This is a genomic window from Enterococcus florum, assembly GCF_004309355.1.
GTDB classification, from domain to species: Bacteria; Bacillota; Bacilli; order Lactobacillales; family Enterococcaceae; genus Enterococcus_A; species Enterococcus_A florum.
Genome location: NZ_BJCC01000016.1, coordinates 1 through 55,941, shown reverse-complemented (window position 1 = coordinate 55,941; position 55,941 = coordinate 1). Strand labels below are relative to the sequence as shown.

Annotated in this window: 72 protein-coding genes (1 of these 72 only partly in view); 5 read left to right on the top strand and 67 right to left on the bottom strand. The window is 43.7% G+C overall.

Annotation, left to right across the window (positions count from 1 at the left end; genetic code table 11):
• The 40 genes from NRIC_RS10980 to rpsL form a co-directional block, all read right to left on the bottom strand.
• Positions 1–19, bottom strand: the start of a protein-coding gene (locus NRIC_RS10980; protein WP_146622756.1) for a hypothetical protein. The gene continues 563 nt to the left of window position 1, outside the view; 19 of the gene's 582 nt are visible here — the first part of the coding sequence; the start codon lies at positions 17–19; its stop codon lies beyond the left edge, outside the window.
• Between the two features lie 38 nt (positions 20–57).
• Positions 58–1,122: an RnfABCDGE type electron transport complex subunit D gene (locus NRIC_RS10975; protein ID WP_146622755.1), complete on the bottom strand. Its 1,065-nt coding sequence runs from the start codon at positions 1,120–1,122 to the stop codon at positions 58–60.
• Between the two features lie 4 nt (positions 1,123–1,126).
• On the bottom strand, positions 1,127–2,467 hold the full coding sequence (gene rsxC, locus NRIC_RS10970; RefSeq protein WP_146622754.1) for an electron transport complex subunit RsxC: 1,341 nt from the start codon (positions 2,465–2,467) through the stop codon (positions 1,127–1,129).
• 323 nt (positions 2,468–2,790) lie between these two features.
• Positions 2,791–3,555 (bottom strand): tRNA pseudouridine(38-40) synthase TruA, encoded by a 765-nt coding sequence (truA, locus tag NRIC_RS10965; protein WP_146622753.1) that lies wholly within the window; start codon positions 3,553–3,555, stop codon positions 2,791–2,793.
• Between the two features lie 77 nt (positions 3,556–3,632).
• Entirely contained in the window at positions 3,633–4,430 is a 798-nt protein-coding gene (locus NRIC_RS10960; RefSeq protein ID WP_146622752.1) for an energy-coupling factor transporter transmembrane component T family protein, read from the bottom strand.
• Positions 4,420–5,289, bottom strand: coding sequence for an energy-coupling factor ABC transporter ATP-binding protein (locus tag NRIC_RS10955; RefSeq protein ID WP_146622751.1), 870 nt, complete (start codon positions 5,287–5,289; stop codon positions 4,420–4,422). The genes NRIC_RS10960 and NRIC_RS10955 overlap by 11 nt, the downstream gene beginning before the upstream one ends.
• Entirely contained in the window at positions 5,265–6,101 is an 837-nt protein-coding gene (locus tag NRIC_RS10950) for an energy-coupling factor ABC transporter ATP-binding protein (protein ID WP_146622750.1), read from the bottom strand. Before NRIC_RS10950 ends, NRIC_RS10955 begins: the two co-directional genes overlap by 25 nt.
• Positions 6,102–6,429: 328 nt before the next feature.
• Positions 6,430–6,810, bottom strand: a complete 381-nt coding sequence (gene rplQ, locus NRIC_RS10945; protein ID WP_146622749.1) for a 50S ribosomal protein L17 — start codon at positions 6,808–6,810, stop codon at positions 6,430–6,432.
• Positions 6,811–6,837: 27 nt separating this feature from the next.
• The gene (locus NRIC_RS10940; RefSeq protein ID WP_146622748.1) at positions 6,838–7,776 is read right to left on the bottom strand and encodes a DNA-directed RNA polymerase subunit alpha; all 939 of its coding nucleotides are present in this window, start codon (positions 7,774–7,776) and stop codon (positions 6,838–6,840) included.
• A gap of 81 nt (positions 7,777–7,857) precedes the next feature.
• A complete protein-coding gene (gene rpsK / locus NRIC_RS10935) occupies positions 7,858–8,247 on the bottom strand; it encodes a 30S ribosomal protein S11 (protein WP_146622747.1) in 390 nt (129 codons plus the stop codon).
• A gap of 24 nt (positions 8,248–8,271) precedes the next feature.
• Positions 8,272–8,637, bottom strand: a complete 366-nt coding sequence (gene rpsM / locus NRIC_RS10930) for a 30S ribosomal protein S13 (RefSeq protein WP_146622764.1) — start codon at positions 8,635–8,637, stop codon at positions 8,272–8,274.
• Between the two features lie 17 nt (positions 8,638–8,654).
• Positions 8,655–8,771 carry a 50S ribosomal protein L36 gene (rpmJ, locus tag NRIC_RS10925; protein WP_002288710.1) on the bottom strand — a complete coding sequence of 39 codons (117 nt, stop codon included), beginning with the start codon at positions 8,769–8,771 and terminating at the stop codon, positions 8,655–8,657.
• 33 nt (positions 8,772–8,804) lie between these two features.
• Entirely contained in the window at positions 8,805–9,023 is a 219-nt protein-coding gene (gene infA / locus NRIC_RS10920) for a translation initiation factor IF-1 (protein ID WP_010756460.1), read from the bottom strand.
• A gap of 173 nt (positions 9,024–9,196) precedes the next feature.
• Positions 9,197–9,844: an adenylate kinase gene (locus tag NRIC_RS10915; protein ID WP_146622746.1), complete on the bottom strand. Its 648-nt coding sequence runs from the start codon at positions 9,842–9,844 to the stop codon at positions 9,197–9,199.
• A gap of 62 nt (positions 9,845–9,906) precedes the next feature.
• Positions 9,907–11,208: a preprotein translocase subunit SecY gene (gene secY / locus NRIC_RS10910; protein WP_146622745.1), complete on the bottom strand. Its 1,302-nt coding sequence runs from the start codon at positions 11,206–11,208 to the stop codon at positions 9,907–9,909.
• Entirely contained in the window at positions 11,208–11,648 is a 441-nt protein-coding gene (gene rplO / locus NRIC_RS10905; protein ID WP_146622744.1) for a 50S ribosomal protein L15, read from the bottom strand. Before rplO ends, secY begins: the two co-directional genes overlap by 1 nt.
• Positions 11,649–11,690: 42 nt before the next feature.
• Positions 11,691–11,870: a 50S ribosomal protein L30 gene (gene rpmD / locus NRIC_RS10900; RefSeq protein ID WP_146622743.1), complete on the bottom strand. Its 180-nt coding sequence runs from the start codon at positions 11,868–11,870 to the stop codon at positions 11,691–11,693.
• A 13-nt stretch (positions 11,871–11,883) separates the two neighbouring features.
• Positions 11,884–12,381 (bottom strand): 30S ribosomal protein S5, encoded by a 498-nt coding sequence (rpsE, locus tag NRIC_RS10895; protein WP_146622742.1) that lies wholly within the window; start codon positions 12,379–12,381, stop codon positions 11,884–11,886.
• A 20-nt stretch (positions 12,382–12,401) separates the two neighbouring features.
• Positions 12,402–12,758 (bottom strand): 50S ribosomal protein L18, encoded by a 357-nt coding sequence (gene rplR, locus NRIC_RS10890; protein ID WP_146622741.1) that lies wholly within the window; start codon positions 12,756–12,758, stop codon positions 12,402–12,404.
• Positions 12,759–12,810: 52 nt separating this feature from the next.
• Positions 12,811–13,347 carry a 50S ribosomal protein L6 gene (gene rplF, locus NRIC_RS10885; RefSeq protein WP_146622740.1) on the bottom strand — a complete coding sequence of 179 codons (537 nt, stop codon included), beginning with the start codon at positions 13,345–13,347 and terminating at the stop codon, positions 12,811–12,813.
• A 31-nt stretch (positions 13,348–13,378) separates the two neighbouring features.
• The gene (rpsH, locus tag NRIC_RS10880) at positions 13,379–13,777 is read right to left on the bottom strand and encodes a 30S ribosomal protein S8 (protein WP_146622739.1); all 399 of its coding nucleotides are present in this window, start codon (positions 13,775–13,777) and stop codon (positions 13,379–13,381) included.
• A gap of 33 nt (positions 13,778–13,810) precedes the next feature.
• Complete coding sequence (locus tag NRIC_RS10875; protein ID WP_002356214.1) at positions 13,811–13,996, bottom strand: type Z 30S ribosomal protein S14; 186 nt, start codon at positions 13,994–13,996, stop codon at positions 13,811–13,813.
• Between the two features lie 17 nt (positions 13,997–14,013).
• Positions 14,014–14,553 (bottom strand): 50S ribosomal protein L5, encoded by a 540-nt coding sequence (rplE, locus tag NRIC_RS10870; RefSeq protein WP_146622738.1) that lies wholly within the window; start codon positions 14,551–14,553, stop codon positions 14,014–14,016.
• A 25-nt stretch (positions 14,554–14,578) separates the two neighbouring features.
• Complete coding sequence (rplX, locus tag NRIC_RS10865) at positions 14,579–14,890, bottom strand: 50S ribosomal protein L24 (RefSeq protein ID WP_146622737.1); 312 nt, start codon at positions 14,888–14,890, stop codon at positions 14,579–14,581.
• Between the two features lie 35 nt (positions 14,891–14,925).
• Positions 14,926–15,294: a 50S ribosomal protein L14 gene (gene rplN, locus NRIC_RS10860; protein ID WP_146622736.1), complete on the bottom strand. Its 369-nt coding sequence runs from the start codon at positions 15,292–15,294 to the stop codon at positions 14,926–14,928.
• A gap of 130 nt (positions 15,295–15,424) precedes the next feature.
• A complete protein-coding gene (gene rpsQ / locus NRIC_RS10855; RefSeq protein ID WP_146622735.1) occupies positions 15,425–15,691 on the bottom strand; it encodes a 30S ribosomal protein S17 in 267 nt (88 codons plus the stop codon).
• Between the two features lie 21 nt (positions 15,692–15,712).
• Positions 15,713–15,904 (bottom strand): 50S ribosomal protein L29, encoded by a 192-nt coding sequence (gene rpmC, locus NRIC_RS10850; RefSeq protein ID WP_010756447.1) that lies wholly within the window; start codon positions 15,902–15,904, stop codon positions 15,713–15,715.
• Positions 15,894–16,328, bottom strand: a complete 435-nt coding sequence (gene rplP / locus NRIC_RS10845) for a 50S ribosomal protein L16 (protein ID WP_146622734.1) — start codon at positions 16,326–16,328, stop codon at positions 15,894–15,896. The genes rpmC and rplP overlap by 11 nt, the downstream gene beginning before the upstream one ends.
• A gap of 2 nt (positions 16,329–16,330) precedes the next feature.
• Positions 16,331–16,987, bottom strand: a complete 657-nt coding sequence (rpsC, locus tag NRIC_RS10840; protein ID WP_146622733.1) for a 30S ribosomal protein S3 — start codon at positions 16,985–16,987, stop codon at positions 16,331–16,333.
• A gap of 13 nt (positions 16,988–17,000) precedes the next feature.
• Positions 17,001–17,351 (bottom strand): 50S ribosomal protein L22, encoded by a 351-nt coding sequence (rplV, locus tag NRIC_RS10835; RefSeq protein WP_146622732.1) that lies wholly within the window; start codon positions 17,349–17,351, stop codon positions 17,001–17,003.
• A gap of 21 nt (positions 17,352–17,372) precedes the next feature.
• Entirely contained in the window at positions 17,373–17,651 is a 279-nt protein-coding gene (rpsS, locus tag NRIC_RS10830) for a 30S ribosomal protein S19 (protein ID WP_146622731.1), read from the bottom strand.
• Positions 17,652–17,693: 42 nt separating this feature from the next.
• The gene (gene rplB / locus NRIC_RS10825; RefSeq protein ID WP_146622730.1) at positions 17,694–18,527 is read right to left on the bottom strand and encodes a 50S ribosomal protein L2; all 834 of its coding nucleotides are present in this window, start codon (positions 18,525–18,527) and stop codon (positions 17,694–17,696) included.
• 37 nt (positions 18,528–18,564) lie between these two features.
• Entirely contained in the window at positions 18,565–18,855 is a 291-nt protein-coding gene (locus tag NRIC_RS10820) for a 50S ribosomal protein L23 (protein WP_146622729.1), read from the bottom strand.
• Complete coding sequence (rplD, locus tag NRIC_RS10815) at positions 18,855–19,478, bottom strand: 50S ribosomal protein L4 (RefSeq protein WP_146622728.1); 624 nt, start codon at positions 19,476–19,478, stop codon at positions 18,855–18,857. Before rplD ends, NRIC_RS10820 begins: the two co-directional genes overlap by 1 nt.
• A 27-nt stretch (positions 19,479–19,505) precedes the next feature.
• Complete coding sequence (rplC, locus tag NRIC_RS10810; protein WP_146622727.1) at positions 19,506–20,135, bottom strand: 50S ribosomal protein L3; 630 nt, start codon at positions 20,133–20,135, stop codon at positions 19,506–19,508.
• 21 nt (positions 20,136–20,156) lie between these two features.
• Entirely contained in the window at positions 20,157–20,465 is a 309-nt protein-coding gene (rpsJ, locus tag NRIC_RS10805) for a 30S ribosomal protein S10 (RefSeq protein ID WP_010756438.1), read from the bottom strand.
• A gap of 412 nt (positions 20,466–20,877) precedes the next feature.
• Positions 20,878–22,065 carry an elongation factor Tu gene (gene tuf, locus NRIC_RS10800; RefSeq protein WP_146622726.1) on the bottom strand — a complete coding sequence of 396 codons (1,188 nt, stop codon included), beginning with the start codon at positions 22,063–22,065 and terminating at the stop codon, positions 20,878–20,880.
• 162 nt (positions 22,066–22,227) lie between these two features.
• Positions 22,228–24,315 (bottom strand): elongation factor G, encoded by a 2,088-nt coding sequence (gene fusA, locus NRIC_RS10795; RefSeq protein WP_146622725.1) that lies wholly within the window; start codon positions 24,313–24,315, stop codon positions 22,228–22,230.
• An 80-nt stretch (positions 24,316–24,395) separates the two neighbouring features.
• On the bottom strand, positions 24,396–24,866 hold the full coding sequence (rpsG, locus tag NRIC_RS10790) for a 30S ribosomal protein S7 (protein ID WP_146622724.1): 471 nt from the start codon (positions 24,864–24,866) through the stop codon (positions 24,396–24,398).
• 49 nt (positions 24,867–24,915) lie between these two features.
• Positions 24,916–25,329: a 30S ribosomal protein S12 gene (rpsL, locus tag NRIC_RS10785; RefSeq protein WP_146622723.1), complete on the bottom strand. Its 414-nt coding sequence runs from the start codon at positions 25,327–25,329 to the stop codon at positions 24,916–24,918.
• Between the two features lie 308 nt (positions 25,330–25,637).
• Here rpsL and rpiA point away from each other — a divergent pair, with 308 nt between their 5' ends.
• Together rpiA and gpmA are read left to right on the top strand one after the other, a co-directional pair.
• Complete coding sequence (gene rpiA / locus NRIC_RS10780) at positions 25,638–26,315, top strand: ribose-5-phosphate isomerase RpiA (RefSeq protein WP_146622722.1); 678 nt, start codon at positions 25,638–25,640, stop codon at positions 26,313–26,315.
• Positions 26,316–26,432: 117 nt separating this feature from the next.
• The gene (gpmA, locus tag NRIC_RS10775) at positions 26,433–27,119 is read left to right on the top strand and encodes a 2,3-diphosphoglycerate-dependent phosphoglycerate mutase (protein WP_146622721.1); all 687 of its coding nucleotides are present in this window, start codon (positions 26,433–26,435) and stop codon (positions 27,117–27,119) included.
• Between the two features lie 133 nt (positions 27,120–27,252).
• Here the strand turns inward: gpmA and NRIC_RS10770 are convergent, their stop codons facing one another.
• The 13 genes from NRIC_RS10770 to NRIC_RS10710 form a co-directional block, all read right to left on the bottom strand.
• Positions 27,253–28,440, bottom strand: a complete 1,188-nt coding sequence (locus NRIC_RS10770; protein WP_146622720.1) for an iron-containing alcohol dehydrogenase — start codon at positions 28,438–28,440, stop codon at positions 27,253–27,255.
• Positions 28,441–28,523: 83 nt separating this feature from the next.
• A complete protein-coding gene (locus tag NRIC_RS10765) occupies positions 28,524–29,270 on the bottom strand; it encodes an alpha/beta fold hydrolase (protein WP_146622719.1) in 747 nt (248 codons plus the stop codon).
• Between the two features lie 126 nt (positions 29,271–29,396).
• Positions 29,397–30,101 (bottom strand): purine-nucleoside phosphorylase, encoded by a 705-nt coding sequence (deoD, locus tag NRIC_RS10760; RefSeq protein ID WP_146622718.1) that lies wholly within the window; start codon positions 30,099–30,101, stop codon positions 29,397–29,399.
• 33 nt (positions 30,102–30,134) lie between these two features.
• Complete coding sequence (locus tag NRIC_RS10755) at positions 30,135–30,953, bottom strand: purine-nucleoside phosphorylase (protein WP_146622717.1); 819 nt, start codon at positions 30,951–30,953, stop codon at positions 30,135–30,137.
• A 22-nt stretch (positions 30,954–30,975) separates the two neighbouring features.
• A complete protein-coding gene (gene deoB / locus NRIC_RS10750; RefSeq protein ID WP_146622716.1) occupies positions 30,976–32,148 on the bottom strand; it encodes a phosphopentomutase in 1,173 nt (390 codons plus the stop codon).
• A 279-nt stretch (positions 32,149–32,427) separates the two neighbouring features.
• Positions 32,428–33,381, bottom strand: a complete 954-nt coding sequence (locus NRIC_RS10745) for an ABC transporter permease (RefSeq protein ID WP_146622715.1) — start codon at positions 33,379–33,381, stop codon at positions 32,428–32,430.
• Positions 33,381–34,508 (bottom strand): ABC transporter permease, encoded by a 1,128-nt coding sequence (locus tag NRIC_RS10740; RefSeq protein ID WP_146622714.1) that lies wholly within the window; start codon positions 34,506–34,508, stop codon positions 33,381–33,383. The genes NRIC_RS10745 and NRIC_RS10740 overlap by 1 nt, the downstream gene beginning before the upstream one ends.
• Positions 34,501–36,036, bottom strand: a complete 1,536-nt coding sequence (locus NRIC_RS10735; protein WP_373862076.1) for an ABC transporter ATP-binding protein — start codon at positions 36,034–36,036, stop codon at positions 34,501–34,503. Before NRIC_RS10735 ends, NRIC_RS10740 begins: the two co-directional genes overlap by 8 nt.
• Before the next feature lie 180 nt (positions 36,037–36,216).
• Positions 36,217–37,317, bottom strand: a complete 1,101-nt coding sequence (locus NRIC_RS10730) for a BMP family lipoprotein (RefSeq protein WP_146622712.1) — start codon at positions 37,315–37,317, stop codon at positions 36,217–36,219.
• Between the two features lie 63 nt (positions 37,318–37,380).
• Entirely contained in the window at positions 37,381–37,776 is a 396-nt protein-coding gene (locus NRIC_RS10725) for a cytidine deaminase (protein ID WP_146622711.1), read from the bottom strand.
• Positions 37,777–37,795: 19 nt separating this feature from the next.
• The gene (gene deoC, locus NRIC_RS10720; RefSeq protein ID WP_146622710.1) at positions 37,796–38,458 is read right to left on the bottom strand and encodes a deoxyribose-phosphate aldolase; all 663 of its coding nucleotides are present in this window, start codon (positions 38,456–38,458) and stop codon (positions 37,796–37,798) included.
• A 104-nt stretch (positions 38,459–38,562) separates the two neighbouring features.
• Positions 38,563–39,864 carry a pyrimidine-nucleoside phosphorylase gene (locus NRIC_RS10715; RefSeq protein WP_146622709.1) on the bottom strand — a complete coding sequence of 434 codons (1,302 nt, stop codon included), beginning with the start codon at positions 39,862–39,864 and terminating at the stop codon, positions 38,563–38,565.
• Positions 39,865–40,004: 140 nt separating this feature from the next.
• Positions 40,005–41,021: a LacI family DNA-binding transcriptional regulator gene (locus NRIC_RS10710; protein WP_146622708.1), complete on the bottom strand. Its 1,017-nt coding sequence runs from the start codon at positions 41,019–41,021 to the stop codon at positions 40,005–40,007.
• Positions 41,022–41,819: 798 nt separating this feature from the next.
• Here NRIC_RS10710 and NRIC_RS19295 point away from each other — a divergent pair.
• Entirely contained in the window at positions 41,820–41,963 is a 144-nt protein-coding gene (locus NRIC_RS19295; RefSeq protein ID WP_175580063.1) for a hypothetical protein, read from the top strand.
• A gap of 39 nt (positions 41,964–42,002) precedes the next feature.
• Here the strand turns inward: NRIC_RS19295 and NRIC_RS10705 are convergent, their stop codons facing one another.
• The 12 genes from NRIC_RS10705 to NRIC_RS10650 all read right to left on the bottom strand — a co-directional run bounded on the left by NRIC_RS10705 (position 42,003) and on the right by NRIC_RS10650 (position 51,233).
• Positions 42,003–43,229, bottom strand: coding sequence for a zinc-binding dehydrogenase (locus NRIC_RS10705; RefSeq protein ID WP_146622707.1), 1,227 nt, complete (start codon positions 43,227–43,229; stop codon positions 42,003–42,005).
• Positions 43,230–43,245: 16 nt separating this feature from the next.
• A complete protein-coding gene (locus tag NRIC_RS10700) occupies positions 43,246–44,100 on the bottom strand; it encodes a mannose/fructose/sorbose PTS transporter subunit IID (protein WP_146622706.1) in 855 nt (284 codons plus the stop codon).
• Positions 44,101–44,114: 14 nt separating this feature from the next.
• Complete coding sequence (locus NRIC_RS10695) at positions 44,115–44,927, bottom strand: PTS mannose/fructose/sorbose transporter subunit IIC (protein WP_146622705.1); 813 nt, start codon at positions 44,925–44,927, stop codon at positions 44,115–44,117.
• A gap of 19 nt (positions 44,928–44,946) precedes the next feature.
• Complete coding sequence (locus NRIC_RS10690) at positions 44,947–45,435, bottom strand: mannose/fructose/sorbose PTS transporter subunit IIB (protein ID WP_146622704.1); 489 nt, start codon at positions 45,433–45,435, stop codon at positions 44,947–44,949.
• Positions 45,436–45,852: a PTS sugar transporter subunit IIA gene (locus NRIC_RS10685; protein ID WP_146622703.1), complete on the bottom strand. Its 417-nt coding sequence runs from the start codon at positions 45,850–45,852 to the stop codon at positions 45,436–45,438. It lies immediately after the preceding gene.
• 9 nt (positions 45,853–45,861) lie between these two features.
• On the bottom strand, positions 45,862–46,662 hold the full coding sequence (locus NRIC_RS10680; protein WP_146622702.1) for an SDR family oxidoreductase: 801 nt from the start codon (positions 46,660–46,662) through the stop codon (positions 45,862–45,864).
• A 213-nt stretch (positions 46,663–46,875) separates the two neighbouring features.
• Positions 46,876–47,343 carry a GyrI-like domain-containing protein gene (locus NRIC_RS10675; protein WP_146622701.1) on the bottom strand — a complete coding sequence of 156 codons (468 nt, stop codon included), beginning with the start codon at positions 47,341–47,343 and terminating at the stop codon, positions 46,876–46,878.
• A gap of 56 nt (positions 47,344–47,399) precedes the next feature.
• Positions 47,400–48,266 carry a helix-turn-helix transcriptional regulator gene (locus NRIC_RS10670; protein ID WP_146622700.1) on the bottom strand — a complete coding sequence of 289 codons (867 nt, stop codon included), beginning with the start codon at positions 48,264–48,266 and terminating at the stop codon, positions 47,400–47,402.
• 53 nt (positions 48,267–48,319) lie between these two features.
• Positions 48,320–49,267 carry a sugar-binding transcriptional regulator gene (locus tag NRIC_RS10665; RefSeq protein ID WP_146622699.1) on the bottom strand — a complete coding sequence of 316 codons (948 nt, stop codon included), beginning with the start codon at positions 49,265–49,267 and terminating at the stop codon, positions 48,320–48,322.
• Between the two features lie 144 nt (positions 49,268–49,411).
• The gene (locus tag NRIC_RS10660; RefSeq protein ID WP_146622698.1) at positions 49,412–50,014 is read right to left on the bottom strand and encodes a class I SAM-dependent methyltransferase; all 603 of its coding nucleotides are present in this window, start codon (positions 50,012–50,014) and stop codon (positions 49,412–49,414) included.
• A gap of 4 nt (positions 50,015–50,018) precedes the next feature.
• Entirely contained in the window at positions 50,019–50,600 is a 582-nt protein-coding gene (locus NRIC_RS10655; RefSeq protein ID WP_146622697.1) for an SGNH/GDSL hydrolase family protein, read from the bottom strand.
• 54 nt (positions 50,601–50,654) lie between these two features.
• The gene (locus NRIC_RS10650; protein WP_146622696.1) at positions 50,655–51,233 is read right to left on the bottom strand and encodes a GrpB family protein; all 579 of its coding nucleotides are present in this window, start codon (positions 51,231–51,233) and stop codon (positions 50,655–50,657) included.
• Positions 51,234–51,521: 288 nt separating this feature from the next.
• On the opposite strand from NRIC_RS10650, the gene coaA reads away from it, so the two are divergent.
• Positions 51,522–52,445, top strand: coding sequence for a type I pantothenate kinase (gene coaA, locus NRIC_RS10645; protein ID WP_146622695.1), 924 nt, complete (start codon positions 51,522–51,524; stop codon positions 52,443–52,445).
• Between the two features lie 76 nt (positions 52,446–52,521).
• On the top strand, positions 52,522–54,090 hold the full coding sequence (gene guaA, locus NRIC_RS10640) for a glutamine-hydrolyzing GMP synthase (RefSeq protein WP_146622694.1): 1,569 nt from the start codon (positions 52,522–52,524) through the stop codon (positions 54,088–54,090).
• A gap of 67 nt (positions 54,091–54,157) precedes the next feature.
• Here the strand turns inward: guaA and NRIC_RS10635 are convergent, their stop codons facing one another.
• Together NRIC_RS10635 and NRIC_RS10630 are read right to left on the bottom strand one after the other, a co-directional pair.
• Positions 54,158–55,345 carry a site-specific integrase gene (locus NRIC_RS10635; protein ID WP_146622693.1) on the bottom strand — a complete coding sequence of 396 codons (1,188 nt, stop codon included), beginning with the start codon at positions 55,343–55,345 and terminating at the stop codon, positions 54,158–54,160.
• Positions 55,346–55,378: 33 nt separating this feature from the next.
• Entirely contained in the window at positions 55,379–55,579 is a 201-nt protein-coding gene (locus NRIC_RS10630; protein ID WP_146622692.1) for a DUF3173 family protein, read from the bottom strand.
• Positions 55,580–55,941 lie beyond the last annotated feature (362 nt).

Below are 55,941 nucleotides of genomic sequence, written 5' to 3'. Positions count from 1 at the left end.
ATCGATTTGCGATTGTCATTTTTTACTCCTCCTGTTCCATGATTTTGGGCTGACTATCTATTTGTTCCATTTAATATTCAACAGCTGATTGCCTTCTTCTCCGATCACTCGATTGCGCAGAACATAATCGATCAATGGCGTCAAACAGTTCATGATTAAAATACTATAGCTGACCCCTTCTTCAGTGACACCATAATAACGAAACAGCATCACCAGCAATCCGCAGCAAAAAGCGAAAATGTACTCACCTGCTCGCGTTGAGGGTGTAGAGGCATAATCCGTTGCCATAAAGAAGGCTCCAAAGACAGCACCGCCGCCAAAAACATACCCCAAAACGGTGGTCAAATCAGCTGTGAAGAAGTTCTGGCCGTCAAAGACAAACGCGATCACCGCGATCGTTCCCAGCATGGTCAAAGGAATCCGAATATGGATGATCTTCTTCCACAGTAAGATCCCACCACCGATCAAAATCAACAGCGTACTTGTTTCACCAAGCCGGCCGCCAATATTTCCAACAAAAGTATTGAATAATTCTTGTCCTGAAAGATTGCCGCCGCTATTTAAAACGGCTAACGGTGTCGCACTTGTCACTGCATCTGGGACGATTCGATCAAACGGCGGGTTCGGCCAGCTGATTTTGAACATCTCAGTAAAGAACAGACCTACCAACAGAGCACGACCACCCAACGCGGGATTGATGAAGTTGAACCCGATCCCGCCAAAAAATTCTTTTACAACAATGATGGCAAACGCAGAGCCGATGATTGGGAAATACCAAGGCGCTGACGGCGGCATATTCGCAGTAAGCAAAATAGCCGTAACAACTGCACTTAAGTCCCAAGTCAATTCTCGCTTGTTCAATTTGAACCAAAGTACCTCACACAGCTGGGCTGTGGCGATCGCGATGGCATATAAGCCCCACACGCGGAATCCAAATAAATACCCTGCACCCAACACAGAAGGCATTAAAGCGATCACCATCCACATCATGATGTTTCGCGTCGTATTGTCCCCGCGAATGTGCGGATTGGCTTCCGGCGGAGGGAAATTCTTTTGCGCCGCCGCAAACTGCTGGGCGCTTTTTCCAGAGACATGGTCCACTTGTTTTGCATCCTTTTTCATTGTCCTACGCCTCCTGTAATAATTCATTGATCTTGCCAGCAGCCGCCGTAATGTTTCTAGCCAAATCACGTCTGGCCGGACAAACATACGTACACGCCCCGCAATTGATGCAGGCATCCGCTTTTAAATCCTGACACCGCTTATACTCTCCTGCACGATAAAATAAGTCCAGATTCTGCGGCTCTAAACGCATCGGACACACCTCCGCGCAGAGATTGCAGCGAATACATGGGCTTTCTTCATAATATCGTGCATTTTCAGTATTGATGACGACTAGACCGTTACTAGATTTGGTGATCGGTACCTCCAGCGTATCGATGGATTTCCCCATCATTGGACCACCTACAAAGATTTTTCTTGGATCACCCAAGAAGCCTTCGCAAAAATCAATCAGATCACCCGTCAATGTCCCGATCGGACAAGAGACCGTCTGTTTGTTTTGAACATCGCCGGTCACTGTACAAAAGCGATTGATTAAGGGCTCCTGCTGCTCCACTGCGTCTGTTACTGCTGCAGAGGTCGCTACGTTCATTAAATAGGTCCCAGCGTCCACTGGCAGGCCGTCTAAGGCTACCTCGATGCCGAACAGACCTTCTAACAGCTGCTTTTCGCCCCCTTGCGGATAATTCGTATTCACGACTTCGATCGCAATGTCTGAAAAAGCGTGGGCTGCCTTTTTCATTGCCTGAATGGCATCCGGTTTATCATCTTCGATCGCGATAACGATTTTTTTAGCATCCAATATCTTTTGTGCAATGCGAGCGCCTGTTACGATTTTGTCGCTTTCTGTCTGCATCAACAGATTATCCGCTTCCAAGAACGGTTCACACTCTGCACCATTTAATACGACCGTCTCTACTTCGACATCTTCATCAACAGTCAGCTTCACGTGTGTTGGAAAGGTTGCGCCACCCATGCCCACTACTCCGGCTTCAGTGACCCGATCAATCAATTGCTGCTTGTCCATAGACTCGAACGTTTCATTACGCTGACGCTTCTCTCTGACCTCATCGTCCTTTTTTTTGATCACGACTGTTTCAACCTTGTTCCCTGAATTATCCGGCCACTCCAAAATATCAACGACCGTTCCTGATATCGTCGCATGGGTATTGGCACTGACAAAGTCTCCCGCCTTGGCAATCAGATCTCCTGCTCTGACCTGATCACCGACCTCAACAACTAATTCAGGCGGTGCGCCGATATGCTGCTGTGTCGGAATATAGACTCGTTCAGGAATGAATGTGACAACCTCATTTTGCTTGACCTTCCACTTTTCTTTGAATACTTCAGTTGACGGAGCAAAGATGAATCCTCCTGTAAATTTCCCTGACGCTGTACGTTTCATAATTCTCTCCTCCCCTCAGCTCCCCTTAACTTACTGTGCAAAGAGTACTGGAATGTTCGTAGGTTTCTACCCAGTTTCCCAAGATTCACCGAATTTTGACCTATTTTTAAAAGAAATGCTCTTTCTTGATTTCTGCTCAATTATTTTAAAAAAAGACCAATAAATGATTATTATATATCTAGTGTACCAATAGGTGGTTTTATTTATCAAATAATATGTCCTTTTTTCTTCTATTTGACAAAACCGATCTATTTGTATAGAAACTGCCCTCCACATAAATTTTATTTCAAGCCAAAAAAAGATGATGCCCTAAGCACCATCCTCTATTCTTTATTAACTTGTTCTTTGTACCTTACTTCTGCAAGATACAATCCCTCTGGATGCGCCGTTGGGCCAGCTGCATTGCGGTCCTTTTGAGCCAAAACAGCAGGGATGCTGTCTGCCGGCATACGACCATTTCCGATTTTCAACAACGTTCCCACCAAAATTCGGATCATTTTATACAAAAAGCCATTCCCGCGAAAAATGAAGGTCAGCTCTTTGCCATCCGGGCTAACGACCATTTCCGCCTGATAAATCGTTCGCACCTTGTCTTCGATCGATCCCCCTGTTGCACAGAAGGAAGTGAAATCATGTGTCCCTAGTAAATCCGGCAACGCCTCTCGAATCTTATCCAAATCAAGCGGATAAGGATAATACGAAGCATAATGCCGCCGAAAAGGACTGCGAGGTTTCTGAATTTGCACATGAAAATGATACGTCTTTTCCTGAACATCATAACGTGCATGAAAAGTGTCCGGCACGATTTCTACAGCTGAGACCGCTATGTCTTCCGGCGTTTGAGTATCCAAAGCAAAGCGCATTCGTTCGACTGGACGCTCTTGAGGATAATCAAAATGAATCACTTGTCCCAATGCATGGACGCCCGCATCGGTTCGTCCAGAGCCAAAAACCGTGATTGGCTCCCCATTGTTGATGTTTGCCAACGTCTTCTCCAATTCCTCTTGTACGGTACGCCCCTTCGGTTGCCGCTGAAAACCATGAAAATGGGTGCCGTCATAAGCGATGATCGCTTTGTATCTGACCATAATACTGCTCCTTTTAAAACTGAATATCTACCTAGAAAAGAGCGTGATAGAACACTTAAAAAGCGTTCTATCATGCTCTAAGTTCGTAAAACGATCAATCCAATTGTAACGATGACGAACACAACGATCACTCCCGAATCGCGGTTCGACCATTTCAAGATACGGTATTTGCTGCGGCCTTCGCCTCCTCGATACCCACGAGCTTCCATTGCAGTAGCTAAATCCTCCGCACGATTAAAGCTGCTGACAAATAAAGGAATCAACAATGGAACAACCGCCTTGACCTTCTGAATCAAGCTGCCCTCGCCAAAGTCGACTCCTCTAGCTCGCTGTGCATTCATGATCTTTTCTGTTTCGTCCATCAATGTTGGAACAAAACGCAACGCAATCGACAGCATCAAGGCAATTTCGTGCACAGGTACATGCAATACGTGTAATGGACGCAGCAACGATTCGATAGCATCCGACATAGACAGAGGCGGTGTCGTCAACGTCAGCAGAGTTGACATGAAGATGATCAAAATGAACCGGCAAAAGATAAAGAGACCGTTTTGAATGCCATATTCAGACAAACTGAAAACGCCCCATGACCAGTATAACGTTCCCCCTCGAGTAAACAAGATCTGCAGAATCACGGTAAACAAGATCAGCCAGATTAGAGGTCTTACTCCTCGAAAAAAGAAGCGCAAATTGATTTTTGAAAGGAGGATTGCCACAAAGGTGAAGATCCCCAGGCACAAATAACTTTGCCAGTTGTTGGCCAGAAAAATAATTGCAATGAAATAGAAGCTGGCAACCAGTTTCGCTCGCGGGTCTAGACGATGAATAATCGAATCCCCAGGAATATAGCGGCCGAAAATCAGTTTATTCATCATACGCCACACCTCCAGACTGCTGAAGGATCCAATCAGCCAATTCTTCCTCGGTTAAAGGCAATTGCTCAAAACGAGCCCCTTTGGCTTGCATTTTTTCTGCGAACTCACTGGCCGCTGGAACTCCCAGCTGCTTTTCCTTCAGCCAGTCCACGTCTTGAAACACATCCTGCGGCGAACCATGGCGAACCACGTTTCCCTTTTCCAAAACATAAACATAGTCAGCAAAATTCGCTACATCATCCATCAAATGTGTCACTAAGACGATCGTCATCTTTTTTTCTTTGTGCAATCGCCAGAAAATCTCCATCATTTCTTTTCGTCCAGCAGGATCCAGTCCAGCTGTCGGTTCATCTAAAACCAATACCTCCGGCTCCATCGCCAAAACACCTGCAATGGCAACTCGACGCATCTGTCCACCAGACAGCTCAAACGGCGAGCGCTCTAAAAAGCTATCATCCAAGCCGACCAATTCCAGCTTCTCCTTCGCCAAGCCTAGCGCTTCTTCTTGACTGACACCGAAATTCTGAGGCCCAAAAGCAATGTCCTTCGCTACTGTTTCTTCAAACAACTGTGCCTCAGGAAATTGAAAAACGATCCCAACCTTCTTGCGGATCGGTTTTAGATTTTTATTGTCTGTCTCTGGGGTGATCGTGCGGTCCCCGATCAAGACTTTTCCGCCAGTCGGCTTCAGAAGTGCATTGAGGTGCTGCAGCAACGTCGACTTTCCGCTGCCTGTATGACCAACCAAAGCGGTATAAGATCCTTCTTTGATCGTTAAATCAACAGCGTACAGCGCGCGCTGTTCAAAAGGTGTGTCGGGTTGATAAACAAAATTTACTTGCTCAAAACGGATGTCCATAACCAATCCATCATCCCTTCTTCATCCAAATAGCGCTCCGGCACCTTCACACCTCGCGCTTTTAATGCTGTCTTCAGCTTTTCAGGGAACGGCAGATCCAATCCTAAAGAAACCAATTCAGGCCCTGCAGAAAATATTTCCTCCGGTGTTCCTTCTTGGTACAACCGTCCTTCTTTCATGACCAATATACGGTTGGCGCTAGCAGCCTCGTCAATGTCATGAGTGATAGAGATCACTGTCAGATTGTTTTCTTCTTTGATTTTGCGAATCGTTGCAATCACGTCTTCGCGCCCCTCTGGATCGAGCATACTTGTCGCCTCATCCAAAATAATGATATCCGGACGCAACGCGACCACGCCGGCAATCGCGACTCGCTGCTTTTGTCCACCAGAAAGCCGTGCAGGTTCTCGCGTTGCAAAGTTGGTCATTTTTACCTGCTCCAGTGCATGGGTCACTCGTTTTTGCATTTCACTGCGTTCGATCCCCTGATTTTCCAGTCCAAAAGCCACATCGTCTTCGACCGTCGCTCCAACGAATTGATTGTCAGGATTTTGGAACACCATGCCAACCATTTTACGCACGTCCCAAACCGTTTCTTCTGACAACTGTTTCCCGCCAACGGTGACACTACCTTCTTGCGGCATTTGAAGGCCATTAATGGTCTTTGCTAGCGTGGATTTCCCGGAACCATTATGTCCGACGATCGCGATCCATTCACCTTTATTGATTGTAAGAGAAACATCCGTCAAAGCATTCGGAGAATCTTCTTGATAACTAAATTGAATGTGATTAATTTCAATTATTGGCTCCATAACAGCACCCTTCATTTATTTCGTCATTCCGTCCTTTTTCGGACGACCAGTAAAGCCTATTTACCTTAAGAGATATTATACTTCAAATCAAAAGACTGACAACTATCTCTTCTGCTGATTTTCAAGATCCTCTTTTTGAGTCCAACGATTTCTTAAAATGCTTTTTAATACCGTGATGTCTTGACAGGAATTCAGGGTATAAAAAAACACTTTATGATGAGTGCCTGCTTCCCAGATAATCTGGGAAGCGGCGCTGAGCTAGACTCGGAGATTGCTCTCCAACATCATAACACTCTAAAAGAATCATCTATAAAGTGAAGAGTGATTATTAAACAAGTTCTAAAACGACCATAGGGGCGTTATCGCCACGACGAGGTTCAGTTTTCAAGATACGAGTGTATCCACCTTGACGTTCAGCGTAACGAGGTGCGATGTCATTGAAAAGCTTCTGCAAAGCAGAATCGCTAACGATTTCATCATTTACTTCACGAACACCAGCCAATTCATTACGTACAAAGCTTGCAGCTTGGCGACGTGCATGAAGATCCCCGCGTTTTCCTAGAGTAATCATCTTTTCAGCTGTAGAACGAACTTCTTTCGCACGAGCTTCAGTCGTAACGATACGTTCGTTGATAATTAAGTCAGTTGTTAAGTCACGCAACATCGCTTTACGTTGGCTAGATGTGCGTCCTAATTTACGGTAACTCACGTAGGTTTCCCTCCTTTGTCAACAATATTAATCGTCTTTACGCAAGCCTAATCCTAGATCATGTAATTTAGCTTTCACTTCTTCAAGTGATTTACGTCCCAAATTACGAACCTTGATCATTTCTGGTTCAGACTTGTTGGTTAATTCTTGAACCGTATTGATTCCAGCACGTTTCAAACAGTTGTATGAACGTACAGACAAATCTAGTTCTTCGATGGTCATTTCCAACATTTTCTCTTTTTGTGTTTCTTCTTTTTCAACCATGATTTCAGCGTTTTTCGCTTCATCAGTCAGATTCACAAAAATATCCAAATGCTCGGTCAAGATTTTAGCAGCTAAACTTAATGCTTCTTGTGCAATAATAGATCCGTCTGTCCAAATCTCCATCGTTAATTTATCGAAATCATCGCGACGACCAACACGGGTATTTTCAACTTGGTAGTTGACTTTGCGTACTGGTGTGTAGATGGAATCAACTGGAAGAACACCGATTGGCATATCTTCTTTTTTATTTTCGTCTGCTTGAACATAGCCTCGACCAGGTTTTACTGTCAAGCGAGCATGAAAAGTCGCGCCTTCAGCAACTGTACAAATGTACATATCTTTATTCAAGATCTCTACATCACTGTCTACGATAATATCGCCGGCAGTCACTGTAGCTGGTCCAGTAATATCGATCTCAAGGGTTTTTTCTTCTTCGGTGAATAATTTCAACGCTAAACCTTTGATGTTCAAGATGATTTGCACCACATCTTCTCTTACACCTTTGACAGTCGAGAATTCGTGCAGTACGCCATCAATTTGAATGTTGGTAATAGCAGCACCAGGTAAAGAAGAAAGTAGAATACGACGTAGAGAATTACCTAGAGTAGTTCCGTAACCTCTTTCCAAAGGTTCAACAACGAACTTGCCATAGTCTCTGTCTTCATCAATTTTTGTGATTCTTGGTTTTTCGAATTCAATCATTCTTATCTTTTACCCCTTTCAAAACGAAAAGTGTCTTGTTCAATGACGTTCCTGTAAAACTCATAGTGAGTGGGGCACTCATTAAACACGACGGCGTTTTGGAGGGCGGCATCCATTATGAGGTACTGGAGTCACGTCACGAATCGCGGTCACTTCCAAACCAGTTGCTTGCAATGAACGAATCGCTGCTTCACGACCAGAACCAGGTCCTTTTACAGTAACTTCAACGGTTCTTAATCCGTGTTCCATTGCAGCCTTTGTTGCAGTTTCAGCTGCCATTTGTGCAGCAAAAGGAGTAGATTTTTTACTTCCTTTAAAGCCTAATGAACCAGCAGAAGACCAAGCAAGTGCGTTCCCATTAGCGTCAGTAATCATGACGATTGTATTGTTAAAAGTCGAATGAATATGAGCAATCCCAGTTTCGATATTCTTTTTCACACGACGTTTACGATTGACTTTCTTTGCTACCATGAAGATTTATACCTCCTTCACTAATTATTTTTTCTTACCTGCGATTGCGCGAGCTGGACCCTTACGAGTGCGCGCGTTGTTTTTCGTGTTTTGTCCACGAGTCGGCAAGCCGCGACGATGACGGATTCCGCGATATGAACCAATTTCCATCAAACGTTTGATGTTCAAGTTGGTTTCACGACGAAGATCACCTTCAACTTTTAATTTATCAACTTCCGCACGAATAGCGTCTGTTTGTTCATTCGTTAAATCACGCACACGAATGTCTTCAGATACACCAGCATCGGCTAGAATTTGTTTCGCAGTAGTATTTCCAATCCCAAAAATATAGGTTAAAGAAATCACTACGCGTTTATCACGAGGAATATCTACTCCTGCAATACGAGCCATATTCACTTACACCTCCATTATCCTTGACGTTGTTTATGTTTTGGATTTGCTGGGCAAATCACCATAACGCGTCCTTTACGACGAATTACTTTGCAATGTTCACACATTGGCTTTACTGATGGTCTTACTTTCATGATAATACCTCCTGAAGATTTACGGAGTACAATTTACTTAAAGCGATAGGTAATGCGACCACGACTTAAATCATAAGGTGAAAGTTCTACCGTCACTTTGTCCCCAGGCAAGATTCGAATGTAGTGCATACGAATTTTTCCAGAAACATGCGCAAGTACTTCGTGTCCATTTTCCAATTCGACTTTAAACATTGCATTCGGCAAAGTTTCGACGACTGTTCCTTCGATTTCGATCATATCATCTTTTGCCACGCAGAGTACCTCCTTGTAGTTGTTTCGCATTTTCACACGATAAAATGGCGGAAACTGCAGTTCCCACCTTCATTCTTAAGTTTGACTTCTCTGTAGAAGTCGGACTGACATATTCTATCATAAAACATCAGACTTGGCAAGACAAACTGCATTTCTCAAGTCGGCAGCAAAGATTATTTTTGAATAATCTTTTGAACATCCGCGAATACGGCATCGATGTCTCGATCTCCGTCAACTGGATATAACAGACCTGCTTCTTTGTAAAAGGCCAAAATCGGTTCGCTGGCTTTCACATTCACAGCTAAACGGTTTTTCACCGTTTCAGGCTTATCATCTTCTCGTTGGTAAAACTCATGTCCGCCGCAACGGTCACAGGTTTCTTCAACTTTTGTCGGGTTGAATATCTTATGATAGGTCGCCCCACAATTTCGACAAATAAAACGTCCTGCTAGTCGTTCAACTAACACGTCTTCCGCTACTTGAATCTCAATCACTGCATCGATCTGTTTGTTCAGGTCTTTTAGCATTTGATCCAACGCTTTTGTTTGATCCAATGTGCGAGGAAAGCCATCCAATAAGAATCCCTTATCTGTATCCTTTTGAGATAAACGTTCCTTTACGATGCCATTGGTTACTTCATCTGGGACCAAATCCCCTGCATCAATGAAGGATTTTGCTTTCAATCCGAGTTCGGTCTCGTTTTTGATTGCTTCTCGGAACATATCACCAGTACTGATATGCGGAATATTGTACGTATCAACAATTTTTTCTGCTTGTGTCCCTTTGCCTGCACCTGGCAGCCCCATTAAGATGAGGTTCATTGCTTTCCCTCCTTAGATTCGCGAAGCGAGACTGGTGTTGAGGAGAGTCCTCAACACGCTATCTACTCTTCATCCATGAAACCGACGTAACGTCGTTTCAACATGAGTCCTTCTAATTGTTTAGCTGTCTCTAATGCAACTCCGACGATGATCAGCAAGCTGGTACCGCCCAATCCAATTGATTGAGGCAGATCCCAAACCATTTGAGCAATGATCGGAATCAAAGCAATCAAACCTAAGAAGATCGCTCCGACTACACTTAAGCGCATCAGAATTTGAGAAACATATTCTTCCGTTCCTTTTCCTGGTCTTACACGAGGAATATAACTTCCTTGCTTTTGTAAGTTCTCTGCTAATTTCTCAGGATTCACCTGAACAAATGCATAGAAGAAAGTGAACGCAACAATTAAAACAGTGTAAATGGTCGCACCTGGAATCGTGTTGTAACTAAACAGCTGTGTCAACACTTCATACCAGCTTTCTGCACCATAATTATTAGCCAATGCTTGCAATACCGCATTTGGCGTTGCAATGAATGAGCTGGCAAAGATAACTGGAATAACTCCGGCAGCATTTACTTTTAATGGCAAATAACTGCTGGTCGGCGCACCAACTACTTGTTTTGTATATTGGATAGGAATCTTGCGCTCTGCTTGCTGGAAGTAGGTCACAAATGTGATGATCAGCAGGATCGCTGCAACTAGGATGATCACAAAAATAACTGATTTCCAAAGATCGCTTGATTCAATGTTGACGAAATAGTCGTCATAGATGTCTTTGATGCTAGATGGCAAACGAGAAATAATCCCGGCGAAAATCACCATTGAGACACCGTTGCCGATCCCTTTTTCGGTGATCTGTTCACCCAACCACGTCACGAACATCGTTCCAGCGGTCAAAATGATTCCGATCGTTACAAACGTTTGCGTATTTCTGTTTGGCACAAACCCAAATTGTGAGAAGTAATCAAAGCCTGCAGTGATCGAGATCGACTGCACGAAAGCCAAGACCAACGTTAAATAGCGAGTTGCTTGATTCAACTTTTTACGTCCGACTTCCCCTTGTTTTGACCATTCTACAAACTTAGGCACAATATCCATCTGCAACAACTGGATCACAATGGAAGCAGTAATGTATGGAGAGACCCCCATCGAGAAGATGGAGAAGTTTTGCATCGCTGAGCCGCTGACCATATTCAGCATTCTGAAAAATGGCATTTCACTCAGTGTCTGCACACCTCTGACATCCACACCAGGAACTGTGACTTGGGCTCCAATCCGGAAAACCAAAAGCATAAAGACAGTAAATAGAATTCTTGATCGGATGCTTTTTACTTTGAAAGAATCTTTTAAAAGTTTAAACATTAGATCACCTCGATTGAACCACCAGCAGCTTCAATAGCTTCTTGTGCAGTTTTCGAGAATTTAGCAGCTTTCACTGTTAACTTTTTATCTAACGAACCATTTCCTAATACTTTGATTCCAGCTTTTTCGTTTTTAACGATTCCAGCCTCCACTAAAGCAACAGGAGTTACTTCAGTTCCATCTTCAAAGCGGTTCAAGACATCCAAATTAACGACCGCGTATTCTTTGCGATTCACGTTTGTAAATCCACGTTTTGGCAAACGACGGAATAAAGGAGTTTGTCCCCCTTCAAATCCAAGACGTACACCCCCGCCTGAACGAGCCTTTTGTCCTTTTTGTCCGCGTCCAGCAGTTTTACCGTTACCAGATGAAGTACCACGACCAACGCGATTACGCACTTTACGTGAACCTTCAGCAGGTTGTAATTCATGAAGTTTCATTATAGATTGGCACCTCCTTAGATCGAATCATCGTCATTTGTATTAAACTTCTTCTACGTCCACTAAATGAGAGATAGTGTTGACCATACCCTTGATTGCATCATTGGCAGGTTTTATCACTGTACTATTCATTTTTTTAAGACCCAACGCTTTTACAGTATCACGCTGGTTTTGAGGACGTCCGATAACACTGCGTTTTAAAGTAATTTTTAATTCAGCCATTATGTCGTCCTCCTTATGCTAGATCTTCAACAGAGATGCCGCGCAATTGTGCAACCTCTTCTGCTTGTTTTAATTGTTTTAATCCTTCAACAGTTGCACGAACAACGTTGATCGGTGTGTTAGAACCTAATGATTTAGAAGTAACATCTGCTACTCCAGCCAATTCCAAGACGGCACGGACAGGTCCGCCAGCGGCAACCCCAGAACCTTCTACGGCAGGCTTCATCAAGATACGTCCGCCACCAAATACGCCGATGACTTCATGAGGAAGAGTTGTTCCTACCATTGGTACTTCGACTAGGTTTTTCTTCGCATCTTCAATTGCTTTACGAATTGCTTCAGGTACTTCTTGTGCTTTACCAGTACCAAAGCCTACGTGACCGTTTTTGTCACCTACAACAACTAGTGCTGCGAAACGTAGACGACGTCCACCTTTAACAACTTTAGTTACACGGTTAATCGCAACAACGCGGTCTTCTAATTCCAAATGTTTTGGATCGATATAAACCATGAATGGTATTCCTCCTTTTCCTAAAATTCTAGTCCATTTTCGCGAGCTGCTTCAGCTAAAGCTGCAACACGGCCATGGTAAAGGTATCCACCACGGTCAAAGACTACTTTTTTAATACCTTTTTCAGCAGCACGTTCAGCAACTAATTTGCCAACAGCAGCCGCTTGTTCAGTTTTGTTTCCACCTGAAATATCTTTATCTAAGGCAGAGGCACTTGCTAGCGTCACACCCGCTACGTCATCAATTACTTGCGCGTAGATGTTTTTGTTAGAACGGAAAACGTTCAAGCGTGGGCACTCAGCAGTACCAGAGATTTTACTACGAACACGCATGTGGCGCTTTTGACGTGTTTTATTTTTATCTGGTTTTGTAATCACAATTGTCACCTCTATTAATAAGCTGGCCTAAGCCGCATGTAGGAAAAACCTACTATTTACCAGTTTTACCTTCTTTACGACGTACGTATTCGCCAACATAACGGATACCTTTGCCTTTATAAGGTTCTGGAGGACGAGTTCCGCGAATATTCGCAGCAACTTCACCTACAACTTCTTTGTTAGATCCCTTGACAATCACTTGTGTGTTTGCAGGAACTTCAATCGTAATTCCTTCTGGAGCAACGATTTCAACCGGATGTGAATACCCAACGTTCAAAACAAGTTTTGATCCTTGTAATTGTGCACGGTACCCGACCCCGATTAATTCTAATGCTTTTTGGAATCCTTCGGAAACACCAACAACCATGTTATTGAAGTTTGCACGAGTTGTTCCGTGGATTGTTTTCATTTCTTTGCTGTCGTTTGGACGAGTGAATGTTACTTCGTTTCCTTCGATCTTCATTTCGATATCAGAAGAAAAAGTACGAGTCAATTCACCTTTAGGTCCTTTAACAGTAATGTCGTTTCCGTTTTGAGTCACTTCAACTCCAGCAGGTAAAACGACGATCTTATTACCAATACGGCTCACTTAAAGACACCTCCTCATGGATTGTTTGAAATTACCAAACGTAAGCTAATACTTCTCCGCCGACGTTTTTCGCTCTAGCTTCTTTGTCTGTTACGACACCATCAGAAGTAGAGATGATTGCGATACCTAAACCGTTTAATACTTTTGGTACTTCGTCAGCTTTGACATAAGCACGCAAGCCTGGTTTAGAGATACGTTTTAAGTTTGTGATAACACGTTCGTCATTCTTACCGTATTTAAGGAAAACACGGATCATGCCTTGTTTGTCATCTTCGATATACTCAACATCGCGAACGAAACCTTCACGTTTCAGGATTTCTGCGATGTCACGTTTGATTTTTGATGCAGGTACTTCAACTGCTTCGTGTTTTACCATGTTGGCATTACGAATACGCGTTAGAAAATCTGCAATTGGATCTGTCATGACCATTGAACTGTTTACCTCCTTTATGCGAGTTGTATTTTACCAGCTAGCTTTCTTCACGCCGGGAATTTGACCTTTGTAGGCAAGTTCGCGGAAGCAAATACGGCAAAGATGAAATTTACGATAAACTGAATGTGGACGTCCGCAACGTTCGCAGCGAGTATATGCTTGCGTTGAATGTTTTGCTGGGCGTTTGTTTTTAGCAATCATTGATTTTTTAGCCAATTTTTTCGCCTCCTTGATTATTTTTGGAATGGCATGCCAAGTTGAGTTAATAATTCGCGAGATTCTTCGTCTGACTTAGCAGTCGTAACGACAACGATATCCATTCCGCGAACTTTATCAACCAAATCGTAATCTACTTCAGGGAAGATCAATTGTTCTTTGATACCTAAAGTATAGTTGCCGCGGCCATCGAAGGCTTTTTTACTGATTCCGTGGAAGTCACGTACACGTGGAAGAGATACAGACACCAATTTGTCTAAGAACTCATACATTCTTTCTCCACGCAGTGTTACTTTCGCACCAATCGGCATGCCTTCACGCAAACGGAACCCAGCGATTGATTTTTTTGCTTTCGTGATGATTGGTTTTTGACCAGTGATCAGCGCTAATTCTTCAACTGCTTTGTCTAGGTTTTTTGCGTTTGATACCGCATCACCAACACCCATGTTGATGACGATTTTTTCAACTTTAGGTACTTCCATAATTGAATCATAGTTAAATTTTTCCATCAAAGATGGGGTTACTTCATTTAAAAATTTTTCTTTTAGGCGGTTCATCTAGTAAGATCCTCCTTTCCTATTTTTATTTATCTAATACTTCGCCGGTCTTCTTAGAAACGCGGACTTTTTTACCGTCAACTACCTTGTAGCCAACACGTGTTGCTTCACCATTTGAAGGATCGACTACCATCACATTTGAAACATGAATCGGTGCTTCGACTTCCAAAATCCCGCCTTGAGCGGCAGCTTGAGAAGGTTTCTGATGTTTCTTCACGACGTTGACGCCTTCAACAACAACTTTATCTTTTTTAGGAAGGACTTCTAAAATCACGCCTTCTTTATTTCTGTCTTTGCCAGAGATAACTTTTACTTTATCGCCTTTTTTAACGAACATTACTGTTGCGCACCTCCTTTGGTTGAAACTTCCGATTATAGTACTTCCGGTGCCAATGAAACGATCTTCATGAAGTTGCCTTCGCGCAATTCACGAGCGACAGGTCCGAAGATACGTGTTCCTCTTGGGCTCTTGTCATCACGAATGATAACTGCTGCATTTTCATCAAATTTGATATATGAACCGTCAGCACGGCGAGCACCTGTTTTCGTACGAACGATAACAGCTTTAACGACTTCACCTTTTTTGACAACCCCACCTGGCGTTGCTTGTTTGACCGTAGCAACGATCACATCACCGATGTTGGCAGTTTTGCGTCCAGATCCGCCAAGTACTTTAATAGTTAGAATTTCGCGAGCGCCTGAATTGTCTGCGATTTTTAAACGACTTTCTGCTTGGATCACTTGTGTATCCTCCTTTCTCAATTTAAAGGAAATAAGTCTTTGAGACTTCGTTGGTTTATAAGTCGTATACGATCTTGCTTATCTATGGGATAGGGCAAAATAGCATTGCTTATGTTAGGGATCGCGTGATTTAGATAACCACTGCTTTTTCTACGATTTCTAATAAACGGAAACGTTTTGTAGCAGATAATGGACGAGTTTCCATGATTCTCACGATATCGCCTGTTTTTGCTTCATTGTTTTCATCATGAGCTTTGTATTTTTTAGAATATTTCATACGTTTACCGTAGATTGGGTGATTCTTTTTGGTTTCAACGACAACAGTGATCGTTTTGTCCATTTTGTCAGATACCACACGTCCTTGATAAACTTTACGTTGATTTCTTTCTTCAGTCATACTGGAAATGGCCTCCTTCCACTATTTTACAGTTTGTTCGCGCAACACAGTTTTAATGCGTGCAATCGATTTACGTACTTCTTTAATACGTGCAGTGTTTTCTAATTGACCTGTTGCTAATTGGAATCTAAGATTAAACAATTCTTCTTTCAATTGTTTTTCTTGATCAAGCATTTCGGCAGTGGTTAATTCTCTGATTTCTTTAACCTTCATTCGATTCACCACCCATTTCCTCACGTTTTACGATCTTAGTTTTGACTGGTAATTTGTGAGAAGCAAGACGTAATGCTTCGCGTGCAACTTCTTCAGGAACACCGGCAACTTCAAACATGATCTTGCCGCGTTTAACTGGTGAAACCCATCCTTCAGGAGCACCTTTACCAGATCCCATACGTACGCCGATCGCTTTGGCAGTATAAGATTTGTGAGGGAAAATTTTGATCCATACTTTCCCACCACGTTTCATGTAACGAGTCATCGCGATACGCGCTGCTTCGATTTGGCGGTTTGTGATCCAGTGAGATTCTACGGCTTGCAAACCGAATTCACCGAAAGCCACTTCTTTGCCGCCTTTCGCTTCGCCACGCATTTTTCCGCGGAACTCACGACGGTGTTTTACACGTTTTGGTACTAACATGTCTATTTCCCTCCTTTCTCAGTGTTTTTCTTAGCAGGAAGAATTTCTCCGCGATAAATCCACACTTTAACTCCTAGTTTTCCGTATGTTGTATCTGCTTCTTCCCAAGCGTAGTCGATATCGGCACGCAATGTATGAAGAGGAACTGTACCTTCTGAGTATCCTTCTGAACGAGCGATGTCCGCACCGTTTAGACGACCAGATACTTGAGTTTTGATTCCTTTAGCGCCAGAACGCATTGTACGTTGGATGGCTTGTTTTTGTGCACGACGGAAAGCAACACGGTTTTCTAATTGACGTGCAATACCTTCTCCGACTAATTTTGCATCTAAATCTGGTTTTTTGATTTCAACGATGTTGATGTGAACTCGTTTACCAGTTAATTTGTTTAGTTCTTTTCTTAGGCTTTCGACTTCAGAACCGCCTTTACCGATAACCATACCAGGTTTAGCTGTGTGGATTGAAATGTTCACACGGTTTGCAGCGCGTTCGATTTCAACTGTTGACACAGCGGCATCAGCAAGTTTAGTTGCGATGAACTTACGGATTCTCAAATCTTCGTGTAGAAACTCAGCATACTCTTTTTCGGCATACCATTTAGCATCCCAATCACGGATGATGCCTACACGCATTCCAATAGGATTTACTTTTTGTCCCACTGATTATCCCTCCTTATTTTTCTGATACCACTACGGTGATGTGACTTGTACGTTTGTTGATAGGTGACGCTGATCCTTTTGCACGTGGACGGAAACGTTTCATTGTAGGTCCTTCGTTAACAAAAGCTTCAGAGACAACTAAATTTTCAACATCTAAGTCAAAGTTGTTTTCTGCGTTAGCAACTGCTGACATCAATACTTTTTCGATGATTCCAGCAGATTTGTTTGGTGTGAATTTCAATACTGAAATTGCATCTGCTACGCTTTTTCCTCTGATAAGATCGATCACTAAACGTGCTTTACGAGGAGATGTGCGAACTGTTTTTGCAGTTGCTTTAGCTGATGTGATTTGTTGTTCTGCCATGTTGATTTCCTCCCCTCAAAATTAACGTCTTGTTTTCTTATCATCAGCAGCGTGGCCACGATAAGTTCTTGTTGGTGCAAATTCACCTAATTTATGTCCTACCATGTCTTCTTGGATGTAAACTGGTACATGTTTACGTCCGTCATAAACAGCAATTGTGTATCCTACGAAATTAGGAAAAATTGTTGAACGACGAGACCAAGTTTTAATAACTTTCTTCTTTTCAACACCTTGTTGTGCTTCGATCTTTTTCATCAAATGATCGTCTGCGAAAGGTCCTTTTTTCAAACTACGACCCATGGTGTACCTCCTCTCAAAATGTGCGACACATGGTCAATGAAACTATTTATTTTTACGACGACGTACAATAAGCTTATCTGATGCAGCTTTCTTGTTACGAGTTTTGTATCCCAATGCAGGTTGTCCCCAAGGTGATACTGGCGCTTTACGTCCGATTGGTGCTTTCCCTTCACCACCACCGTGTGGGTGATCGTTAGGGTTCATTACGCTACCACGTACAGTTGGGCGTTTGCGCATCCAACGAGAACGACCAGCTTTACCGATGTTGATCAATTCGTGTTGTTCGTTACCAACAGAACCAATCGTTGCACGGCATGCAGCTAAGATCATACGAACTTCGCCTGAGTTCAAGCGAACTAATACGTATTTTCCTTCTTTACCAAGTACTTGAGCACTTGTACCAGCAGAACGAATCAATTGTCCGCCTTTTCCTGGTTTCATTTCAATGTTGTGGATCACTGTACCTACTGGAATGTTTTCTAGAGGTAAAGTGTTTCCTATTTTAATATCTGCATCTTTTCCTGAAACAACAGTCATGCCAACTTCCAAGCCTTTAGGTGCTAGGATGTAAGCTTTCACTCCGTCTGTATAATGAACTAATGCAATGTTTGCTGAACGGTTCGGATCGTATTCGATCGTTTGAACAGTTGCAACAACGTCATCTTTATTCCGTTTGAAATCGATGACACGGTACTGGCGTTTATGTCCGCCGCCTTGGTGACGTACAGTAATGCGACCGTTGTTGTTACGACCAGCATTGTTTTTCAATGGCTCTAACAAGGTTTTTTCTGGTGTGCTTGTTGTGATCTCAGCAAAATCAGAACTTGTCATGTTACGACGACCATTTGAGGTAGGTTTGTACTTTCTAATCGCCACGTCTGTTTCCCTCCTATTTGATAGTTAATTCTTGTGCTTATTCAGCAGCATCGAAGATTTCGATTGTTTTAGAGTCTTCAGTCAACGTCACGATTGCTTTACGACGTTTTTTCGTGAACCCTTGGTATTTACCCATACGTTTTGCTTTCGGTTTAGCATTTAGGATGTTTACGTTTTTTACTTTTACGTCAAACGCAGCTTCAACAGCTTGTTTCACTAAAGTTTTGTTCGCGCGAGTGTCCACTTCGAAAGTGTATTTCTTTTCATCCATGTCCAACATAGATTTTTCAGTGATCACCGGGCGTTTGATTACGTCTAGTAATTCCATTATGCAAGCACCTCCTCAATTTGAGTAAGAGCAGTTTGTGTTGCTAAGATTTTTTCATTAGCGACAATATCAAGTACGCTAACGTCAGATGAAGTAGTTACAGTCACGTTTGGCAAGTTGCGAGCTGAGCGTTCAGCAACTTCGTTATCTGCTTCTAAGACAACCAATACCTTAGAGTCAATAGACAAGTTAGCTAATACTTGTTTGAATTCTTTTGTTTTTGGTGCATCAAAGCTTAAAGCTTCAACAGCAACTAAATTATTTGCAGCAACTTTTTCTGATAATACAGATTTGATTGCTAAGCGACGAACTTTTTTAGGAAGTTTGTAGCTGTAAGAACGTGGTGTAGGTCCGAAGACAACGCCACCTCCACGCCATTGTGGTGAACGGATAGAACCTTGACGAGCACGTCCAGTTCCTTTTTGGCGCCATGGTTTGCGGCCACCGCCACGAACTGCGCTGCGGTTTTTCACAGCATGTGTTCCTTGTCTTAATGAAGCGCGTTGCATGATGATTGCATCAAACACAACACTTTCATTTGGTTCGATTCCGAAGATTTCTTCGTTTAAAGTGATTTCACCGTTTTGAGTTCCATCTTGTTTGAATAATGCTACATTCGGCATTCCTTAGTTCCTCCTTTCCTATGACAATTATTTCGCTTTTACAGCGGATTTGATTGTAATCAATGATTTTTTAGCGCCCGGCACATTACCTTTGATCAAGATAACATTACGTTCTGCGTCAACACGAACGATTTCCAAGTTTTGGATCGTTACGCGATTGCCGCCCATACGACCAGCTAAGCGTTTATTTTTAAATACACGGTTCGGTGCAACAGGACCCATAGATCCAGGACGACGGTGGTAACGAGATCCGTGGCCCATTGGTCCGCGGCTTTGTCCGTAACGTTTGATAACGCCTTGGAATCCTTTACCTTTTGTCGTTCCGGTAACATCAATGATGTCTCCAGCTTGGAAAGTATCTACTTTCACTTCTTGTCCTACTTCATAATCTCCCAGCTCAACATCTTTGAATTCTCGAATGAAGCGCTTAGGAGCCGTGTTTGCTTTTGCAACATGACCTTTCGCAGGTTTGTTAGACAAAACTTCACGCATTTCTTGGTAACCTAATTGAACTGCTTCGTAGCCATCGTTTTCCATTGTTTTCACTTGTAAAACAACGTTTGGTGTAGCTTCGATTACAGTAACCGGAATTAATTCACCAGATTCTGTGAAGATTTGAGTCATTCCCACTTTTTTCCCTAAGATTCCTTTGGTCATGATTACACCTCCATCTTCTTATTATAGTTTGATTTCAATATTTACACCGCTTGGCAAGTCAAGCTTCATCAAAGCATCAACTGTTTTTGGTGTAGGGTTCACAATGTCGATTAGACGTTTGTGTGTACGCATTTCGAATTGTTCGCGTGAATCTTTGTATTTATGAGTCGCACGGATCACTGTGTAAAGACTGCGTTCTGTTGGTAATGGAATTGGACCAGACACGCTAGCTCCAGTTCTTTTTGCAGTTTCCACGATTTTATCCGCTGATTGATCTAAAATACCATGTTCATACGCTTTTAAACGGATACGAATTTTTTGTTTTGCCATCTTGTTCCCTCCTTCGCCTATTTTAAAAGTAGACATAGCTCCACGAAAATCTCCGTCACACTCGTCCGTGGCAAAGCGTCCGGGCGTGTCGCAACCTCTCGTTTCAAAGCCGACGGATTCTAGAAAGAACCCCCCAGTGCCTCTGCACTCCTGCAAACAGCACCTTTATGATTATATTACAGAAAGACAGGCATTGCAAGGATTTTCTAGCTGAAATTCGCTTTATTTCTGACGTTTTCAGAAAAAATTTTGATTTTCCTTTTTGACGTTCATTTCATCGTTTCTAATTGTGGGCTTTATATATAGAAGGAAACTGTTCTGATCCGCTCATTTCCTCAATAAAATCAAAAAAAGAGCCGCTAAAAGCGACTCTTACGTCCGAGCATGTGTATAAAAAGTGTGTTCATTCAAATTAAGCGTTGATTGTTGAAACGACACCGGCACCAACTGTACGTCCGCCTTCACGGATTGAGAATTTAGTACCGTTTTCGATAGCGATTGGGTGGATTAATTCCACTTCCATAGCTACGTTATCGCCAGGCATAACCATTTCAGTTCCTTCTGGCAATTCAACTACACCCGTTACGTCAGTTGTACGGAAGTAGAACTGAGGACGGTAGTTCGTGAAGAATGGCGTATGACGTCCACCTTCTTCTTTAGACAATACGTAAACTTCAGCAGAGAATTTTGTATGTGGAGTAATTGTGCCTGGTTTAGACAATACTTGTCCACGTTGGATATCTTCACGTGCAACACCACGCAGCAATGCGCCGATGTTGTCGCCTGCTTCAGCGTAATCTAATAATTTACGGAACATTTCAACACCAGTAACGGTTGTTTTAGAAGTTTCTTCGTCAATACCAACGATTTCAACTTCGTCACCAACGCGTACTTGTCCACGTTCAACACGTCCAGTTGCAACTGTACCACGACCAGTGATAGAGAATACGTCTTCGACTGGCATCATGAATGGTTTGTCAGTGTCACGTTCTGGAGTAGGGATGTATTCATCAACAGAAGCCATCAATTCTAAGATTTTTTCTTCGTATGAAGCATCGCCTTCTAAAGCTTTCAAAGCAGAACCAGCAATAACAGGAGTGTCATCACCTGGGAAGTCGTATTCAGTCAATAGATCACGAACTTCCATTTCTACTAATTCCAATAATTCTTCGTCGTCAACCATGTCAACTTTGTTTAAGAAAACAACGATGTATGGCACGCCTACTTGGCGAGACAACAGGATGTGTTCACGAGTTTGAGGCATAGGGCCATCAGCAGCAGATACTACTAAGATAGCTCCGTCCATTTGAGCCGCACCAGTAATCATGTTTTTAACGTAGTCCGCGTGTCCTGGGCAGTCAACGTGTGCATAGTGACGTGCGTCAGTTTCGTACTCAACGTGTGCAGTGTTGATTGTGATTCCGCGTTCGCGTTCTTCTGGAGCACCATCGATTTGTGCGTAATCCATAGCGGTCGCGCCGCCTTTTTTAGCAAGTACAGTTGTAATTGCTGCTGTTAAAGTAGTTTTACCATGGTCAACGTGTCCGATAGTACCAATGTTAACATGGGGTTTTGAACGGTCAAATTTTTCTTTAGCCATTTAAAATGTTCCTCCTAAATGAGATTTGTTTTTTATTCTGATAGGTCCGCACCGCGTACCGCGATGCGAGCCCATATCATCAGTTAGTAATTTTACATGAATTTAGTTCAAAAATACAGGTTTTTTCGACGAAACCAGTCAAATCACTTGACATTTTAAGAATTATTCAGCTTTACCGCCGTTTTTCTTAATGATTTCTTCTTGAACTGCTTTTGGAACTGCTTCATAGTGGTCAAACGTCATAGTGAAGACACCACGACCTTGAGTTGCTGAACGTAGCGTGGTTGCATAACCAAACATTTCAGCCAATGGAACCATCGCACGAACGACTTGCAAGCCGCCTGAACGAGCGTCCATCCCTTCAACACGACCGCGGCGCGCAGTCACGTGGCCCATAATATCACCTAAGTAATCTTCTGGGATAACAACTTCGATTGCCATGATCGGCTCAAGGATTGCTGGATCAGCTTTTTTAGCAGCCGCACGCAATGCCATTGAAGCAGCAACACGGAAGGCTGTTTCATTGGAATCGACATCATGGTAAGAACCATCGTAAAGTTTTGCTTTCACATCAACCATTGGATAGCCGGCTAATACACCGTTTGCCATTGAGTCTTCCAATCCTTTTTCAACTGCTGGGATGTATTCACGAGGAACGACCCCACCAACGATTGCATTTTCAAACTCAAAGCCAGCGCCCTCTTCGTTTGGTTCGAATTCGATCCATACGTGACCGTATTGACCTTTACCACCAGACTGACGGACGAACTTCCCTTCTGCTTGTGTGCTTTGGCGGAAGGTTTCACGGTAAGATACTTGAGGAGCACCTACGTTTGCTTCCACTTTAAATTCACGACGCATACGGTCAACGATGATATCCAAGTGAAGCTCTCCCATACCAGCGATGATCGTCTCGCCTGTTTCGACGTTTGTTTCAGCGCGGAAGGTAGGATCTTCTTCAGATAGCTTTTGCAAAGCCACACCCATTTTATCTTGGTCTGCTTTTGATTTAGGCTCAATAGCGACTTGGATAACGGGTTCAGGGAATTCCATTGATTCAAGGATGACTGGTGCTTTTTCATCACACAGAGTATCCCCAGTCGTTGTATCTTTCAAACCAACTGCAGCAGCGATATCTCCAGCGTAAACTTCAGAGATTTCAGAACGTGAGTTAGCGTGCATTTGCAGAATACGTCCTACACGTTCACGTTTGCCTTTAGTTGCATTTTGTACGTATGAACCAGATTGTAAAATACCTGAGTACACACGGAAGAATGTTAGACGACCTACGAATGGGTCAGTCATTACTTTAAATGCTAATGCAGAGAAAGGAGCTGAGTCGTCAGCTGGACGAGCTTCTTCTTCATCTGTTTTAGGATTGATTCCTTTAATCGCTTCAATATCTAATGGTGAAGGCAAGTAGTCAAGAACGGCATCCAATAACAATTGAACCCCTTTGTTCTTAAATGCTGAACCGCAAAGTACTGGATAGAACTCAACATTTACTGTTGCTTGGCGGATACCCGCTTTTAGTTCTTCTTCCGTAATTTCTTCGCCTTCTAGATATTTCATAGTTAGATCTTCATCAGTTTCAGCAACAGCTTCTACTAATTTTTCACGCCATTCTTCAGCAAGCTCTAAATAGTCTGCAGGAATGTCGGTTTCTTCGATTTCTGTGCCCAAGTCATTTGTGTAGATTTCAGCTTTCATCTTCACAAGGTCAATGATACCAGTGAAATCATCTTCCGCTCCAATTGGTAATTGGATTGGATGTGCATTTGCGTTCAAACGGTCATGCAAAGTCTCTACAGAGTATAAGAAATTTGCACCGATTTTATCCATTTTGTTAGCAAATACGATACGTGGTACACCGTAAGTGGTTGCTTGACGCCATACCGTTTCAGTTTGAGGTTCAACCCCAGACTGAGCATCCAGTACAGTAACCGCACCATCTAATACACGTAATGAACGTTCAACTTCAACTGTGAAGTCCACGTGTCCAGGAGTGTCGATGATATTGATACGATGACCCTTCCATGCAGCGGTAGTCGCAGCGGAAGTGATCGTGATCCCACGTTCTTGCTCCTGTTCCATCCAGTCCATCTGTGAAGCTCCTTCGTGAGTCTCACCAATTTTATGGATTTTACCAGTGTAATACAAGATACGTTCAGTCGCAGTCGTTTTACCAGCATCGATGTGGGCCATGATTCCGATATTACGAGTATTGTCTAGAGAAAATTCTCTTGGCATTTCTTCTGTTACTCCTCTCTCAATTAAATTTTAACGTTCGATTATCTTTCTGCTGACAGTTGTCAAATGCAGAGAGGATTTTACCAACGATAATGTGCAAATGCACGGTTGGCTTCCGCCATTTTGTGAGTGTCTTCGCGTTTTTTAACAGAAGCTCCAGTGTTGTTTGCAGCATCCATCAATTCTTTTGCTAAGCGCTCTTCCATTGTATGTTCGCCGCGGTTGCGAGCGAAGTTGACTACCCAACGCAAACCAAGAGTCGTACGACGTTCTGGACGTACTTCAACTGGTACTTGGTAGTTCGATCCACCCACACGACGAGCTTTAACTTCTAGTACAGGCATAATGTTTTCCATTGCTTGTTCGAAAACTTCCAACGGATCATTTCCTGTAGATTCTTTGATTGTATCAAATGCGTTGTATACGATATTTGAAGCAATACCACGTTTGCCGTCAACCATCACACGGTTGATCAAACGAGTTACTAGCTTAGAGTTATACATAGGATCTGGTAAAACATCACGTTTTGTAGCAGCACCCTTACGAGTCATGCGTAACTCCTCCTTCCGAAAATATGTTTAGTTGAATCGTTCGATTGTTTTAAGCTTTAGGTTTTTTAGTACCGTATTTAGAACGGCTTTGTTTACGATCGTTTACACCAGCAGTATCCAATGCGCCACGAACGATGTGGTAACGTACCCCTGGTAAATCTTTTACACGTCCACCACGCAATAGAACAACACTGTGTTCTTGCAGGTTGTGGCCGATACCTGGAATATAAGCAGTTACCTCGATCAAGTTAGACAAACGAACACGGGCATATTTACGTAATGCAGAGTTAGGTTTCTTAGGTGTCATAGTACCCACACGTGTACAAACTCCACGTTTTTGTGGTGAGTTTACGTTTGTTTGAGCTTTTTTAAAGCTGTTGTATCCTTTATTCAATGCAGGTGAATCAGATTTTTCCACCTTTGATTTACGAGGTTTACGTACTAATTGATTAATTGTAGGCATTCCTTGTTTCCTCCTTCCTCGATTCGCTTTCTAGAACCACACATCCAGGTGGTTCTTTTTCGGCGATAAAAAATAATGCATCGTATGCATCCTTTATCAAGCGTACCTTGACACAGTCAGCACGTCTCTATCGAGAGACCTGTTCACAAAGCACCTCAGATAGCATATCATGATTGGATATAGCTGTCAACACACAGAAAAACTTTTTTTAGAGGTCTTTTTGGTCATTTTTACTCAAAAGAACTATCTTTTTTTAGTAGCAGCGTTTACAATGAGGTTAACTAATATCAGAAGGTGGGATTTTTTCAATGAATCTGAAGGAACTAGTCGGTATCGAGGTAGCGAAATACGTGAAAGATGGGATGATCGTTGGATTGGGTACGGGATCAACAGCTTATTTTATGGTCAAAGAACTAGGCCGCCGAGTAAAAGAAGAAGGTCTTCAAATCACTGGGGTTGTTACTTCGTCAGCTACAGAAAAACAAGCAACAGAATTAGGCATTCCTTTGAAAGCAATCGACGATGTGGAATACGTAGACTTGACGATCGATGGTGCGGATGAGATCTCGAATGATTTCCAAGGCATCAAAGGCGGCGGGGCAGCATTATTGTTTGAAAAAGTCGTTGCTACGTATTCGAAAGATTGCATCTGGATCGTTGACGAAAGCAAGATGGTCGATAAATTGGGGAATTTCCCGCTTCCTGTCGAGGTCGTTCCTTATGGCAGCCATAACCTGTTTCGTCTTTTTGAAGAAAAAGGCTATCATCCAAAATGGCGTAAAAAAGCAGATGGCGAGCTGTTGACAACAGACGGTGGCCACTACATCATCGATTTGGCGTTGGAGGTCATCGAAGATCCTCGTGCTTTAGCCACTGAGTTGGACAACTATGTCGGAGTGGTCGAACATGGATTGTTCATCGATATGATCTCGCGCGTGATCGTCGGTACATCCGAAGGACCTAAGGAAATTGAGGTTCCAAAATAGCAGTGATTTGCGAAATTCCTTCATTAATAAGGAAAAACAATGGAAAAAACTAGAAAAAAATTGTACAATGTTACAGGTAATTGAAAATTTCAGAAATATACTAAAGGAGAGAATCATATGCCAAAATTAGTTTTTTCTCGTCACGGACTCAGCGAATGGAACAAATTGAACCAATTCACTGGTTGGGCAGATGTTGATTTAGCGCCAGAAGGTGTTGAAGAAGCAAAAGAGGGCGGCCGCAAGATCAAAGAAGCCGGTATCGAATTCGATGTTGCTTACACTTCTGTATTGACACGTGCGATCAAAACTTGTAACTACATCTTAGAAGAATCTGACCAGCTTTGGGTACCTACTGTTAAATCATGGCGCTTAAACGAACGTCACTACGGCAAATTACAAGGCCTTAACAAAAAAGAAACAGCTGAAAAATATGGCGACGAACAAGTTCATATCTGGCGTCGTTCATACGATGTATTGCCTCCACTAATGGAAGCAACTGACGAAGGCTCTGCAGCACAAGAACGTCGTTATGCTATGTTGGATCCTCGCGATATCCCTGGCGGCGAAAACTTAAAGGTGACGTTAGAACGTGCATTGCCTTTCTGGCAGGATGAAATTGCTCCCGCGTTGAAAGACGACAAAACAGTCTTGGTTGCTGCACACGGCAACTCATTGCGCGCGTTGGCAAAACACATCGAAGGTATTTCTGATGAAGATATCATGGACTTAGAAATCCCAACAGGTCAACCCCTTGTGTATGAATTAAACGATGACCTGACAGTAGCGAAAAAATACTACTTATAAGATAAGATTTATCTATTAGCGATCTGCGTTTTGGCAGGTCGCTTTTTTGTTGTTGGACTTCACTAAAGGAAACAGAAAATCGGAGCAAGGATGCTTTTCCCTGCTCCGATCACTATTTCCGAATAAAATGAACTCAAACAAAACTGCTTTCAGTCAAACACGCTTCTAAGATTTCCTTGACGTCTTCAACATCCATAGGCACATAGGCCATCGTCTTAATCTTGTTGTGTTCTACCGCCTGTTTCGCCATAATATCAAATTTCTCTTCATTGATCCCGACCTCTGGCAAGGTCATTGGAATTCCACAGTCTTTGAAATAGTCATACGTCTTTTGAATTCCAATTCGAGCAGCCAACATTGGCACCCGTTCTTCAACATTCCAAACATTCCATGCAAACTGGGCGAATGTATCCACCGTCTCGTCGCTTAACGCATAGTCCATCCAACGCGGTGTCAAAATCGCCAGCCCTACGCCATGAGTGATGTCATAAAAAGCACTCAATTCGTGTTCGATCGGATGACAAGACCATGAGCCGGTTTTTCCGTTGCCCGTTAAGCCATTCAATGCCAAGCTGCTGGCCCACATCAAATTTGCTCGAGCCTCATAGTTTTGCGGTTCCTTCAATGCGATCGGACAATTTTTGATCACTGTGCGCATCAATCCTTCCGACACAGCATCCTGTACATCGGTTCCTTCTGTCCGCTTGAAGTAGTTTTCGATCAAATGACTAAAAATGTCTGCAGATCCAGCCGCCGTTTGATACGCATTAACAGAATACGTATTTTGCGGATCTAAAAAAGAGACCTTTGGCAGCATCGAAGGACTGCCGACTCCGAGTTTTTGATTGGTAGATAAATTTGAAATCACTGCTCCGCTGTTCATTTCCGTCCCTGTTGCTGCCAATGTCAAAATCGTTACTAATGGCAATGCAGGGCCCTTGAATGTTCGGCGCTGCAGGACAAGATCCCATGCATCACCCTCATAAAGGGTTGCTGCAGCCACTACTTTGGCACAATCAATCGTAGAACCGCCGCCGACAGCTAATAGTACATCAATATTTTCATCCCGACAGATTTCAACGCCCCTGCGCACCGTCTCTACTCGTGGATTTGGTTCAACACCTGAAAGCTCGAAAACCTGGTTGTTGTTTGCTTTCAGTCGAGCCATCACTTGGTCGTAGAGCCCCATTTTTTTAATGCTGCCGCCGCCGTAAACCAACAGTACCCTTTTGCCGAAGGACTCCAGTACTTCAGGCAGTTCGTCCAGCCGATCCTTCCCAAAGCGAATATCTGTAGACACATGAAATGTAAAGTTTTCCATTCTTCCCTCTCCTGTCTCTTTTTTCTTGTTCCCGTATACGTACCTATCATAATCTAAAAAAATCAAAAACAAAAGAATTCAAGTTAGCTTTTTTCAATCAATTGCTCTGCAAAAAATGCAGCGACTTGATCCATTGTAGCACCGCGAACCAAATGGCGTTCCTCTTCCTTGATCATCAAAATATTCTCCAAGGAATGTTCTTCCACGAACTCAGCAGCCTGCTCAAAAGGGATCTTTTCATCTCTTGTTCCATGCCAGAACAATAACGGTCGATCCGCCAATTGCTCAATATGCAGCGACAAGTCATACTCCTCCAACCAAGACGTCAATACCTCGTAATCCTTTGGTAGATAAAAACCAGCTTCTTGCACATGCTTTCGAATACGATCACGATAACGCACAGGCGAAGGAGTTCCCATTACGCAAGCTGCAGCGGCGATTTCCGGATGCGCAGTCATCAGCATGCAAGTGGTGATACCACCCATCGAGACCCCGCCGACCCCGATCTTTTCCGTCAGCAATCCTAGTTTCCGAAAAAATTCCAGCAAATAACCAAACTCGAACAAATTACTGTAGATACTGTTCCAAAAGGTCAAAGAAGGGATATCTGACAACGTTGTCTTGCGTTCTCCATGGTTGGCTGCATCCGGCAGCAGTACCCGAAACCCCTGCTGCGCCAGTTTCCGGCCTTGTGTCAAAACCAGCTCTTTCGTCGTTTGCCAACCATGATAATAAATGATCAATGGCAGGGGATCATAGATTTTTTCTTGATCAACGACTTCTAACAATGGAATATTTCCGACCAAACGCTTGCGTATCTCTACCTTCATTGCTGCTTCCTCCTTACCTGTACCTAATTGTCTTGATTTTACCATTAGTGCTTCGTCTCATGCTAATGCTTGCCACAAAAAAACTGCGCCTCGACAAAAATCATCGAGGCGCAGTATCATCAGGAATTAAGCGATGACAGTCTCCAAGCCGACATACATCATATCCTTGAACGTATTTTGACGTTCTTCGGCAGTCGTTTCCTCGCCAGTGATCATATGGTCGCTGACAGTCATGATCGCCAAGGCTTGAACATTGAATTTTGCACCTAAATAGTACAAAATCGCCGCTTCCATTTCGACTCCTAATACACCATATTCAGCAAGTCGAAAGGTTGGATCAAGGTCATCTTTATAAAACGTATCTTCTGAAAGCACGTTTCCCACGTGGGTCGTGAACTCTTTTTCCTTCGCCACAGTATAGGCCTTTTGCAGCAACTCGAAGTCAGCGATCGGCGGGAAATGAAACCCTGGAAAATGTTTCGCTACCATAGAAGAACTAGTCACTGCAGATTGAGCGATCACAAGATCTCGGACATGCACATCTTTAGACAATGCTCCACAGGTACCTACACGAACCAGTTTTTTCACCCCGTAGGATTGAATCAGCTCTTGCGCATAAATACCTGCAGACGGCATCCCCATCCCAGTACCTTGAACAGAGACTCGTTCACCTTTGTAGGTACCAGTGTACCCTAGCATCCCGCGAACATTATTATAGCAAACGGCATCTTCCAAAAAATTCTCTGCGATAAATTTTGCTCGCAATGGGTCGCCTGGCAACAAAATCTTATCTGCTACTTCTCCTGCTTTTGCTTCGATATGAACACTCATTTTTTCTCCTCCTGATGATTGGTTTTAATTGAATTAAAGCACAGCCAACGTTTCTTTGATCAATGTCTTAAAGTCTTCTTTGACTCGTTCAGTCGTTTCGACAACCTCTTCATGATTCAGATTCGCCTGCATCCCAGCAGCTAAGTTGGTGATACAAGAGATTCCCAATACGTTCATTCCATTGTGTACAGCGACAATGACTTCAGGAACTGTCGACATCCCCACCGCATCAGCACCTAAGGTACGAGCCATCCGAATTTCTGCTGGTGTTTCATATGTCGGTCCGGTGAAGCCCATGTACACACCCTCTTTAAGGTCTAGTTCAAGCTTTTTGGCCACTTCACGAGCCTTTTCTTGATAAGCACCATCATAAGCCGCACTCATATCTGGGAAGCGCGGTCCCATGTTTTCATCATTTGGTCCGATCAGCGGGTTGGTTCCCATGAAATTGATATGGTCCTGAATCAGCATCAAATTGCCCGGTGTGAAGTCTAGATTGACACCACCTGCTGCATTCGTCACCACGACAGAATGAATGCCTAACGCCGCCATCACTCGCACAGGGTAGGTCACTGTTTCCATCGGATTTCCTTCATAATAATGGAAACGTCCTTGCATCGCTAACACTTTACGTCCACTCAAGCTACCGTAAACCAGCTGCCCCGCGTGGCCTACGACGGTTGAAACCGGAAAATGCGGGATGTCATTGTAAGAAATCACAACAGGCTCTTGAATTTCTTCAGCCAGTTCACCTAATCCTGATCCTAATATCAGGCCAAACTCAACATCAGTGACCCCTTTTCCTTGGATAAATTCTGCGGTTTGCTGGATTTTTTCTTGTAATTCGATCATTGTGTCCTCCTTGATTTCGCTTTTATTTCAACAGCTTTAAGAAGCTTTCGCCATTTTCAGTTGCAGGAACCTCAAAGTTTTCGGCAATAGTCGCTGCAATGTCCGAGTAATAGCCCTGCGGCAATTTGCCCTGGTCCTTCATCTTTTTACTATACACCAACAATGGCACATATTCACGGGTATGATCGGTTCCGGTAAAGGTTGGATCGTTGCCGTGATCCGCTGTGATCATTAACAAGTCCTCTTCATCCATTGCATCTAAAATTTCAGGGATGCGCAGATCAAAATCCTCGATCGCATGCGCATAGCCGACAACATCCCGACGGTGTCCATACAATGCATCGAAATCAACCAAATTGGTAAAGCTTAAGCCGATGAAATCCTTTTTCATCACTTCTAATAATTTATCGACGCCATCCATGTTGCTCTTCGTCCGAACCGATTCAGTGATGCCTTGTCCGTTGAAAATGTCATTAATTTTACCAACAGCGATCACGTCTTTGCCATTTTCCTTCAATGCATCCAAAACCGTTTTGCCAAATGGATTCAGCGCATAGTCGTGGCGATTGCTCGTGCGGGTAAAATCACCTGGTTCGCCTAGATAAGGACGCGCAATGATTCGCCCGATCATGTAAGGATCATCCTTTGTGATTTCACGTGTGTATTCACAAATACGGTACAGTTCTTCCAGTGGGATGACTTCTTCGTGAGCTGCGATTTGCAGCACGGGATCCGCAGACGTGTAAATGATCAAATCGCCCGTCTTCATTTGTTCCTCTCCAAAATCAGCGATCACTTCTGTACCACTGTAGGGTTTATTGGCTCCACGAATGATGCCGCGTCCTGAAAAATCAGAAATCTTTTGCAGCAATTCTTCAGGAAAGCCCTCTGGGAATACCCGGAACGGTGTTTGAATATTCAATCCGGCGATTTCCCAATGCCCAGTCATCGTATCTTTTCCTACTGAGATTTCTTCCAGCTTCGTCGCATACCCTTGATGGTCCGTTACATCCTTTACACCTTCGAGCGGACGAATCGTTCCCAATCCAAGTTGTTCCAAATGGGGAATATGCAGCCCAGCCTCTTTTGCAATATGACCTAACGTATCAGACCCTAGATCATTGAACTGATCCGCATCAGGGGCTTCACCAATACCGACTGAATCCATTACGACTAAATGTACACGTTTGAACATTTCTATTCCTTCTTTCTGATTGATTTACTTATTTATGTTGAAATCCATAATACGCTTTTTTTGTATCCCGATACTTTAATGAGCACGATAGAGCGGATACATTTATGCAAGCGAACTACTCTTAGGATACCTCTTTGACACCCGATCCTGCGAGCGATTCGCTTGTTATCAGCTGCCATCCTTATCGGCTGACCACTCCTGTGGAAAGCTGATCTGACAAAAAATGGGCGCGGCTAAGAAACATTGTCCCATAGCCCCACCCTTTGATACAAAAAGCTTTTATTTTGATTTGATATAGTTGACACCATCTGCTTTTGGTGCTGCAGATTTTCCTAAGAATACAACTAAAACTAAGATCGTTAACACATATGGTGCTGCTTGCAGGTACACATCCGGGATCGATGAGATGACTGGCAGATTTGAACCAGCAATACTCAAGTTTTGGGCAAATCCGAAGAAGATCGCCGCACCCATCGCACCTAGCGGATTCCATTTTCCGAAGATCATTGCGGCCATGGAGATAAATCCTTGTCCAGCAATCGTGGTGGCTGCAAAGCGTCCAGCGATCGATTGTGCAAAGACCGCTCCGCCCATGCCGCCAAGAAATCCAGAGATCAACACACCTGAATACCGCAACGCATAAACATTAATCCCCAATGTATCTGCTGCCAGTGGATTCTCACCGACTGAACGCAGACGCAGGCCAAATCTTGTCTTGAAGATAACGAACCAAGAAATCACGGCCACTAAGATCGCAAAGTAAGCGGGTAAGCTTGTACTGCTGAAAAATAAATCGCCAATGATAGGAATCTCGCTCAAACCAGGAAAGTTAAAGTAGCCGAATTGACGTTGGATCGTATCGGTCTGTCCTTTTCCGTAGATGACCTTGATCAAAAAGATCGTCAACGAAGGCGCCAACAGATTCATCACTGTCCCGCTGATGATGTGATCCGCTCGCAGATGGACGGTAGCTACCGCGTGGATCAAGGAATACGCGACACCGACTAATCCACCGACCAGAACACCCAGCCACGGAGTCCATGCACCAAATTGATCTGCAAAGCTTAAGTTGAAAACGACTGAACTAAACGCACCCAATACCATGATTCCTTCAAGACCTACATTTACAATACCGCCTCGTTCAGAAAACACACCGCCGAGAGCCGTCAAGATCAAAGGCGCGGAATACACAAGTGTCTGTGTGATTAATGAACTAAGTAATTGCATATTCATCACAATTCGCCTCCTTCTTGACTTTCTTCATTGGTTTTACTTGTTTCCTCTACAACCGCGACTTGTTTTTTATTGCCTGAAATTTTTGCCAAAACTAACCGTACTGCATAATTGATTGCTACGAAGAAGATGATCAACGGAATCACACTGTTGGCCAATTCACTTGGAATTCCAGCAAATTGCATGCCTTGTCCGCCTAATTTCAGGACACTGAAGAGCAATGCTGATAACAAAATACCGATCGAGCTGCCGTTTCCAAGCAGGGAAACCGCCATTCCGTCAAATCCAATACTCAACGAGGTTCCTTGAACGAAGAAGTTGTTAAAGGTACCAATTCCTTGGACCACTCCGCCTAATCCGGCTAATAAACCGGAAATGATCATCGAAATAATGATCGTCCGCTTGCTGCTCATCCCTGCATATTCAGAAGCAAAAGGATTCAGCCCTACGGAACGAATCTCAAAACCTAGCGTCGTCCGTTTCATCAAGAACCACACAACAACTAAGAAGATCACTGCTAAGAAAATCCCCAAGTTGATCCGTGATCCGCCGAAGAGCTGTGTCAGCCATGGGGTCCGAAGAGTGCCGTTCATCCCCACCAGTTTTGTGACCCCTTTATTAGAGATGATTTCTTCTGACATCACATTGTTGACAATATGGTTTCCGACATACAACAAAACATAGTTCATCATGATCGTTACGATAACTTCACTTGTTCCAAAGTAAGCTCGTAGAACTCCGGGGATCGCTGCAGCAGCTGCCCCAGCTAATGCACCTGCAATAATTGCTAAGGTCACCACAACGATTTTAGGCGAATCCGGCATGCTCAATGCCACCCAAATACTTGCTACCCAGCCGCATAATGCTTGGCCTGAAAGCCCGATATTGAAAAATCCTGCCGAATTCGCGACGGAAAATCCTAAGGCTGTAAAGATCAAGGGGGCTGCACCAACTAAAATTTCTCCCATTGACATAGTGCTGCGGAATGCCGAACTGAACATGGCATTGTATCCCTCGGCTGGGTTGAATCCGAAGATCAGCATCAGGATTGCACCTAGAGCAAATCCTAGGACAACTGAGATCAACGGAACCAGGATGTTTCTGATTCTTTCTGCGCGATCATTCATTTGTCTCACCCGCCTTTTGTAATTCTGCTCGTGACTCTTCTAACGTGTAGCCGGCCATCAATAGCCCCAGCTCATTTTCAGAAGTTTCTTTTGGATCCACAATCCCAGTGATCTCACCCGCATGGATAACGGCGATACGATCAGAGACATTTAAAATTTCATCCAGTTCAAAGCTAACTAATAAAACGCCTTTGTTCTTGTCTCGCTGCTCAACCAGTCGTTTGTGGATATACTCGATCGCTCCAACGTCCAGTCCACGTGTCGGCTGCGACACGATCAATAGATCCGGATCGCGATCCATTTCTCTGGCGATGATCGCTTTTTGCTGATTCCCTCCGGATAATGAACCGGCGGGTGCTTTTTCGCTGGTCGTCCGTACATCGTACTCCTCAATTAAGCGATTGGCATAAGTATCGATCTCCCCGTGATTCAAGATGCCTGAACGGCTGAATGGCGGATGATAGTATGATTGCAATGCAATATTCTCAGATAACGCTAATTCCAAAATAAGCCCATATTTGTGACGGTCTTCTGGAACGTGACCAACTCCAGATTCAGTGATCTGACGTGGTTTTTTCCCAGTAATGTCTTTGCCGTTCAGTGTCACAGTGCCGCTTTCTATTTTTCGCAGACCAGTCAGTGCTTGAATCAGTTCCGATTGTCCATTGCCGTCAATCCCGGCAATCCCGACCACTTCACCTCGACGAACGTCTAAACTAAGCTTTTTAACCGCTTCAAGGCCGCGACTTTCTTTCACAACTAGATCCTTAATCGATAACACCGTTTCACCTGGTACCGCTGCTTTTTTGTCTGTTTTAAAAGAGACTGAACGTCCTACCATCATATCTGCCAGCTGCTGCGAACTAACTTCCTTCACATCAACTGTACCGATATACCTGCCTCGGCGAATAACGGAACAACGATCGGCCACCTTTTTGATCTCATCCAATTTGTGAGTGATCAAAATGATCGATTTGCCTTCACTAACCAAGCCATTCATGATCTCAATCAATTCATCGATTTCCTGCGGTGTCAATACGGCTGTCGGTTCATCAAAAATCAGTACATTGGCCCCACGGTACAACGTCTTCAAGATTTCTACCCGCTGCTGCATCCCAACTGAAATGTCGCGCACATAGGCATCCGGATCCACCTGCAAGCCATATTCCTTCGACAAACGTTCGATCTCTGCTCGTGCCTGTTTCTTGTCCAGCGTCACGCCGCTGGTCGGCTCGCTGCCTAAAATAATGTTCTCTGTAACGGTAAACGCATCAACTAACATGAAATGCTGATGGACCATCCCGATCCCTAAATGATTGGCTTTGGTAGGATCTGAGATCTCTACTTTTTGCCCATCCATCAAAATCTCACCTGAAGTTGGCTGTAAAAGCCCCGACAATACATTCATTAGTGTCGACTTTCCGGCACCATTTTCACCTAAAAGCGCATGGATCTCGCCTTTGCGGATCTGAAGATTGATATTGTCATTGGCTTTAAATGTGCCAAATTGCTTGGTGATATTGCGCATCTCAATGACATATTGTTCTTCTGTCACTCTTTTCACATCCTATCACTTTTTAAGACCTGACAAACACACATTAATTAAAGGAATTCTTCCCTTAGGCAAACAGCACACTTGCTGTGCTGCTTGTCTAAGAAAAGAATATTATGGCGAGCTTTAGATCGCCATAATATTCAGTTTTACCAATTAAGGTTTTTCTGGAACTTCGATGTCACCATCTGATACTTTGTCTTTTGCTTCGTTAACTGCAGCTTTCGCTTCATCGGACAAGAATCCATCAGTTAGAGATACACCGCCGTCTTTCAAACCGAATGACAAGTGTTCGCCGCCAGGGAATTTATCTTCCAACGCACGAGTAGAGATGTCTTGAACGGCTGCGCCCACACCTTTAAGTGTAGAAGCCAAACAGAAGTTGCTTTCTTTGCCGTCTTTGTCAGTGTATTCACCTTCAGCTTGCTGATCGCTATCTACACCGATAACCCAAACTTTGTCTGCTTCTGCTTTTTCTTCATTACGAGCTTTTGCTTCTGAGAAGACGCCGTTACCTGTACCGCCTGAAGCATGGTAAATTACATCGATATCATTGTCGTACATATTTGCTGCTAATGCTTTACCACGAGCAGGGTCACCGAATGATGCTGCGTATTGAACATCGATTGAAATATCTTTGTCCATTTCTTTGGCAGTATCTTCTACCCCTTTCACAAATCCAGCTTCAAAACGGTCAATTACGACCCCTTCTTCACCACCGATAAAGCCAACTTTGTCTGTCTTTGTTGTATGAGCTGCTGCCACACCTGCAAGGTAAGCTGCTTCGTTGTCTTTGAAGGTTGCTGAAGCCACGTTGTCTTTTCCTTCGATTACAGAATCAATAATAACGAAGTTTGTGTCAGGATTTGTATCCGCTGCTGCTTCGATTGGTTCTGCTAATAGATAGCCGACACCGAAAATAGTTTGGAAGCCGTTTGAAACTGCTGAATCAATGTTGGTTGTATATTGTGATGCATTGTCAGATTGAACATAGTCATATCCGCCAGTTCCGCGTTCGATGTTATGGTCTTTCCCCCACGCCTGCAAGCCTTCCCAAGCTGACTGGTTGAATGAACGGTCATCAACACCACCAATATCCGTTACGATTGCTACACTGTGATCGGCATCTCCGCCTGAAGCAGATCCTCCACCTGAAGAGTCAGTTGAGCCGCCGCCGTTACCGCCGCCACATGCACCTAGCACTACCATTGCCGCAAAAGCTGTCGCGCCTAGACCAAATAATTTTGCTTTTTTCATTTCTGTAAAGCCCCCTAAATATGGTATTTTTTTTCAACAGTCAAACGACTGAATGAACATGGTTTATAAATCTTTGTCAGTGAACATATATGGCAGTAATCCTTCAACGGTCGTTTCTTTAGTTCGACCGTTCTCACCAACTAAGGTTACTGGCATCGCTGGATCACAGAACTCTGCCATGACTTGGCGGCAAGCGCCGCATGGAGAAATCGGTTCTGGTGTGCGTCCGGCAATCACGAGGTGGCTGAAGTTTCTTTCTCCTTCAGAAACAGCTTTGAAAAAGGCTGTTCGTTCCGCACAATTGCTTAATCCGTAAGATGCGTTTTCAATATTTATTCCTTGATAAGTTTTTCCATCATTCGTGACCAGACAAGCCCCAACTGGAAAATGAGAATAAGGCACATACGCCTTGTCCAAGGCTTCAGTCGCTGCAGCGATCCATTCTTTCTTTGCTGACATCTGCAAATGCCTCCTACTATTAATACCCGCTTCCGGAGAGTCCATTCATAATGGCCACACCCGAGCTGGCACCTAACCGTGTTGCTCCGGCTTCGATCATCGCCATAGCTTCTTTCGTATTATGGATGCCGCCTGAGGCTTTAACACCCATTTCTGGTCCGACTGTTTCACGCATTAATTTAACATCATCTACTGTAGCACCGCCGGTCGAAAATCCGGTCGACGTTTTAACAAAATCAGCACCAGCTGCTTTTGCCAATTCACAAGCCTTGATTTTTTCTTCCCTTGTTAATAATGCTGTTTCAATGATCACTTTTACCAACGCTTGATCTTTGGCAGCAGCAACAACTGCTTCTATGTCTTGTTGAACCTTTTCGTTGTTTCCAGCTTTCAGCTCACCGATGTTGATGACCATATCGACTTCTTCTGCGCCGTTTTCGATCGCATGTGCTGCTTCGTAAGCTTTCACTTCAGACGTGTTGGCTCCTAAAGGAAACCCAATGACTGTACAAACAGCTACTGGCTCACCTTTTAGTTCTTGTGCAGCTAGGCTGACCCATGTCGGATTGATGCAAACGGAATAAAAATGATATTCCTTTGCTTCATTGATGATTTTCATGACATCGTCTTTTGTCGCATCTGCTTTTAAGATCGTATGATCGATCATGCGATTCAATTCCATGTACTTTCCTCCCATTTCTCTTTTACTTTTTATTATCAAACTATGAAAAATTAATTTGTGAATAGCGAATCATTTGAAGTTTTGTTACATTCCACACAAATACCTTACTCTGTAATAATACCATGTATCAGTGTCGGTTCTAAACTATTATCCCCTATGGAAATATTTTCATACAGCAGCTGCTCTACAGCCGAAGTATCCTCCGTGTTTGAATAGATCGTTAACAACGCTTCGCCTTCCTTGACTGCGTCGCCGACTTTTTTCTTTAATTTAATGCCGACTGCATGGTCAATATCATCTTCCTTGGTCCGCCTTCCAGCGCCTAAAAGCATTGCTGCAATCCCGATTTCGTTCGCTACGATCTCCGTCACATAGCCAGACTCTTTCGCCGGCAAATCAAATTGATAGGTGGCCGTTATCAGCTTCTCAGGCTGATCGATGACCGAAGCATCGCCGCCTTGATCCTGGACCATTTCACGGAATTTTTCTAGCGCTTTTCCAGATTCCAGCGCTTCTTTGAGCATGACGCGTGCATCGTCCAAGCTTTCTGCTTTGCCAGCCAGAACGACCATTTGGCTGCCTAGGACATAGCACATTTCCATCAAATCTTCTGGTCCTTTGCCTTGCAGCGCTTCAATGGCTTCAACGATCTCTAAGCCGTTGCCGACAGCTTCACCTAACGGTTCGGACATATCTGAAATGACGGCCATTGTCTGTCGACCTGCGAGTTTGCCGATCCGGACCATGGTATGCGCCAATCGTTTCGCATCGTCCAGATTTTTCATGAAGGCCCCTTCGCCTGTAGTGACATCTAGTACGATGGCATCCGCGCCTGCGGCAATTTTTTTACTCATGATCGAGCTTGCGATCAACGGAATCGAATCAACTGTTCCAGTCACATCTCTCAAGGCATACAGCTTCTTGTCTGCCGGAGCGAGATTGCCCGATTGCCCGATAACGGCGACTTGACTTTTGTTTACGATGTCGATAAATTCCTGGTCAGATAATTCAATTCGAAAGCCTGGGATCGATTCAAATTTGTCCAAGGTGCCGCCTGTAAATCCTAAGCCGCGTCCGGACATTTTGGCTACAGGAACACCTACGCTTGCTACCAGCGGAGCCAATACCAAGGTCGTTGTATCCCCGACACCGCCTGTCGAATGCTTATCGACTTTGATGCCCTCGATCGAGGAAAGATCGATGATGTCGCCAGAATGGGCCATGGCCAGTGTTAAATTAGTGATCTCTTCATCCGTCATGTCCTGATAAAAGATCGCCATTAGCAACGCACTCATTTGATAATCGGGAATTTCTTCGTTGGTATACCCTGCAATAATAAAGTCGATTTCTTCCTTCGTCAGAATTTTTCCATCACGCTTTTTTTCGATTAAATCTACCATTCTCATCCGTTTTGCCTCCAAACTCAACACTCATTATACATCAAAATAATCAAAGGTAAACCACTTTAGTAAAACAGTTTACTCAAAATAGAAAACGTTTTTAGCAAACGCTAACATCGTTACTATATCGGGTGAGGCTTAAAAAGTCAAGCCTCACCCCTTGAAGCAACACTCTCACGAATAATTAATTTAGTCTGGAAGATTTTGTTTGGGATTCTCTGAGAGGGAAAATTGATGGCATCCACCAAAAATTTAGCCGCAGAAAACCCGATTTCAAAGCTTGGCTGAAAGACCGTAGTCAAAGGCGGCACCATGTACTTGCTGACTTCCAATCCATCGAATCCCACCACCGAAATGTCGTCTGGAATTCTCCGGCCACTCTCATAAATCGCTTGATAACAGCCGATCGCCATCTCATCGTTGCCGCAAAAAATCGCAGTGATTTTAGAATTTCTTAATAATTCTTTAGCTGCTTTATAGCCGCCGGCAATGGTCAAGCCGCCATGCGTCACATAGCTGTCATCAAAGGGCAGATCATTTTCGGCTACTACCTGACGATACGCATTGTAACGTTCAGACAGCTGATAATAGCCCTCGTCTTCCTTCAGCATACCGATATGACGATGGCCATGAGCCACCAGCATGCGAATCACTTCCTGAGCACCCGCGTATTCCTCAACCAGCAGCTGACCCCAGTCTCGTTCATTCAATCCGCGATCAATCAAAACGATCGGACGATGGCGATAAAAATCACTGTTCAGCGACTGCTCAGGCGGCAGCTGATTGGGTGTTGCCATCAGGATTCCATCCACCGAGCGATGCGACAATTCATTTAAATAACGCTCCTCCTGCTCCTTGTCATGCCGGGAATTGCATAAGATGATCATATAGCCCAAGGGATTCAGATAGCTTTCGACCCCTTCAATGATTTTCGAGAAGAAAAAGTCGGTGACATCCGGCACAATCATCCCGATGGTTTTTGAATGGCGGTTGATCAAATTAGCCGCAAAAAAATCCGGTTTATACTGGTATTCATCCACGATCGCCATGACGCGTTTGCGTGTCTGTTCGCTAAACCGACTGCCTTTATTGTTTAAGATTTGAGAGACCGTTGTGACGGAAACGCCTGCCAGTTCAGCAATCTCCTTGATAGTGATCTTCATCTGGATCCTTCCTTTTGCCTTGTTTTTTTTAGTGTAGCAAAGAAGGTATTATTAAGAAAGCTTTTTCGACGACTCGATACATAAAAAAACAGTGAATCTTCTAATCCGTCTTCGACTTGTCCTTCTTGCATCGCTGCATTTGAGCGTAAGAATAGTTATCCATTTGGGTTCGGAAAATGACTAGTTGTTTATTGAATGCTTGATGCTTCGAGGACAGTCGATTGCTCTTTTATTGGGCGTGACTAAATGAATGTTTTCTAAGTGTCATTATGATGTAGCGGAACAACGAATAAAAGTTCATAATATAACATCCATTTATTTGAAACCCTTTTCAATAGTCGTAGATCTTTCAGACTTTCTTTTCCGGCAAGTTGTCCTTCCTAACCAAGTTTTGATAAGGCAGTTTGCAATTCATTCTTTTATGAGAAAGAAAAAAACAGCCTTCTTTTTAACGAAAATAATTCATAAACCTGACATGCAGTTTCGCGATTTTTTTACACTGCTCTGATAAATGAGGAACGCTATTATATAAAAAGGAGCCGCAGACACCAATCGTTCGTGGAAGAGGGAACTTGAGGCGATGCTATGATCATTAAGATCAATGGTAAGAAACCAGAAAAATTTGCTTCTTACCAACCAACAGCGTTCATGTGCTTTCCGCCGAGCATCGACCGACTATCAACTATAGTGAATGTACTCCTGAAACGGACGATCCGGTCCAAACCATCGTTGAAATGGACGTGTCCATCGCCCTTAGCCGACGTAATTGTCTGCTGATGATAGGTAGAACCGATCCACATGTTGATGGGATTGCCTGCCGTCGGCGAGGAAAAACTGCTCTCTCAAAAGGCCAGTGAAGGCTGTGTACTGAATGTTGCTATGAGGGAACAGGATTTTTCAATGGACACCGTACGTCACAAAGAGGGCTCTATGGGATTTTAATGCTCAACAAAAAAACCGCAGCGGACTGCGGTTTTTTATTTAAATCTCTGTAAATTCCTTTAATACATACTCCTCTGCTTCTTTGCTCCAGATGCCGTCAGTTTTTGCCAAGATCTGTCCTAGCTTAGAAGCAGGGTCTAAATCTGAAAGTTTGGTCAAATCGTATTTTTTATGGGTATACACCAGCTTTTTGCCGCCGCCGATTGTCGGCTGGTTCAAGGTGGTTTCTGCTACCGCATCCAGGCCTAAAATGTGAGTTACCACATTGGCTACTTTAACCTTTTTCTCCTCAATCAATTTGACTGCTTTGCGCATATCTTCGGTGTTGCCGCCGGAGGTTCCGACGAAATGAGTGAAGGAATAATGCACATCATAGAAATTGACCTTTGCCGAAAACTCTTTGTTTTGCGGTCCGGCAAAGAAATTCAGGCAGCCGTCAGGGTTCAGCATATCTGCTGCATCCGTCACGACTTTCTCAGCAGGAACCATCACGAAAATGTCGTCAAATCCACCTTGCACCGCCTCTTTCAAGACAGATACCTGATCCTCTACAGCACCTACATTGACATATTGAACGGTGATGCCGTCTTGACTTGGATACAATTTTTCAGCTCGAGCCAGTTTGTCTGGATCACGATCGGTGATTACCAAGTTTTTCGGGCGAATCGGACCATGCAGGGCATAATCAATCGCTAAAAGCCCCATCGGACCTGTGCCGCCCATGATCAGCATATTGCCGCCTGGTTTTACGCCCATTTGGTGTTCGTAGCTGCCCTCTTTCAAATGATAGTTGGCTTCAAAAGCACCGATCACACAAGACAAAGGTTCGATCAATGAGCCTTCAAAATACGTTTCTCCTTTATAAGGGATTAAACAATCTTGATTCATGACATCTTCAGAGATAACGATATAGGTAGCATCCCCGCCAGTGTAAGCATAAGAGTAGCCCGGGCAGTCTGGACGATCTGACAATTGCAAGTTCGCCTGCACCACGTAGCGCTCCCCTTTTTTGTATTTGTGGGCCCATTTTCCGCCCACTTCCAGCAGTTCTCCACAAAATTCATGGCCGACAATGATCGGATTTTCCGCTACATTATCTGGGGCTTTTTTATGGTCGCCTCCCTGGTTGGCCAGCTTCCAGGTGGACATACAGATACTGTCAGTAATGACTGAGGCTAAAATCTCATTGTCCTTGATTTCTGGTAAGTCAAATTCTTCCAATCGCAAATCCTTTTTGCCGTATAAGCGAACTGCTTTCGTTTTCATTATTATCCTCCAATATTTACGCTAAAATTCCTAATCCATAACCGATAATTCCCACTGCAAACAAAACAAAGATCAAAACAATCGGACTCACTTTTTTCTTTAATAAGCGCATCATTAATAGTGTTAAACCTAATGCTAAAAGACCGGGTACTAAATCATCCAATACATTTTGTACAGTCGTAATCACTTCTTGCCCATCCGCACCCGCTGTTTTAGAAACAACTAACGGAATATTGATGGTGGTCCACTTAGTAACCAGTACACCCATGATGAACAAGCCTAGAATAGTAGCCCCCTCGGTTAATTTTTGCAGAAGATTGCCGGACAGGTCGGAAACGATATCCATCCCTTTTCTAAAGCCGTAAGTTAAACCAAACCATTTCATGGCAATCCGCACTGCATTAAAGGCAAAGAAGAACAATAGTGGCCCAAAGATGTTACCACTCAGAGCCAACGATGCGCCCATTGCTGCAGTTATCGGACGCAAGGTTCCCCATACCAGTGGATCACCTACCCCACAGAGTGGTCCCATTAATCCGATCTTCAAGCTGTTAATGGTTCCTTCGTCGATGTCTGCTCCGGATGCTTTGGCTTCTTCCATCGCCATGGTTACACCAATCACCGGCCCGCAAACTGCGGGTGTTACATTGAAAAAGGTCATATTGCGTTTCAACGCTTCCGCTTGCTCTTCTTTCGTATGATACACCCGCTTAATGGTCGGGATCATATCTACACAAAAAGCTAAGGCGTGAATGCGTTCATAGTTAAAAGATGCTTGCTGAAAATTTGAAAAAAGAAACGTGCGCATCAAGTCCTGCTTAGTAATTTTTGACTGCACGGGTGCTTTGGTTTCTGTTGCCGTAGTTTCCATATTGTTAACTCCTCCTAATCTTCTAATTCATCGTCAGCTAAGTCGCCGCCTGCTGTTGCTGCGACTATTCCGCCAGAAGCGTCCTGCTTTTTGAAATTCGGATTTAATTGCACGTAGATCAAGGCAATAATCAAGCCGACAATCCCAAAGGACAGCAAACTAAAGTCCAAATACCCGCCTAAAACAAAACCTAAGAAGAAAAATGGCATTAAATATTTTACACTCATCATGTTCAAGACCATCGCATACCCAACGACTACGATAAAGCCGCCGGCGACTGCTAAACCACCCGTAACCACATCAGGAATCATGTTCAGCATATTCGTCACCATTTCAGCACTCACGAAGGCTGCGACAATCGTCGCTGGAATTGCTACCCGCAAGGCTTGAACGAACAGAGCGCTAAAGTGGATGAAGATAATCTTGTTAAAGTTGGCTTTCTCTGCTTCGCGATCTGCCGCATGCTGAAACGCTACCGTAATCGTTCGGGCAAAGACCGTCAACACTTGGCCCGCTGCTGCCACTGGCAAAGCAATCGCAATCCCTGCTTGAATATCCTGCTGACCAACAACGACTAGAATGGTCGAAATTACACTGGCTAAAGCGGAGTCCGGCGATTGTGCTGCCCCAATATTCATCCAGCCTAAAGCAATCAGCTCCAGCGTTCCGCCTAAAATAATTCCCGTTGTTAAGTCGCCTAAGATCAATCCAACTACCGTACAAGCAATTAGTGGACGATGGGTTTGAAACTCATCCAGTACACTGCCCATCCCACAAACACAGGAGAAAAGAAAAATAAGAACAATTTGAATCATTGATAATTCCATCGGTACTTAGCCCCTCTCTTTAAAATCCAGCCTCTTTTAATTTCGCTTCAAAATCACCTTTTGCATCCGTTGCAACTACTCGCAGATCCAGCTCTACCCCAATTTCAGCCAGCTTTCTAAAAGCCGCTGCATCCTTTTGATCGATAGAAACAGCTTTGGTTACTTGTGTTCGACCGTCTTTAAAATGCATACCGCCAATGTTAATGGATTTGATTGGCACGCCATTTTCCACCATCGCCAAGACTTCTCCTGGATTGGTAAACAAATAAAAGACGGTTTCATTTGCATATTTAGGATTGTTGTACACTTTAACGGCCTTTTCGACATCCACAATGTTGGCCTTAATGCCTGGAGGTGCTGCTTGTTTTACCAGCGTGCGACGCACCTCATCATTGGCTACCTCTTCACTGACTACGATAATTCGTTCTGCTCCAGCCTCCTTGGCCCACACCGTTGCTACCTGTCCATGGATCAATCGATCATCAATCCGTGCTAATTTGATTTGCATTTAGAAATCCTCCTCTTCCTCAATAATTTGTTCTCTAAATGATTTGACTGTATCGCCGGCAACACTTGTAAGATGTTTCACAATACTAGACAAATAATTTCCTTGAAGCATACTCGCAGCCTCTAATACCAAAGGCAGCGACATTCCTGAAACGACCTCGATGCTCTGTTGCGTATTCTTCATAGCAATCCCACAGCTGGCATTGTAGGGCGTCCCGCAAAATAGATCTGCTAAGATTAAATAATTTGCTGTCTCGTCAGTCATCGCCTGACTAATTTTTTGTTGGATCGAGTCCAGCCCTTCTTCCTTCAGAAATTCGATCGATTGAACATCTGGCAGCGCTCCGAAGATCATTTCCGCAGATTTTTTCATTTCATGGGCTAATTTACCATGCGCCACTAAAATTACTTTGTTCACTTTCTTCACCTACCCTCTCGTTTTTCCGCCAGCCACATTTACAGTGATTCCTGCGATATAGCTTGAACGTTCTGAAATGAAATAAGCGACTAGATCGGCCACCTCAGATAATTTGCCGTCTCTACCTAATGGAATAGTCTTCGTGTTGGTATAGCCTGCTCTCAACTGATCAACAGTGATTCCCCGTGTATAAGCCAAGGCTGTTTCATACTCAATCGTCCGCAATCCAGTTTCTTCCATGATTCCCGGCGCAATTCCTACGACTCGCACGCCTTTTTTACCTAACTCTTTAGCCCATGAACGAGTGAAGCTGTTGACTGCCGCTTTGGTCGCAGCATAAACACTTTGTCCTTCGGAGCCTTCCAATCCGCATTCTGACGACATGTTGATGATCACACCGGATTGCTGCTTCACGAGCTCTCGTCCGACCGCCTGCCCCATCAGATATACGCCTTTTTGATTGATGTCGATCATTTTGGCAAAGATGTTTTCATTGATTTCGAATTTGCCGTTTTCAGTTTGTGCTTCATCTACCAGTAATGCTGGAATATTGATCCCCGCATTATTGACCAGTGCGTCGATTTGTCCAAAGGTCTCAACCGCTTTGTCTACCGTTTGCTGAACAGATTCAGGATCAGTCACATTGGTTTCACTGAAAAGCAATCGATCGTGCTGGTAGCTGCCTTCTCTCAAATCCGCATTGACGACATTCACGCCCAAGTTGCAAAGCGATTGCACGATTGCTGCTCCGATCCCTGATGAACCGCCGGTCACGATCGCCGTTTTTCCTTCTACATTTAGCCAAGTCATTGTAAAATCCCCTTCAACACATTTGTGATTTTTGATTAACGTTTGTTACAACTGTATTCTAACGGCTTAAGAAAACGTTGTCAACATCTTTTTGCAATTTTTTTATAATCAAATCACTTTTGTGCAAAAAGAGGAAATAGAAAATCCCACCTGCGCACTTTTGCCGGCGCACAAAAAAAGCACCAGCGTTTGTGCTGATGCAAGGCATTGGGGCTATTCAAATAAAACTTCCAAAATCGTTTCCTGTTTTTCCGGAGGAATCTCTTCGTCGCTCAAATAATATTCATAGGCAGTACCGACAAATTTTCGATCTGATTTTTTGATCTGGTCAAACATCTCCATATAAATCCCGGTCATCTCCTCATAGCGTCCGACATACAGCGCAGACAAGGCTTGATAGGATGGCAGCAGGTAGCAGTCCACTTCTTCAGGAACCTCGATCTTTTCAGCTAAAGGAAACCCAACCTCCATCTCAATGGCTGTCTCGTCCATAGTTCCTTCTTCCCCCATGTTTTTATAGGATACAAAAGGTGTGCTTAAAATCGTTCCGCCTTTTTCTTGGATCAAGCCGCCTAATTTCATAAATGTCGGTCCAATCACCTTGGGAATTTCTTCTACCCGAACAGTAAAGTGTTGGGAAACGATCCATTGCTCTGGTTTCACGATTGCTTCAATTGTCATGATGTTCTCCTCCCTTTTCTTTATCATACAGAATCAAACTGCCAGAACATGTCATATTAAACTTGATTTTCTAAAAAAGATCGGGTGTATGCAATCAGCTTGTCTTTGACCCAGTCAGGCTCCAGTACTTGCACATTTTTTCCCAGTGGCAGCAAAAAGCGATACATGTCCTCGAACACCGCAAAGGTCAAGACAGCCTCAAAGCTGCTGTCAGGGTTATCAAACAGCTGCAAATTTGCAAACTCATCGTAGCGCTTATAGGCGATCCGCTTGCTGAAGCGGACCCTGACCTCGATTTTCGGGAAGCGGAGTTCCTCATCCGGTAGCTTTGTTGTATTCTTTTCTCCCAATGTGACACGCTGCACGCGTTGCAGGGGAAAGGCAGTCCATTCTTCAATCGCTGGCTGAAAAATCGACACATACCAGGTTTGATGCTTATAAAGGATCCGTTTCGGCAGCCCAGAGATCAGACGAGTTTGACCGTATTCAGTATAATACGTGAAATTAATCAGCCTTTCTGAAAAGATCGCCTGCTTGATCTGATCAAAGGTTTGATGGTCCAGACTGTGATTCTCGCTCAGATCGACCTCCAACCAGTTGCTCCAATCGTATACTGTACTCAGTTTTTCGATCAGCGCTTCGGTATCTGCCAGACCGACCGACTGCAACAAATGTAGGGCCAGCAGCAGATCGTCCTGTTCTTCCTTCATCAAGGTATTGTCCACAAAAAAGGACTCATCCAAAAAAATGCCGCCTTCTCGGCCTTTGACCGAATAAACCGGAATCCCGGCCAAGCTCAAGACATCCACATCACGATAAATCGTTCGCGTCGTCACCTCGAATCGTTCGGCCAGTTCCTTCGCGGTAACCTTCTTTCGATTTAATAAAACCAACGTCGTATGCAGAAGACGAATGATCTGCATTTGATTTCCCCCTTTCATCCTAAAGGCAAGAACAAAAAAGACAGGCTGATCACCTATCTTTTCAAGACTTCAATCGCTGTTTCTTCCGTCGTTACCAGCACGTTGATATAACCGCCTTTTAATGCGCTGGCGATTGCTTCGGCTTTATCTACCATCGCTGCGATCCCGATCCGGTAAGGGGTGCGTTTCAAATCACTGATGTCGATCCCGATCAAACGGTCATCCAGCTCGTTGTCGATGTGCTGCCCTTCCAAGTTGAAAAAGCGCGATACCACATCACCGATCACCTTTTTGCCCTCCAAATAAGCCAAGACATCTTCGCCATAGAACTGCTTCCAGCTTTCGCTGGCCTGCAAGGTCGGACTGCCGATACCTAAGATCGCAATGTCCAGCTTGCGCCAATAGTCGATTAATTCTTGGTTGAACTCATTTTCCATCAAGGCCTTTTTTAAAGAGACTGTATCAGGAAATGCCGGTGAATCGATCAGCAAAGCCCGGCCATTCAACTTTTTCGAAGCTTCATAGGTAATCGTATTGACATGAAAATCGCTGATCAGACGTCCGGAAGGGCCCCCGATCATTGGGATACAGGTGATATTGCTGACCGTATAGGTGCCCAAGCCCTCAGGAATCGCCGCCATCGTCTCACCCCATGAAAAGCCGATGATCATCTCATCCTCCAAAATTTCAGCTAAATAGTCGCCGACTCCGCTGGCAAGCAGCTTATCCTTTTGCGTGCGGTTCATCTCAGGCGCCGCCTGAACGATGATCGCCTTCTCCAAACCAAAGCGTTCCTTCAGCTGCTTCTCAAGGTCGTAGGTTCCAGCTTTATCGTAATTGATGGAGATGGTCACGATCCCTTCCTCCCGCGATCGCTTCAGCAAACGGCTGATGGTACTGCGGTGGATATTCAATTCTTTCGAAATCTGGCTTTGATTCTTATCCTCTTGGTAGTACATTTCGGCGATGCGAACCAAGAGCTTATCCTCATCCTTGTACATACATTCTGCTCCTTAAATTATACTTTGAAACACTCACTGCGCAAAATCACATTTGTGAAATATATTGAGTCAATGTGATTATACAGGCAATCGCCCTTCTTTTGCAAGCTCTTTCAGATACCACGCGAAAAAAGTACCAAAGAGTTACTCTTTGATACTTCGCAAAATGTAATACCCTTTGTCCTTTGCCACGATTTCGGCATTGCCGAAGACCTCTTCCATCCGCTTTTTGGCACTAGGTGCGCCTTGTTTTTTCTGGATGACCACGGTCAAGCTGCCACCGGTTTTCAAAAGAGGCGCCGCATCGCTCAAAATCTGATGCACAACCTGCTTGCCGGCACGAATCGGCGGGTTGGTTACGATTGCCGCATAAGCTGTCTGATGCAGGTCGGAATAAATATCCGATGAATGGATATCTACCTGCTCGATGTCGTTGTGTTTGGCGTTGCTTTTGGCCAATTCAATCGCCCGATTGTTCACGTCGATCATTTCCACGAAACGGCCAGTCGCATAAGCCAGCGCCAGTCCAATCGGTCCGTAGCCGCAACCCACATCCAGGATTACACCCTCAGGCAGATTTTCCCCGTCAAAATGCTCGATCAGCACTCTTGAGCCGTAATCCACGGTCTGACGGGAAAATACCCCACTGTCTGTTACAAAATGAAAATTTTTCCCAGCCAGCTCAAAGGACCACTGCTCTAAGTCATGGGCAGTATCAGGATTTTCTGAATAATAATGATTGGTCATAAACTTACCCTTCTGCGATTAATTTTTCTTTGATATCTCGTGCAATCAAGGCCCCTAAAAAATGGTAGCCTTCGTCAGACGGATGGATGCCGTCAAAAGTTTGCAAAAACTCCTTTGGTGCTGGATAAACAGTCATGTGGTGATACAGATCGATCACATTGACGTCCATTTCTGCCGCTGCCATTTTGGCTTTCTGTGCGAAGAGCTGCTGCCGTTCGTTGTCGCCATCTGGATATACCTCTGTATTGATATAGCCAGTCGTCAACAAAATAACTTTCGATGCATCAAAAGCCCCAACGAGCTTTTTGATGTTTTCTCCAAATGTGTCGAGCGAATCATCTGATTTTAACGAATCATTGGTTCCAAAAGAAATAACTACAAAATCCCCTTCTGCCTCCACGGCTTCATCCACTCGGGCCAACCCTTCAGAAGAAGTCTCGCCGCGTTTGCCTAGTTTAACCAATTGATAACCAGGAAAACCCATACCTGTCAGCTCATCCAAAATATATCGATCCAAAATGTCACTGGTCTCACCATTCATTACACCAGTCAATAAACTGTCGCCAAATAAAACGATTTTTTTCATCCTGTCTACTCCTCTTATTCATTCTCCTCTTTATCATAGCATGAAACACCCATTTTATTTAAGCAAATAGCGTGGGCCAAATGCTTGCCGCGCTTTTTGACTGTATGTCTGCACGAATGTTGATTTTGCATCTGTGTACGCATCGCGATCATGTTCGTATGTTTTTTTCAGCGACAGCTTCAATTCTTCATATCGCCGGGCGACTTCCGGATACTCGCGTAAATAGTCTCTGAAGTAAAGCTCGTCCCAGTCCCCTAGAGCTCGTACGTGCAAATGATAGACCTTCTCCGCAAAACCTTCTGGTGTATAGCCTTTGTTCAAATCCAGCCTCTGTCGTTCCTTATCCTTGATCATGGAGATCCAGCCGGCATTTTGAAGGAGCGTTGCTGCACCCTCCACGTCATATCCTTCCGGAAATTCCAGCAAAATATCCACGATCGGCTTAGCAATCAATCCTTCCACAGAAGTACTGCCGATATGACTGATCCGCTGTATCTCAAAATCAGCGAACAAATCCGTCAAACGCTGTTTTTCTTCTTCGTACCACTTCACGTAGTTCGAGCTGTGCTCTTTCAAAACAATCGGAAACAATGCCCACAGTTCTTCCAAACTCATTTCTTCCAGTCTCTTCATTTTCGCCCGCCCCTTTTAAAACCGTTGCTTTTATCATACCGCTTTTTTGAATGATTGAGAAAGGAAATTTAGCTATCGGTTCATTCCTGAATTTTCTCACGCCCTGTTGTGACCGTACCTAAAAAAACAGTGAAACTCCTGTCATTCCGATAGCTTTTTGGCTCTTTTTTCGGCTAAAATGACGTATGCTCTTTTTGTACCCGTAAATTATTCGGATTTCTTAGGAGCAGAACACATTTTATCGTGATTTTTATGGTAGAATAAGCGCAGTTATCAAAGGAGGTCGCTATGAAAGAGCAGATCAACTACTATCGGATTCCACGAGAGCAATGGCAGGATTTTTATACCAGTGGCCAGATGCCGTTGACCGAGGAAGAATTGGATAGTATCCGGAGTTTGAACGACCGAATCTCCATGAAGGACGTAGAAGATGTCTACATTCCCTTGTGTCACCTGATCCACTTGTATAAAAAAGAATCCGAGTCGCTGAACCTGAGCAAAGGCCTGTTTTTGCACAAATACGTCAAAACACCGCCTTTTATCATTGGAATCGCCGGCAGTGTGGCCGTTGGGAAAAGTACGACAGCCCGTCTGCTGCAGACCCTGCTGAGCCGATTATTCAAGCATCAGCACGTTCAATTGATTACTACTGATGGTTTCTTGTATCCAAATAAAGTCTTGGAAGAACGCGGGATCATGGACCGTAAAGGATTTCCTGAAAGCTATGACATGGCGAAACTGATCACCTTTTTAAACGAGATCAAATCCGGCGAAGAGAACATTCAGATTCCGATCTACTCCCACAATGTTTACGACATCGTGGAGGGCGAATTTGAATCGATCCAGCAGCCCGACATTCTGATCGTGGAAGGGATCAACACCTTGCAGCTGCCAGCCAACGAACAAATCTATGTCAGCGACTTTTTTGATTTCTCCGTGTTTGTCGATGCCCATCCAAGTCTGATCGAAAAATGGTATTTGGAGCGCTTTGAAGCCCTGCTGGATACTGCCTTTCAGGACCCGGAAAACTACTATTATCAGTATGCTATCGGCGACCGCAAAGCCGCCTTGGACATGGCCGAAGATGTCTGGGAAAAGGTTAATCTGATCAACCTGAAAGAGTACATCTTGCCAACGCGCGGCAGAGCTGATATCATCTTGCACAAGGCCAAGCATCATATCATTGATGAAGTCTATTTGCGCAAGTATTAGAACCACCCGTACCTGCATAAAAAGCCGGGCATGCCCCGACTTTTGAAATAAAACTATAAGAATAGAGGGAATAATTGTGACAAACGTTGCCAACGAAATGACTGACGTTGAAAAAATCATTGTGCTGGACTACGGTAGCCAGTACAACCAATTGATCACTCGTCGTATCCGTGAATTCGGTGTTTTCTCAGAACTATTGAGCCACCGCATCACTGCCGAAGAAGTAAAAGCCATGAAGCCAAAGGGAATCATCCTTTCTGGTGGACCAAACAGTGTCTATGACGAAGGTGCCTTCTCCATTGATCCTGCGATCTTTGAACTAGGTATTCCAATCTTGGGAATCTGTTACGGCATGCAGCTGATTACTTACAACCTAGGCGGAAAAGTTGAACCAGCTCAAAACCGTGAATACGGCAAAGCTTTGCTGGAGGTTACTGCTGACGATGCTGTTTTATTCGAGGGCACACCAAAAGAGCAAACCGTTTGGATGAGCCACGGCGACCTTGTTACTCAAGTACCAGAAGGCTTTGAAACAGTCGCAACCTCTGCTGACTGCCCAATCGCTTCTATTCAAGATACCACCCGCGACTTCTACGGTATCCAATACCATGCGGAAGTGCGTCACTCAGAATACGGAAACGATTTGCTGCGCCATTTTGCTTTTGAGGTTTGTCATTGCAAAGGCGACTGGAGCATGGACAACTTTATAGATATGCAAGTCGCAAAAATCCGCGAACAAGTCGGCGATAAAAAAGTTTTGCTAGGCTTATCCGGCGGTGTGGATTCATCAGTCGTAGGTGTCTTGCTGCAAAAAGCCATCGGCGACCAATTAACATCCATTTTTGTTGACCATGGTTTGTTGCGTAAAGGCGAAGGCGAACAGGTAATGGAAGCTTTAGGTGGAAAATTCGGCCTAAACATTATCCGTGTTGACGCTAAAGACCGTTTCTTAGACAAACTAGCTGGTGTCTCTGACCCAGAACAAAAACGCAAAATCATCGGGAACGAATTTGTTTACCTGTTTGATGACGAAGCAACCAAACTAGCTGGTAAAGAAGGCATTTCCTTCTTAGCCCAAGGAACCCTTTATACTGACGTAATCGAATCAGGTACCGAAACAGCTCAAACTATCAAATCGCACCACAACGTAGGTGGATTGCCAGAAGATATGCAATTTGAGCTGATCGAACCATTAAATACCCTGTTCAAGGATGAAGTCCGCGAATTAGGAGCGCAGCTTGGCATGCCAGACTCTATCGTATGGCGCCAGCCTTTCCCAGGACCAGGCTTAGGTATCCGTGTCCTTGGTGAAATTACCGAAGAAAAACTAGAAATCGTGCGAGAATCGGATGCAATCTTAAGAGAAGAAATCGCTAATGCCGGCTTAGACCGCGACATCTGGCAATACTTCACTGTCTTACCAGGCATCCGTTCCGTTGGTGTTATGGGTGATGGCCGTACTTACGATTATACAATCGGTATCCGTGCAGTAACCTCAATCGATGGCATGACTGCCGACTTCGCGCGTATCCCATGGGATGTCTTGCAAAAGATTTCTGTGCGGATCGTCAATGAAGTGGATCATGTGAATCGGATTGTGTATGATATTACGAGCAAGCCGCCAGCTACGGTTGAGTGGGAATAATCGTTGTAGAGCTTGAAACCCTTATTTATCAAGGGTTTCAGCTCTTTTTTTGTTGAGAGTTGCACTTTCATTGCACTTTTTGATTCTTATGGAGAAAGCCAACAGTATGTTGATTAGTTGGGGATGTGTCTAAGTTTGTTATTGAATGTTTTGCACTGATGACACCTTTTAGTTTTGAAGCCACTTCAAAATTACTATGTGGATAAAGATGTCCATAAGTCCCAAGTGTCGTTTCGATGTCTTCGTGCCCCAATCGTTCTTTGATGATCAATGGATTTTCACCCATCCGAATCAACAGCGAGGCGTGGGAGTGTCGTAACGCGTGAATTTTGATTCGATGGACATTTGCGAGCTTGGAGAATCTAGTGATCGCATAGCTAATTGTATGCTTTTGTGTTGGCGCACCGTTATAGCTCATCACAAAACCTGTCTTCACTACTTCCTCTTGTACCTTTTTCCATTCTTTTAAAATCATCAATGTATCATCATCCAACACGATAAATCTGGTACTAGCTTTTGTCTTTGGTTCAACAAATTCATAGTGATTCAAATTTTTATAATACAAAGTCTTATCGATCTTCAAAACACCCGTTTCAAAATCAATATCCTCCCACTGTATCGCAGTTGCTTCTCCTATTCGCATACCAGTCATGAACAAAAACCATAAGGAAACATATAAGAAATGTTGGTAGTAGTCATCTTTGTAGATACAACTGATGACCTTTTCAAATTCTTCTTTCGTCCAAAAATCGATCTTGGTTTTCTGTTTCTTCACATTCCCAACTATTTTCGATGGATTCTTTTCCGCTAATCCCAAAACAACGGCTCGATCCATTGCAATCGAGAAAATTCCTTGAACGTTTCGTATATAAGAAGCGCTCAAGGTCTTGAATAATTCGGATTGCCAATTTTGAACATGAATCGGTTCGATTTTATTTGTTGGTAACTTGTAAAAATATGAAAAATGCTTTTTGATAGAATTTAGACGGTTTTCATAAGTCCTAATCTTTACCTGTGTCTTGTACCAAGGTAAAAATATTTCCTCAACATAATCTTTGAACAACATTTTTTTCTTTGTCTCACTTAATGTTTCTGGCGTTTCAAGTAATAATTTCGAATAGGCTTCTCTTGCTTCTTTGATCGTTCTGAATCCACTTTTATACTTTTGGATCTTTTTCCCATGATTATCGTAACCAAGGTTTGCTCTGAAATAATAAAGTCCTTTTTTATCTTTTTTGATAGGATCTTTTCTCATTGTTTTTACTCCTCACTTCCGCAAGTGCAAAAACTAATCTTCATTGTGGGATTCAGCCAAGTTGATCCCTAGAATTTCTTCCACCGCTTCGACAGGGACGCGATCCAATTTTTTTGATTTGTAATAGATGTGTCCTTTTTGAATCATTAACTGCTTCGCTTTCTTGATAATATCTGCTGCAAAAGAATTTCCATACCCTAACTTCACTAAATCTTTTTTGGTAACTGTGATCATTTATCTCCTTCCTATGCAAAATAAAAACTTCAATATTCCTCATCATTATATCAGGCTTATCATTTTTACTCTGCATCAATAAATTTTTCTATTTCGTTGAGCGACCGATAGTTTCGTCAGGTCCATAGGTATTACACCTCTCCGCAAGTTTACGCCGAGCTTTACAGAAGTATCATTGTCTTCCCAATCGTCTTCGCACCTACTGAAACAGGTAGGTTGACATCACTCTTTATTCGCTTCCGCTAGTCATGGCGCGAGTGTGCCTCGGCTCTTCTTGGAAATAAACGTACTCAACAAAGTTATTCAGTTTTGTAGTGACCCCAAAAAGTTAGACTTTTTTTGGAGTGGAGAAATCCACTCCT

Coding starts and splice junctions, on each gene's coding strand:
- NRIC_RS10975 (WP_146622755.1), bottom strand. CDS start 1,122: ATGAAAAAGGATGCAAAACAAGTGGACCATGTCTCTGGAAAAAGCGCC.
- rsxC (WP_146622754.1), bottom strand. CDS start 2,467: ATGAAACGTACAGCGTCAGGGAAATTTACAGGAGGATTCATCTTTGCT.
- truA (WP_146622753.1), bottom strand. CDS start 3,555: ATGGTCAGATACAAAGCGATCATCGCTTATGACGGCACCCATTTTCAT.
- NRIC_RS10960 (WP_146622752.1), bottom strand. CDS start 4,430: ATGATGAATAAACTGATTTTCGGCCGCTATATTCCTGGGGATTCGATT.
- NRIC_RS10955 (WP_146622751.1), bottom strand. CDS start 5,289: ATGGACATCCGTTTTGAGCAAGTAAATTTTGTTTATCAACCCGACACA.
- NRIC_RS10950 (WP_146622750.1), bottom strand. CDS start 6,101: ATGGAGCCAATAATTGAAATTAATCACATTCAATTTAGTTATCAAGAA.
- NRIC_RS10940 (WP_146622748.1), bottom strand. CDS start 7,776: ATGATTGAATTCGAAAAACCAAGAATCACAAAAATTGATGAAGACAGA.
- rpsK (WP_146622747.1), bottom strand. CDS start 8,247: ATGGTAGCAAAGAAAGTCAATCGTAAACGTCGTGTGAAAAAGAATATC.
- rpsM (WP_146622764.1), bottom strand. CDS start 8,637: ATGGCTCGTATTGCAGGAGTAGATATTCCTCGTGATAAACGCGTAGTG.
- rpmJ (WP_002288710.1), bottom strand. CDS start 8,771: ATGAAAGTAAGACCATCAGTAAAGCCAATGTGTGAACATTGCAAAGTA.
- NRIC_RS10915 (WP_146622746.1), bottom strand. CDS start 9,844: ATGAACCTCATCTTAATGGGGCTGCCAGGTGCAGGCAAAGGGACACAA.
- secY (WP_146622745.1), bottom strand. CDS start 11,208: ATGTTTAAACTTTTAAAAGATTCTTTCAAAGTAAAAAGCATCCGATCA.
- rplO (WP_146622744.1), bottom strand. CDS start 11,648: ATGAAACTTCATGAATTACAACCTGCTGAAGGTTCACGTAAAGTGCGT.
- rpmD (WP_146622743.1), bottom strand. CDS start 11,870: ATGGCTGAATTAAAAATTACTTTAAAACGCAGTGTTATCGGACGTCCT.
- rpsE (WP_146622742.1), bottom strand. CDS start 12,381: ATGGTTTATATCGATCCAAAACATTTGGAATTAGAAGACCGCGTTGTT.
- rpsH (WP_146622739.1), bottom strand. CDS start 13,777: ATGGTCATGACAGATCCAATTGCAGATTTTCTAACGCGTATTCGTAAT.
- rplE (WP_146622738.1), bottom strand. CDS start 14,553: ATGAACCGCCTAAAAGAAAAATTTTTAAATGAAGTAACCCCATCTTTG.
- rplX (WP_146622737.1), bottom strand. CDS start 14,890: ATGTTCGTTAAAAAAGGCGATAAAGTAAAAGTTATCTCTGGCAAAGAC.
- rpsQ (WP_146622735.1), bottom strand. CDS start 15,691: ATGACTGAAGAAAGAAATCAACGTAAAGTTTATCAAGGACGTGTGGTA.
- rpmC (WP_010756447.1), bottom strand. CDS start 15,904: ATGAAGGTTAAAGAAATCAGAGAATTAACCACTGCCGAAATGCTTGAT.
- rplP (WP_146622734.1), bottom strand. CDS start 16,328: ATGTTAGTACCAAAACGTGTAAAACACCGTCGTGAGTTCCGCGGAAAA.
- rplV (WP_146622732.1), bottom strand. CDS start 17,351: ATGGCAGAACAACAAATCACATCAGCTAAAGCAACTGCAAAAACAGTT.
- rpsS (WP_146622731.1), bottom strand. CDS start 17,651: ATGGGTCGTAGTTTGAAAAAAGGACCTTTCGCAGACGATCATTTGATG.
- NRIC_RS10820 (WP_146622729.1), bottom strand. CDS start 18,855: ATGGAATTACTAGACGTAATCAAACGCCCGGTGATCACTGAAAAATCT.
- rplD (WP_146622728.1), bottom strand. CDS start 19,478: ATGCCGAATGTAGCATTATTCAAACAAGATGGAACTCAAAACGGTGAA.
- rplC (WP_146622727.1), bottom strand. CDS start 20,135: ATGACCAAAGGAATCTTAGGGAAAAAAGTGGGAATGACTCAAATCTTC.
- rpsJ (WP_010756438.1), bottom strand. CDS start 20,465: ATGGCAAAACAAAAAATTCGTATCCGTTTAAAAGCGTATGAACATGGT.
- tuf (WP_146622726.1), bottom strand. CDS start 22,065: ATGGCTAAAGAAAAATTTGACCGTTCAAAACCCCATGTTAACATTGGT.
- fusA (WP_146622725.1), bottom strand. CDS start 24,315: ATGCCAAGAGAATTTTCTCTAGACAATACTCGTAATATCGGAATCATG.
- rpsG (WP_146622724.1), bottom strand. CDS start 24,866: ATGACTCGTAAGGGTGCTGCTACAAAACGTGATGTTTTACCAGATCCT.
- rpsL (WP_146622723.1), bottom strand. CDS start 25,329: ATGCCTACAATTAATCAATTAGTACGTAAACCTCGTAAATCAAAGGTG.
- rpiA (WP_146622722.1), top strand. CDS start 25,638: ATGAATCTGAAGGAACTAGTCGGTATCGAGGTAGCGAAATACGTGAAA.
- gpmA (WP_146622721.1), top strand. CDS start 26,433: ATGCCAAAATTAGTTTTTTCTCGTCACGGACTCAGCGAATGGAACAAA.
- NRIC_RS10770 (WP_146622720.1), bottom strand. CDS start 28,440: ATGGAAAACTTTACATTTCATGTGTCTACAGATATTCGCTTTGGGAAG.
- NRIC_RS10765 (WP_146622719.1), bottom strand. CDS start 29,270: ATGAAGGTAGAGATACGCAAGCGTTTGGTCGGAAATATTCCATTGTTA.
- deoD (WP_146622718.1), bottom strand. CDS start 30,101: ATGAGTGTTCATATCGAAGCAAAAGCAGGAGAAGTAGCAGATAAGATT.
- NRIC_RS10755 (WP_146622717.1), bottom strand. CDS start 30,953: ATGATCGAATTACAAGAAAAAATCCAGCAAACCGCAGAATTTATCCAA.
- deoB (WP_146622716.1), bottom strand. CDS start 32,148: ATGTTCAAACGTGTACATTTAGTCGTAATGGATTCAGTCGGTATTGGT.
- NRIC_RS10745 (WP_146622715.1), bottom strand. CDS start 33,381: ATGAATATGCAATTACTTAGTTCATTAATCACACAGACACTTGTGTAT.
- NRIC_RS10740 (WP_146622714.1), bottom strand. CDS start 34,508: ATGAATGATCGCGCAGAAAGAATCAGAAACATCCTGGTTCCGTTGATC.
- NRIC_RS10735 (WP_373862076.1), bottom strand. CDS start 36,036: ATGCGCAATATCACCAAGCAATTTGGCACATTTAAAGCCAATGACAAT.
- NRIC_RS10730 (WP_146622712.1), bottom strand. CDS start 37,317: ATGAAAAAAGCAAAATTATTTGGTCTAGGCGCGACAGCTTTTGCGGCA.
- NRIC_RS10725 (WP_146622711.1), bottom strand. CDS start 37,776: ATGTCAGCAAAGAAAGAATGGATCGCTGCAGCGACTGAAGCCTTGGAC.
- deoC (WP_146622710.1), bottom strand. CDS start 38,458: ATGGAATTGAATCGCATGATCGATCATACGATCTTAAAAGCAGATGCG.
- NRIC_RS10715 (WP_146622709.1), bottom strand. CDS start 39,864: ATGAGAATGGTAGATTTAATCGAAAAAAAGCGTGATGGAAAAATTCTG.
- NRIC_RS10710 (WP_146622708.1), bottom strand. CDS start 41,021: ATGAAGATCACTATCAAGGAGATTGCTGAACTGGCAGGCGTTTCCGTC.
- NRIC_RS19295 (WP_175580063.1), top strand. CDS start 41,820: ATGTTGATGGGATTGCCTGCCGTCGGCGAGGAAAAACTGCTCTCTCAA.
- NRIC_RS10705 (WP_146622707.1), bottom strand. CDS start 43,229: ATGAAAACGAAAGCAGTTCGCTTATACGGCAAAAAGGATTTGCGATTG.
- NRIC_RS10700 (WP_146622706.1), bottom strand. CDS start 44,100: ATGGAAACTACGGCAACAGAAACCAAAGCACCCGTGCAGTCAAAAATT.
- NRIC_RS10695 (WP_146622705.1), bottom strand. CDS start 44,927: ATGGAATTATCAATGATTCAAATTGTTCTTATTTTTCTTTTCTCCTGT.
- NRIC_RS10690 (WP_146622704.1), bottom strand. CDS start 45,435: ATGCAAATCAAATTAGCACGGATTGATGATCGATTGATCCATGGACAG.
- NRIC_RS10680 (WP_146622702.1), bottom strand. CDS start 46,662: ATGACTTGGCTAAATGTAGAAGGAAAAACGGCGATCGTGACCGGCGGT.
- NRIC_RS10675 (WP_146622701.1), bottom strand. CDS start 47,343: ATGACAATTGAAGCAATCGTGAAACCAGAGCAATGGATCGTTTCCCAA.
- NRIC_RS10670 (WP_146622700.1), bottom strand. CDS start 48,266: ATGCAGATCATTCGTCTTCTGCATACGACGTTGGTTTTATTAAATCGA.
- NRIC_RS10665 (WP_146622699.1), bottom strand. CDS start 49,267: ATGTACAAGGATGAGGATAAGCTCTTGGTTCGCATCGCCGAAATGTAC.
- NRIC_RS10660 (WP_146622698.1), bottom strand. CDS start 50,014: ATGACCAATCATTATTATTCAGAAAATCCTGATACTGCCCATGACTTA.
- NRIC_RS10655 (WP_146622697.1), bottom strand. CDS start 50,600: ATGAAAAAAATCGTTTTATTTGGCGACAGTTTATTGACTGGTGTAATG.
- NRIC_RS10650 (WP_146622696.1), bottom strand. CDS start 51,233: ATGAAGAGACTGGAAGAAATGAGTTTGGAAGAACTGTGGGCATTGTTT.
- coaA (WP_146622695.1), top strand. CDS start 51,522: ATGAAAGAGCAGATCAACTACTATCGGATTCCACGAGAGCAATGGCAG.
- NRIC_RS10635 (WP_146622693.1), bottom strand. CDS start 55,345: ATGAGAAAAGATCCTATCAAAAAAGATAAAAAAGGACTTTATTATTTC.
- NRIC_RS10630 (WP_146622692.1), bottom strand. CDS start 55,579: ATGATCACAGTTACCAAAAAAGATTTAGTGAAGTTAGGGTATGGAAAT.